This window comes from Streptomyces sp. NPDC111744, from assembly GCF_055634995.1.
Genome location: NZ_JBVKCG010000004.1, coordinates 341,231 through 393,076, shown reverse-complemented (window position 1 = coordinate 393,076; position 51,846 = coordinate 341,231). Strand labels below are relative to the sequence as shown.

The window sequence follows — 51,846 nt, the reverse complement described above, 5'->3', positions numbered from 1 at the left end:
GACGGCGGGAGCTGCCGATCGCTGCACGAAAGAGGGCAAGGGGGCCGCCGTCGGTCCGATGAGGGGCGCGGCACCGACGCCCGGCTGGACTGACGAGGAGACGGCGGGAGCTGCCGATCGCTGCACGAAAGAGGGCAAGGGGGCCGCCGTCGGTCCGATGAGGGGCGCGGCACCGACGCCCGGCTGGACTGACGTGGAGACGGCTGCCGCAGTTGCGGCTCGCTGCACGAAAGGTGGCAAGGGCGCCGCCGTCGGTCCGGTGGGGGACGGGGTGGTCGCGGGGGAGGGCGTCTGCTGCCGGTGCTGGACAGATGCCTGGCGGCCTCCGAGGCCGACGGCGGGAGGCGTGGTCGCCGAGGTCGCGGGCGGGGTGCCGGGTCCGGGAGCGGCGGGAGAAGCCGGGGCGGCAGCGCGCTGGACGAAGGGGGGAAGCGGCGAAGCCGTCGCCGCGGAGGCCGGCGTGGCCGGGGCGGGAAGGGGAGGCGGAGGCGTCGTCGCGGGGGCGGTGGGAGCTGTGGTGGGAGCGGCGGCGCGCTGGACGAAGGGGGGAAGCGGCGAAGCCGTCGCCGCGGAGGCCGGCGTGGCCGGGGCGGGAAGAGAGGGTGCAGGCGGCGTCACGGGGCCGGCGGGGGCGGGGCGGGTGCGCTCGGCCGTCGTCGGCGGCAGGTCTGATGCGGCAGCCAGCGGTCCCTGGCGGGGCGCTTCGGGCACCGGGTGGGAGACGGCGGCCGTCCGGTCGACGGAGGAACCGCTCGACGCCTGCTGCCGCTGCACGTTCGGCGCAGCCGCCTGCCGGCCGGCCCGCCTCGCGGGTGGGCTGACGGCCGGGCCCGTAATGGGAGCCCCGAGACCGAGTCGGGGTGCGCGGGGAGTGGTCGCCGCGGCACGCTGCACGGAAGCGGAAGCGGAAGCAGGCGCAGGAGCAGGAGCAGGAGCGGGAGTCGACGCCGGAGCGGGCCGAGCCGTCGTAGCCGGACCGGTGGCCGGGGCGTCTCCCCCCGCCCGCGGACGCGACGGTGTCCGCGCACCGGATCCGGGTACGGCTCCTCGCGTGGCGTCGGAGGAGGCCGGGGACCCCATCGTCCGCCGCTGCACAGCCGCCGCCGGGGGCACCGGAGAAGCTGCGGCCGTACCGGAAAGGGGGGCGCCGAGCCCCGGGCGAGGGGCGTCGGGAGTCGTCGCGGCACGCTGCGCGGAAGCGGGAGCCGACCTTGAGGGCCGGTCTGCCGTCGAATTGCCGCTCGCGACGCCCCGGTTGGGCTCACGCGTCGGCGTCGGCACCGCCGCCGGTACGGCATCGGTGCCGGACGCGCTCTCCGTCGCCCGTCGCTGCACAGACGCCTCGCGGCCACCGCTCGCGGCCGGGGACGCCGACGGTCGCGCGCCCTGCGGCACGGCCGAGGCGCCTGGTGCGGCAGGGGGTGCGGTTCCGGTGGCGGGCGAAGAGGCGGCGGCGACTTCGGTGTTGACGCCGGCGGCCGCCGCGCCGCTCGTGGGCGGCGATGCCGAACCCGCCACCGTACGACCGCTCTGCGGGGTGGCCGAGCCGGTGACCGTACTGCGCTGCACAGGGGCCTGCGTCCCGGCCCCGGACATGCCGGAAGGCCCGCCGCGGTCCGGGGGAGCGGCGGGCGCCGTGGGCGTTGTGGGCACCGAGGGCCTGGAAGAGGTAGGAGGAGGAGTCGTCGTAGGAGACGCTGGTGCCGTACGGGCCGTAGCCGTACCACCGCCACCGGACGTGGACCGCTGTACGACGGCGGGTGCCGGCGCCGGTCCGGCGGCAGTGCCCCTGGGAGCACGCGTGGCGCTGTCGGAAGAGGTACGGCCACCACCGCGCGGGCGCGACCAGCCGCCGCTCACCCGCACCGGATCCCCGGCCTCGACCGCTCGCTGTACGACCCCGTCGTCCGCCGCCGTTTCGGCCCCGGCTCGGTCACCCTCACCCGACGCCACCACCGTCCCCTCGCTCGCCAACGCCTTCGGCGCCGACGGCAACGTCCGCCGCTGCACAGCCGTAACCGCCGTACTCACCGGCGCATGTGTCAGCGCGCTGCGGCGAGGCGGGCCGGGAGGTGCCGCCGTGACCCGTGGGCCGGTGGCCGGAGCCGGAGCGACCGGAGCCGACTGCGGCGCCCACGCCACCGGCACCGACGCCGGCACCGCTGCGGGAGCGACGGCCGCCGACGTGACCGACCGCTGGACAGCAGGCGCGGCCGACGGAGCCGCCGGCATCGGCGCACTCCCCCCGCTACGTACCGCTCCCGCTCCCGCCGCCGTCGTCCGCGCGGCCACGCCACCACCGCGCCGCCCCGCCGACGGCGCCCGCTGCACCGCCGGCGCCGCCGGACCGGCCGAACCCGTGGACCCAGCCGAAGCCGCCCCACTCCCGGCCGTCCGCAACGGCACCACCGGAACCGCCGACCCCCGACCACCGGCCGAACCCGCCAGCCCCGCTGCTGCCGTCGGCGCCGTCAACGGCAGTGCCTGCGCGGGGCGTTCCAGGCCGGACACGGCCCCCACGCCCGTCATCCCCGTGAGGCCGCCGCCGGCCAGGCCCGCGCTGGACGCTCCGTCCAGGACGGTGTGCGAGCGCATGCCCATGAACGACGGGTTCTGCCAGGTCGGCAGCCGACCGCCGAACCGCGAGTCCGCGACCGACCCGCCCGCCGCGTCCAGCGCACGCTGAATCGGCGGCAGCCCGGACCAGGCCGCCGCCACCACGGGACGCGGCGCCTCCACGACAACCTCAGCCTCGGTACCGACAGCCCCGGCCCCGGCCCCGGCAGCGGGTTCCGCAGCCCCGCGTCCCCGTATCCGATCCCACAACCCCACCGCTCAGCCCTCCGCCCCTGCGGAGGCCGCCCGGGTCACCAGGGACGCGATCTCCGCCGTGTAACGACGGCGGTCGGCGTGCTCCAGGTCCAGGATGTCCTCCAGGCTCCAGTGGAAGTGGTAGGCGACGTACGCGATCTCCTCGTGCAGCCGGTCGGTCGCGTACGTCACGATTCCCCCAGGCGGCTCCCGCCGAGTTCCACCTCGAAGGGCTCCGAGCAGTGCGGGCAGTTGACCGCGGCCCGGGTGTGGCCCTCCGCGTTGATCTGGCGGTAGAAGTCCTGCAGGAACGCCAGGTCGGAGGCGAACATGTTCTCCACGATCCCGTCGTGGACGAAGGGGAGCGTGCCGAGCCGGGTGATCACCCGGCCCAGCAGCACCACCGACAGGAACGCGGGGTTCTCCTGGACGCGCACGTCCCGCAGCGGGATCAGCTCGTCCCGCGCCGTCGACAGGCGCATCACGCCGTCGCGGTGGACGGTGCCCTGCTCGTCGACGTACCCGCGGGGCAGCTGGAACGGGAACTCCGTGCGCAGCACCTCGACGGGCGCCTCCGGTTGCTGAGGCACCTGTTGCTGAGGGGCCTGGGGCGCCGACTCCTCCGGTGCGAGCGGCGCGCCCACCCCCCCGGCCCTGACAGCCGAACGCCTCATTACTCGATGACCAGTTCTTCGAACGTGATGGTCACCGTCTCGGTCAGCGCGGCCGCCTCGCCCGCCTTGACCGTGCTGGTGTCGATCTTGCTGCACCAGGCGTTGCGCAGGTTGTAGCGCTTCACCGGGTTGTTCTCGAAGTCCATCATGATGATGGAGGCGTTCTTGCGGGCCGTGGTCATCTGGCCGTTGATCGACTCGTTGATCCACTGGGTGAACGACGAGGACTGGGTCATACCGCGGACGACCGTGCAGGTGCCGTTCTTCTTCACGCCCGGCAGGTTGCGGACGTGGTTCTTCCCGTCCGGCGTGTTCTGCTGGTAGGTGATGACGTCCTGTTCCATCGTCATGCCGCTGACCTCGGCGAGGTACTCGACCATCACGCCGTCGATCTGGAGGCCGAAATTGTGTGATGTGAGGGCGTCACCCGGCTGGAGACTCATGCGTTACTGCCCGTTCTTCTCAAGGATGCCTGGGAAACAAGGGGGTTGGGAGCCTGGCGCGGCCCGCTACTCCTGCAGCTCGCCGCTGCCGCTGCTGAACTGCGCCAGCCGGAAGATCACGAACTCGGCGGGCTTGACCGGGGCGATGCCGATCTCGCAGATCACGCGGCCGACGTCGACCGACTCCGGCGGGTTGGTCTCCTCGTCGCACTTGACGTAGTACGCCTCCTCGGGCCGCTGCCCGAACAGGGCGCCGCTGCGCCACTCGTTGACCAGGAACGCGGAGATGTTGCGCCGGATACGGGCCCAGAGGTTGTGGTCGTTGGGCTCGAACACCACCCACTGGGTGCCGATCAGGATCGACTCCTCCAGGTAGTTGAAGTACCGGCGGATGTTCAGGTAGCGCCAGGCCGGGTCGGAGGACAGCGTGCGCGCGCCCCAGATCCTGATCCCGCGGCCCGGGAACGCCCGGATGCAGTTCACGCCGATGGGGTTCAGCAGGTCCTGCTCGCCGCGGGTGATCTGGAGTTCCAGGTCCACGGCACCCCGGATGACCTCGTTCGCGGGGGCCTTGTGGACCCCGCGCTCGGCGTCGTTGCGGGCCCAGACGCCGGCCACGTGGCCGGACGGCGGGATCAGCCGGGACTGGCCGGACGACGGGTCGAAGGTCTTGATCCAGGGGTAGTACAGGGCCGCGTACTTGGAGTCGTAGCCGGCCGTCTCCTGGCGCCAGACCCGGATCTGGCGGGCGTTGAGGCTCGGCGGCGGGTCGATGACCGCGACCCGGTCGCCCATCAGCTCGCAGTGCGCGATCAGGCCGAGCTGGACGGCCTTGACGGCCTCCAGGTCGATCGCGCCGCGCTGGTAGGCGGCCATCAGGTCGGGCACGGCCACCATGGAGACCTCGTCGACGGCCTCCAGGCCACCGAAGCCGGTGCGGTCGGCCGAGTCGCCGAGGTACTCGGCGGGGCCGGGGTGGGAGCCGGCGTCCGCGACGGGGGACGCGGACGCCGGGGCGGTGGACGGGGCCACGAGGGCCACCGTCTGGTTCTCCGGACGGGCCAGCTGCGCGGCGGGCGCGGCCTCGGTCACGGTGATGAGCTTGGAGCGCTCCTTGACCTGCGTGACGACGTAGTTGCGGCCGCCCTTCTTCGCGGTCACGTCGAAGGTCTCGACGGTCTTGCCGCCGTCCTTGACGAGCAGCCTGAAGCGTTCGGCGGGGCCCTCGCCCTCCGGGTCGGCGACCTCGACGCTCAGGTCACCGGAGGCCATCGCGCTCACGGTGAAGGTGCCGAGCTGCTTGGCCTCGCCGGGCGGCAGCGCGGCCGGCGCGGGCGAACTCCCCACGGCTGCGGGCGCGTTGACGTCCGCGGCATCGGCGCCTTCGCGGGAACCGCCGACCCGGACGACATACGCGGCCGTGCCGCCGTTGTTGAAGAAGCCGTAGACGGAGTGGGCGAGGTAGTACCCGTCGGTGAACTCACCAAAGGACGCGACGTACTGCGTCCAGTTGGTCACCAGCGTCGGCTCGTTCAGCGGACCGGTCGGGGCCAGGCCCACGAAGGCCGCCACCGACGTGCCCACCCCCTCGATGGGGCGCGAGCCGCTGGCCACCTCCTCGACGTAGACGCCGGGCGACAGGTAGGACGGCATGCTCTGCTCTCCTCGGGGTACGAGACAGGAACATTCCCCACCCTCACGCGCGAAGCGCGCAGCGGAAACGTCCTTCGGTGCCGCGGTGGGGGCAATGTCCCTGCCCCCAGGGGCAGTACGCCCCGTACCGGCAAGCCGTTCTGCCCGCGCGGCTGCCCTGACGGGCCTTCCGCGGCCGGGCCGCGGGCGATAGGAAGCGCTCATGCGCGCAGACGAGCAGCAGCATTCGTCCTCCACCTCCCACCCGTCGAAGGCCGTGCCGGTTCCGGCTCCGGCCCCCGCCGCGACACCACCCCTGCTGGCCCTTCAGCGCACGGCCGGGAACGCGGCCGTCACCCGGGCGATACAGCTCGCGCGTCACGAGCACGGCCCGGACTGCGGTCACGAGACCGTCCAGCGGCGGGAGGAACAGCAGCCATCGGTGCAGCGCCGCTCATCGGTGTTCGATGCCGTCACCTCACCCGGGACACCGCTGGCGCCGCGCCTCCAGCAGAAGGCCGAGCAGGCGTACGGGGTGAGCTTCGCGCACGTCCGGGTGCACGACGGTCCGGTGGCCCAGCGGTCGGCCGAGGAGTTCGGCGCCCGCGCCTACACCTCCGGTGCCGACATCGTGGTGGGCTCGCGGGGCGCGGACGACGAGACGATGTTCCACGAGATCGACCATGTCCACCAGCAGTCGCTGGGTCCCGTCGCCGGCACCGACGACGGGACAGGGACGAAGGTCTCCTCCCCGGGCGACGCCTTCGAGCGCGCCTCCGCCGACAACGGCCGCCGGATGGCCCAGGGCATGGCCCCGAACCTGAGCGTGCCCGGGGTATCCAAAAGCTCCGGTGCCACGGCGTAGCGGGCGGTCGTACACGTCCGGACACCCCGCCGGCCTGGGCCAGGTGGAAGCCGACGTGGAACGGGCCGGCCTCCCGACGGCGCGTGTGCTGGCCGGCCCCGGCGTCCGGCTCAGCGACGGCCGTTGCCCTGGGAGCGCTGCCCGCCCGGCCCGCCTGCGTTCCCGGAATCCAGGTTCGCCTGCTGCAGGGCGCCAACGAGGTATTCGGTCAGTTCGGCACGGCTCACACCGGCACTCCGCCTGGCGGTCGGCCCGGGGCCGCCCATCGCATCGACCTGTCGGTGCCTCATCGTCGGTCCAGGGCCGCCCATCGCGTCGTCCGGTCGGTGCCTCATCGTCGGCCCGGGGCCGCCCATCGCGTCGTCCGGTCGGTGCCTCATCGTCGGCCCGGGGCCGCCCATCGCGTCGTCCGGTCGGTGGACGATCGCCGGTCCGGGCCCTCCCGCCTCGTCGAACGCCCAGTCGTCACTCGCCTGCCGGTGGGCGGGCGCGGGTTCGTAGTAGACCTGACCGGGCGTCTGCAGCGAGGAGAACGTCGGTATGACGATCGTGCTCTGTGTCTGGGCCGCAGCCGGGGGCCCGTCGTTCTCGTACCAGGGGCGTTCGTACTGGGGCGCGGTGGCCACCAGATCGTCGCTGGTCAGGTCCAGGCCCTGACCGCGTTCCAGGGCGTCGGCGATCTGGTCCAGCGACCGTCCTCCCTGGAAGAGCTGGTCCATGTCCTTGAAGACCACCGGCTGGAACCCCGCTGCCAGGAGCAGCCGCGGCAGCAGTACGTGCACGTTCAGCCGCCGGTTGGTGTCCTCGTAGGGGTGAACGATGTGGATGCTCCGTACAGCCCGCCCGATGGCACGGAAGCGGTCACGATCGGTCTCCGCCTTGTCGAGCGTGGCATAGAGGCGATCGAGGATCTCCGTGACCAGGTTCTCGACCTCGTCGTGGTTGTAGAGGGTCTCGATGAGGACGTTCGGAGCCCCGTGCATGCGGCCGTACCAGGTGAGGGCATCCGGCTTGATGCCCCTGCGCCTGAACTCGTCCGCCTTGGTCGTCAGATGTCTGCCGCCGATCTCCTCTTCGAGCACGGACGGAGTAGGGGAGTTGGCGCGCAGGGGGAAACTGGTGGCGTAGCCGTCCTTGCCGGACGGGTCGAACTCCTTGTCCAGCCCGGACACCACGGCGTTGTGCATCCCCTGGTACATGGGGAAGTCGACCCGCTCGCCGATGTCACCGCTGTTGAGGTACTGGTCGTACGCGGCCGTCATGCTGGACTGGTAACCGGGCGACTGCTGGTGGTCGTACAGTTCGCCGGGGTTGCCGGGGTGTTTCTGCCGCGCCTCTTCGTGATGCGCCGGGTCGAGATAGGTACGCCACCACTCGCTTCGGGGGAGCACCCCCTCCAGCCGCTGCGGCGGACGCGTCCCCGTGGCCTGAGCGTCACCGGCCCGCTGGACCGAAGCACCTCGCATGGCCCGCGCCACTGCGGCGTTGCCCGCGGTGCCCTGCAGCGCCAGGATGCCGGGCAGGGCGGACGCCGACGCGTCCAGCGGCCGGGCCTGGGCCCGCGGAGCACCAGGACGCGCCGTCGCTTCGTCCTGGTCGGCTGAACGCCGCCTGTACATGCCGCCCCCTCCGATCCCCCTCGATTTCACCTGACGCACGTCTCATGGTGCCGTTCCGGACCACCGGAGGGCAGAGCCGGACAGGAAGACAGACGTGCCCCAAAGGGCAGACGCGCCTACTCCGCCGTCCTGTCCTCCTGTGCGGGAGCCGGCGTCGTGGGCGTCCGGGGACCGGGGGGCTGCGTGTCCCCGGACTCCTGCGGAACCGTGCGCAGCAACTGACGCATGGCCCGCTTCGACGGACTGGCCGACACAGCTCGGCACGAAGCCCGGACCCTCACCTCTCACCTCCGCATTCCAGCGAACGTGACACGGTCAGTCCGCGGACACGACGTCGCGCGAAGAGACACGAAGAAGGCCGAAGACCTCCTTCGCTCCGAAAAGAACCCCCCGGGGCAGCGGCCCCGCGCCTTCGGGCAATCGGGCCTGCCCGCATTCCTGCGACAGGGACCGGCCGCCTCCGTAGCGTGGCTGTGTGAGTCTGTGGACCTCTCTCGAACCCGCCTCCGCGACCGTCGACCCCGGCGCCTCGACCCGCGTACGGCTGCGGCTGCGCAACACCGGTGACGTCGTCGACGAGTACCACTTCGAACCGGTGGGCCAGATCGCCCCCTGGACGACGGTCGAGCCACAGACGCTCCGCCTCTACCCGGGCACCACCGGCACCGTCGAGCTGACCTTCGCTCCGCCCCGCACCCCCGACGCGACAGCCGGACCCAACCCGTACGCCGTCCGCATCACCCCCACCGAACACCCCGAGGCCGTCACCGTCCCCGAGGGCAACCTCACCATCACCCCCTTCACCGAGATACGCGCCGAACTGGTCCCACCGACCGTCAAAGGCCGCTTCCGGGGCCGCCCCAAGCTGGCCATCGACAACCTCGGCAACACCAAGCTCACCGCCTCGGTCAGCGGCAACGACAACGGCGACCAACTCGCCTACGACCTCCACCCCAGCAACGTCCAGATCGAACCCGGCCGCGCCGCCTTCATCAAGGCCACCCTCAAACCCCGGCGGATCATCTGGTTCGGGCCGAAGGAACAGCGGCCCTACCGGCTCACCATCCAGCGCTCGGGACTCAGACCGGAGCCCGTCGACGGAACGTACATCCAGCGCGGCTTCCTGCCCCGCTGGATCGCCACCCTCTTCGGCACCCTGCTCGCCCTCGCCATCACCTTCGCCCTGATCTGGTTCAACTACAAGCCGCAGGTCAAGAGCCTCGCCGAGGAGCAGATCCAGACGGCGGGGGTGAGTTCGATCGCGCCCAGCCCGACCGCCTCCCCCACCCCGCCGCCGGCCCCCAGCGAGACACCCTCGGCGACACCCGCCGCGGACCCCGGGAACGACAGCACCGCGGGCGTAGCCGAAGGGGGCGGCGGGGGCGGCGCAAAGGCGACGGCCACCGTCACCGCCAAGCCCAAGCAGGACACCGCGGCGACCGCCGTGAACCGCCTCGCCGCGGCCGACCCGTCCGGGCGGCACATCTGCTACCGCGCCTTCGTCCAGGGCACCGGCTGGCAGAAGCCCGTCTGCGACGGCACCATCGCGGGCACGGTCGGCAAGAACACCCCGATCAAGTCCATCAACGTCGCGGTGTACGGCGTCGACGGCTCCGCCGGCAACTCCTTCGTCTACGACGCCCAGTCCACCAACGGGCAGGGCAAGTGGATGCAGTGGACGCAGGTCGTCGCCGATGGCAAGGACAACTACATCGGCAGCACGAAGAGGGACGACCCCTACCTGGAGACCTTCACCATCAACGCGGGCAGTGGCCAGATCTGCGGCTTCGCCCATGTGCACAACGTGGGCTGGGGCAACCAGGCATGCAGCGACGCCCGTCCCGCCCTTCTCACCCTGGGCACCTGGGACAACACGCTCTGGCTCGAAGCCTTCAAGTTGACGGTGTGACGACATGACTCTCTGGACTTCTCTCGAACCCGCCTCCGCGACCGTCGACCCGGGCGCCTCGACCCGCGTACGGCTGCGGCTGCGCAACACCGGTGACGTCGTCGACGAGTACCACTTCGAACCGGTGGGCCAGATCGCCCCCTGGACGACGGTCGAGCCACAGACGCTCCGCCTCTACCCGGGCACCACCGGCACCGTCGAACTTACCTTCGCCCCGCCCCGCACCCCCGACGCGACAGCCGGACCCAACCCGTACGCCGTCCGCATCACCCCCACCGAACACCCCGAGGCCGTCACCGTCCCCGAGGGCAACCTCACCATCACCCCCTTCACCGAGATACGCGCCGAACTGGTCCCACCGACCGTCAAAGGCCGCTTCCGGGGCCGCCCCAAGCTGGCCATCGACAACCTCGGCAACACCAAGCTCACCGCCTCGGTCAGCGGCAACGACAACGGCGACCAACTCGCCTACGACCTCCACCCCAGCAACGTCCAGATCGAACCCGGCCGCGCCGCCTTCATCAAGGCCACCCTCAAACCCCGGCGGATCATCTGGTTCGGACCGAAGGAACAGCGGCCCTACCGGCTCACCATCCAGCGGGCGGGCGTCAATCCACAGCCTGTGGACGGGACGTACGTCCAGCGCGGTTTCCTGCCCCGCTGGATCGCCACCCTCTTCGGCACCCTGCTCGCCCTCGCCATCACCTTCGCCCTGATCTGGATCGCCTACAAACCCCAGGTCAAGAGCCTGGCCCGGGAAGAGAGCCAGGTAGCGGGCGTCAGCTCCCTCGCTCCCAGCCCCACGGCCGGCCCGTCCCTGGCCGCCGCGCCGGAACCCTCGCCGTCACAGGCCGAGCAGCAGTCCGACAACGGCAGCGGCGGGTCCGGCACCCAGGCGGGCGGGGGCGGCGGCCAGGCCCAGCCGTCCCCCCAGGCGACGAACAAGAAGGCCCCGAAGGCCGTCGTACCGGCGAACAACGTCCTGCTGCTCAACACGACCACCAAGAAGTGCGTGGACATCCCGGGCTACGAAAAGGGGACCAGCGGCGGCCCGGTACGGGAGTACACCTGCAACGAGACCACCGCCGACAACCAGCGGTGGAACCTGCAGGTGCGCTACCCGAAGGGCGGCCCCGGCTCGGCCGCGCTCTTCCAGATCCGGAACGTGAAGGACCAGCTCTGCATGGACCTGCCCGACTACGGTTCGGCGGCCCTGTCCACACCGATCACCGAGTACAAGTGCGACGGCACCAAGGCCGACAACCAGCTCTGGTGGATCGACAAGCAGCCCAGCGGGGCGTACTGGATCCGTAACTTCGCCAGCGACAACCTCTGCCTGGACGTGGCCGGCTACAGCACCGGCGGCAACGACACCAACCTGACCCTGTACCACTGCTCGAACACCGACGACCAGGAGTGGAGGATCGTGCGTCCGTCGGGGGACTAGACGGTCACCAGATGCCCGGTACCAGGCGGCCCGCCTTGCGGTATTCGCGGCGTGCGCCTTCCAGGAGGTTCGCCGCGGTGACCGGCTCTCCGGACCCGGCGGCCAGGTAGGCGGCGGTGACCACGGCGCTGCGGATGGCGCCGCCGGACAGTTCGAAGTCGGCGGCCAGCGGCCCGAGTTCGATGTCCGGCTCGCTCGGTACGTGTACCAGCCCGTGCCGCCACAGTGCCAGTCGCTGTTCCTCGTCGGGGAACGGGAAGTCGATCACCAGGTCCAGGCGGCGGGTGAAGGCCTCGTCGATGTTGGCGCGCAGGTTGGTGGTGAGCAGCGCGATGCCGTCGAAGGCCTCCAGGCGCTGGAGGAGGTAGGCCGACTCCAGGTTGGCGTACCGGTCGTGGGCGTCCTTGACCTCGGAGCGCTTGCCGAAGACGGCGTCGGCCTCGTCGAAGAGCAGCACGGCGTCGGTGCGGTCGGCCTCGGTGAAGATGCGCTCCAGGTTCTTCTCGGTCTCGCCGACGTACTTGTCGACGACGGAGGAGAGCTGGACGACGTAGAGATCCAGGCCGAGTTCGGCGGCCACCACCTCCGCCGACAGGGTCTTGCCGGTGCCCGACTCGCCGGCGAACAGGCCGAGGACTCCGCGGCCCCGGCCGCCGCCCGCGCTCAGCCGCCAGTCGCCGAGCACCCGGTCGCGGTGGCGGGCGCGCAGGGCGAGTTCACGCAGTTCGGTGAGCGGGCGTTCGGGCAGCACCAGGTCCCGCCAGTCGACGGCGGGCCGGATCCGGCGGGCGTGCTGTTCGAGACCGGACGCCGACTGCTGGCGGGCGGCCAGCCGCAGATGGCGGGCGGCCAGCGGGGTGCCGTCGAAGGCGGCCAGGGCCTGCGCCGCCCGGGCCGCGCGGACGAGCCGTTCACCGCCCAGGTGGTACGGGGCGACGGTGGCCGCCAGGTCGAAGCCGGAGGAGTCGGGGAGTACGGTCGCCCAGGCGTCCACGGCCGCGGCGCGCCGGGACGGCACCTCCAGGACGAGGGGGTCGCGGTGGTCGCACCACTGGGGGTCGTAGGGGTGCGGGGTGGAGATCAGCGCCGTGACGTCGGGGCATGTAATCAACACCCCGGCGAGCGCGCGGGGTTGTGCGGCCTCGACGAGAATCGCCCGTCCGGTCAGCCGGGCCTCCCGGAGCACCTCCGGGGCGTGCTCCTCGGGGCCGGTGTAGTGCCAGGCCTCCACCCCGGCCAGCCGCAGGGCGGCCGTCGCGCAGCCCAGGCCCTCGCCCTCCCGTCGCTCCCGCAGGTACGCGAAGAGCGGCCCGGCTCCGATCCGGCCGGCCAGCCGCCGTACGAACTCCTCGTCGACGGCTTCGCTGTCGTACGACGGTGAGCGCAGGTGTCCCGCCAGGGCCGGGTCCGGGGTGTCGTCGCCGAGGAGGTGGGCAAGGACCCGGTCGGGGACACGCAACGAGCGGCTGAGGAAGGGCCGTTCGGGCTCCTCCACGGTGAGCAGGCCGAGCGCGGTGAGCGGGGCGGTGGGGTGGAAGCGGGCGCGGGCCTCGGCGAGGTGGGCGGGGGCGCCGTACAGGTCGAGGGCGAGGGCGACGGTGGCGCGGCGGCGGCCGACGTCGTCGTTGAGGTAGCCGTACAGCGGCTCGAAGGTGCGGTCCAGGTCCGGGGCGAGCGCGGTCAGCAGGATCGTGGTGTCGAGGGGGGTGAGGCGCAGGCGGGTGGCGAGGTCGGTGAGCCGGTCGTTGAGGTCCTTTTCCAGCGGGGGGAGTTCGGCGGGGGTCTCCGGGCGCAGGAAGTGCCGTACCGCCTCCTCCGAGAGGTACAGACCGCGCAGCGGGTCGGTGGCCGTCGGGTCGCCGGCCGAGCGGTGGGCGACGAGGGCGGCGGCCCGCTCGCGCAGCCCGGACAGCCGGGCGAGGAGCGGGGCGACCGGCGTCAGGGAGACATCCAGGGTCACGCCCGGTTCCCCCGGGCGGCCTTGGCCTGGGCGACCTGGACGGGCCGGTGGGCCCGCTCCTCGAGGACCGGTGCGGTCTCGTCCAGACCCTCGCGTACGCGGACGGCGGCGCCCTCGGTGACCGGCGGACCGGCGTCGTACTCGGGGTAGGCCGGGAAGGGTGCCGTGATGACGACGTCCAGGGAGGGCTTGAGCTCTCCGCCGAGCGCCGACCAGATTTCGGCCAGGGACCGGGCCTCGGTCTGGATACCGGCCACCGAGAGGGGCACCGTCAGCCCCAGCTCGCGCAGGGAGTACGGCAGTTCGCTCGGATGGATCAGCTCCCTCGGGATCAGGGTCGCCAGCACGGCGCTGATCAGCCGGTGTTCGTCCTCGGGCCGCTTGGTCCACGCCGTCACCAGGTACGACAGCCGGAACCACCGGGGCGGCTGCCTGCGCTTGACGATGACGTCCCGCTCGTCCCGGACGTCGAAGTGGCCGCGCTGACGCCGTTTCACGTCCTCCCGGATGTCGTACAGATAGCTGTTGATCACCGGGCCGTTGCGGCGGGTCGCCCAGTCGCGGGTCGGGGCGTCGAAGGAGATGTCGATGCCGGAGCCCTCCAGCGCACCGCTGGTCAGCAGGGACCGCAGCACCTGGTCCACCTCGTGGATCACGCCGTACTCACCACCCCATGGACCTGTCCGCACTCATATCCATCCTGCCCTTCGCCCCCGGCGCACCCGCAGGAACGGCCGGGCAGACCCCGCTGCCCGGGAACCGGTGCACGCTGCCCGTTCGGTCAGATGTAGCCTTCCCGGAGGGCATGGGCCACGGCGTGTGCCCGGTTGCGCAGATGCAGCCGGGTCGTCAGCCCGTGCATGACGTTCTTGACGGTGCGCTCGGAGTAGGACAGCTTGCTGGCGATCTCACCGGTGTCGAGTCCCTCGGCGACCAGCCGCAGTACGTCCACCTCACGGGCGGACAGCCCGGAGGCCGGGGCGCCCGGGCGGCCGGCGGCGTTACGGTGCAGGGTGCCGACCTGGTTGATCAGCCGGCCGAGCAGGTCGGCGGGCAGGTCGCCGTCGCCGCGGGCGGCCGCCAGCACGGCCTGTACGAGCCGGAGTTCGCTGGCCTCGTGCCGCCAGACGATGGCGCCGACCCCGCACTCGATCACATCGAGCAGCTCGGTCTCGCGCAGCGCCCCGACCACGAGCACGGCCCGCGCGCCCTCGCTGCGCACGACGCGGCGTAGCCGGGTGAGCTCCGGTTCGCCGAGGCTGTCGCTGATGAGCAGGGCGACCGTGCCGGGGCCGGTCTCGGACTCCTCACGCAACTCGATCTCAGGGTGCCGGCGCAACTGGCTGAGCGCGCCTTCGCGGGAGATCGGGTCGGGTGCGTACACCGCAACGGGCGTGCGGACGACCGACGCTGATGAGCTGTTGCTGACCAACCGCTTCCCCAATGTCCACGTGCCCGTCACCCCTGAGGGAACGGTGACGGACGGGAGTACCAAGCCTGGTGCGGCCAAAGGGGCAGGGGCAATCGTGGACCACCACGACAGGGACCACGAGATGTGGGGGGTGGGTGCGGTTGTGGGTGACTGCGGGCCGGTGGGGGTTGTTCGCGCCGCGCACCCCGGGCCCCGCCCCACATCCACAACCCCGTACCGAATGTGCCGGCCCGGCAACAAACCCCCCGCCCACCCCGCCACCCCACAACTTCTCCCACCCCCGCCGCCTCTAACCCCCCGAACCCACCAGCGCACCGCGAGGAGCCAGGAATGAGCGATTCGTCCTCTGAACTCGCCGACGCCATGCACCTGTTGGCCGACGAAGCCGAACGCACACGGACCGGGACCGGCCGGCTCGTACTGCTGCGGGGCGCCACCGGAACCGGCCGTACCACCGTCCTGGAGGCCGCGGCCGAGCAGGCCGCCGCCCTCGGTCTGAGGACGCTCCGCGCCCGCTGCTCCCCCGCCGACACCGCCATCTCCTTCGCCACCGTCCTGCAACTGCTCGCCCCGGTACCGGAGTTCGCCGACCTCGCGGTGGACGGCGACGAGCGGGCGACCGCCGCCAGGCTGTGGCGGGTGCTGCGCGCCTACGCCGAGGACTCGCCGCTGTTCGTCACCGTGGACGACGTGCACCTCGCCGACGCCCCCTCGCACCGCTGGCTCGTGGAGTCCGCCCGCCACATAGACCGCTTACCGATCCTCCTGGTCGTCGGTGAACGCAGCCAGTACGACCTCGATCCGCCCACCCCCGGCTTCGCGCACACCCTCCCCCCGGCGCTGGTCCGGACCCACACCCTCGCTCCCCTCACCCAGGAGGCCGCGGCCGGCCGGGTGCGTGACGCCTTCCCGGCCGCGGACCGGGCCTGGGTGGACGACTGTGTGCGGGCCGCCGCCGGCAGTCCGCTGTTCCTGCGCGCCCTGCTCGACGACCTCCGCGAGGCCCGGCACCCGACGGTGCCCACCGCCACGGCCGCGCTGTACCCGGGGGCGTACCCGGCCGCCGTCCGCTGGTGGCTGGACAGTGCGGGACCGTCCACCACCGAGGTCGCCCGCGCCCTCGCCGTACTCGAAGAGAACGCCGGCGCCGGGCTGCCGGAGATCGATCTCACGCCCCTGCTCGCCGAGCTGACCGGCGCCGACCCCACGCGGGTGGCCGGCTGGCTCACCGCCATGACCAACATCGGCCTTCTCGCCCCCGGCCCCGAGGGACGTCCCCACTACCCGCACCCCCTGCTGCGCGACGCCGTCCTCACCGGTGTGCCCGCGGTCCGCCGCCGGGCCGCCCACCGGGCCATCGCCGAGGCGATGCTCCGCCAGGACGCGCCCGCCGAGGCCGTGGCCCGCCAACTGCTGTCGACCGGCCCGGTGAACGCCCCCTGGGCGGTGCCCCTGCTCAAGGACGCGACCGCGCTCGCCCTCTACGACGACCGTGCCGCGGACGCGGTCGGCTATCTGCGCCGGGCCCTGGAGGAACCCCTCCCCGACGACCGCCGGCAGCGGCTGCTGACCGAGCTGGGCTCGCTGGAGTACGCGGCACCCCGCTCCTCCGCCGCGATCCCCCGGCTCGCCGAGGCACTGCGGCTGCCCGCCGCCCCGCAGGACCGGGTGCGCGCGGCTGTCGCCCTCGGCACCGCACTGACCGGCCGGGGCCGCACCCGCAAGGCCGTCGAGCTGCTGCGGTCCGTGGACGGCGAGCTGAACGACCACCCCGACCTGGTGCGCACCCTGCACACCGCCTCCATCCTCCTGTCCGACCAGGACCCGGAGGTACGGCAGGAGGTCTACGGCCGGCTGTCCGAGGCCGCCGAGCGCTCCCCCGAGCTGGTCGGCACGGCCGGCCAGGCCCTGCTGGTGCGGCACGCGGCCACCGCGGGCCTCATCTCGGCCCGGGACGCCATGCGGCGGCTGCGCACCCTGCTCGCCGAACCCACCGACCCGCTCACCGAGCCGTTCCTGCTCGGTACGGCGGCCACGGTCGCCCAGTGGGCCGACGAACTCGACGAGGCCGACCGGCTGGTGGACCGGGGGCTGGCCGGGCAGCGCCCGGAACTGCTGCACCCCATGCACCAGGCGCTGATCCACAGCCGTTCGGACATCACGGCGGCCCGCGCCGACTACACCCACCCGACAGCCGTACCCGAGTCGGTGACGCCCGGCAACGCCCACGCACACGCCCTGATCGCCCTGGTGGAGACCGGCCGTACCGCACAGGCCGAGGGCCTGGTCGCCGGGCTGGACCTGCGGGAGGCGGCGGACTCCTGGGAGCTGAACCGGTTCCTCTACGCGCGGGGAGTCGTGCGGGCCGCCGCCGGTGATCCGGCGGGGGCGCTGGACGACTTCCTGGAGTGCGGCCGCCGCCAGTCCGCCCGTGAGGTGATCAGCCCGGTGGTCACCCCCTGGCGTACGGCCGCCGCCGAGTGCCGGCTGGCCCTCGGCCGCCCCGTCGAGGCCATCGCCCTGGCCGAGGAGGAGCTGCGGCTGGCCCGGGTCTGGGGCACTCCGCGCACGGTGGGCCGGGCCCTGCGCGTGCTCGGTGCGGCGACCGGTGGCCGCCGGGGTCTGGAACTCACCGAGGAGGCCGTGGCGTTGCTGCGGGACGCTCCCGCCGCCGGTACCGAACCGGCGAAGGCCCTGCTCGCCCTGGGCCGCCGGCTGACCGCCGCCGGTGAGGGCGCGCGGGCCCGTGACTGTCTGCGGGAGGCCGTGGAGCGCGCCGAACGGCTCGGTGCGGTACGGCTGGTGGAGCTGGCCGAGGGGATGCTGCGCAAAGGCGGCGCCCGCTCCCCCGGACGCCGTACGGGCGCCGCCTCCCTGACCGGCAGCGAGCGCCGGGTCGCCGAACTCGCCGCCGAGGGCCGCACCAACGTGGAGATCGCGGCCCTGCTCCATCTGGCCCGCCGTACCGTGGAGACCCATCTCACCCACACGTACAAGAAGCTGGGCATCCGCCGACGGGCCGATCTGCGCCCGGCCCTGGATCAGGGCGCCCCGCACCAGTAGGGATCCAGGGGGGCCGACGACGCGGACTCCGTCAGGGGGCGAGCCAGTGGCCCGCCGCCGCGAGCAGCGCCCGTACGCCCGTCTCGATCGTGGGCTCCGGGACGGGCGCGAAGTGCGGGGAGTGGTTGGAGGGGATCTGCGGCGGGATGCCGTCACGGACCAGGGCCTCCATGTCGACGTCGGCGAAGAGTCCGTGGTCGGCGCCGCCGACGAACCAGAACACCGATGGCGCCCCCAGGGCCGTACCGAAGGCGCCGAAGTCCTCGCTGTTGGGGACCGGGGAGGTCAACTCGAAGGTGAGACCCGGGAATGCGGCGGCCAGCGCGGCCTGTACGGCCTCGGTCGCCGCGGGGTCGTTGTGGGTGACCGGGAAGGAGTCGATGGGGACGATCTCCGGTTCCTTCGGGGCTGCGGAGGCGGCCGCCTCGGCCCGGACGATCCGCTCGACCGCCGCCAGCACCCGCTCCCGTACGGCCGCCGTGGTGGACCGTGTGTTGATCTTCAACTCGACGGTGTCCGGGATGATGTTCTCCTTGGTGCCGCCGTGGATCGAGCCGACCGTGACGACGGCCTGCTGCCCCGCGCCGACCTCCCGGGAGACGACGGTCTGCAGCCGCATCACCACAGCGGCGGCCAGCACCACCGGATCGACGGTCGCCTCGGGCGTGGACCCGTGGCCGCCCCGCCCGAACAGTGTGACGCGCATGCTGTCCGCGCCCGCCATCAGCGCGCCCGGCCGGGTTCCGACGAGCCCGGCCGGCGCGGCCGCCACATGCTGGGCCAGGCAGACGTCCGGCCGCGGGAACCGCTCGGCGAACCCGTCCGCGAGCACCTTCGGCGCCCCGCCCACCTCCTCGGCCGGCTGGAACACGGCCACCACCGTCCCCCGCCAGCCGTCCCGCACCGCGGCCAGCTGCCCGGTGGCCCCCAGCAGCCAGGCCACATGCATGTCATGCCCGCACGCGTGCATCACCCCGTCGTTCTTCGAGGCGTACGGCAGCCCGGTCTCCTCGGTGACCGGCAGCGCGTCCATGTCGGCACGCAGCAGTACGACGGGCCCGTCCCCGTTGGCCAGCACCCCGACCACCCCGGTGCCGCCGACCCGCTCGGTGACCTCCCAGCCCTGTGCCCGCAGCCGCTCCGCGACCACGGCCGCGGTCCGCTCCTCGGCGAAGGACAGCTCCGGATGCGCGTGCAGATCCTCGTACAGCGCCCGCAGCTCGGGGAGCTTTCCGCTCAGGCCGGTCAGGAGGGGGCTGATGTTCATGGCGTCGTCTCCAGGGGTGGGTGGCTTGCTTGCCCGTCGAGTCAAGGATCAGGATCAACCTCATGACCGAACTCCGCGCGAAAACCCTGGAAAGCGACGTGACCGGCTAGCCCGTGCCACGGACACGGACTCCCCGGAGTACTCCGGGTACTCCGGCCACGCCCCACCGAACGCCTCGGGCGCCGTCTTGCCAGGGTCCGCCCCCGCCGGGGAGGATTCCGGCATGTTCGATGGACTCGACGGGCTGAAGAACCTGACGGACAAGGCGACGGACAAGGCGAAGGACATCGCCGAGGAACACGGTGACGTGATCGAGACCGGTCTGGAGAAGGCCGGCGACCTGGCCGACGAACGCACCGACGGCAAGTACACCGAGCAGATCGACACCGGCGTCTCGAAGGCGCAGCAACTGGTGCGGCGCCTCGGCGGTCAGGGCTCCGAGAAGCCCGAGCCCTGACCGCCACCGACTACCGCTCCGCCTACGGTTCGTCCACGGTCGGGCGGGTCCGGCCCGGCTCCGGCGGTTCGCCCAGCTGGATCCGGGCGTGCAGGACGTCGCCGATGAACAGGTCGTAGATCAGCACCCCGATCAGACCGCCGATCAGCGGGCCGACGATCGGGATCCACCAGTAGCCGCTGAACCACGCCCCGTTCCCCGGGAACGCGAAGCTCTTCCATCCGGCGAGCCAGGTGAGCAGCCGCGGTCCGAAGTCACGGGCCGGGTTGATGGCGTAGCCGGCGTTCGCGCCGAAGGACATGCCGATGGCGGCGACGGCGAGGCCGATGACGAAGGGGCCGAGGTTGGACCCCACGCCCGTGTTGCGCAGGTCGACGACCGCGACGACGAACATGACCAGGAAGGCCGTACCGACGATCTGGTCGATCAGCGGCCCCCAGGTCCCGCCGTGGAAGTACGGCGCCGGGAAGGTGGCGAAGATCGAGAAGGTGGCCTCGGTGTGCCCGCCCACCTTCGGCGGTTTCGACGCGGCGTCGAACGCGCTGATCGCGTCGTGGTAGACGAGGTAGACCAGCGCGGCCCCGGTGAAGGCGCCGATCACCTGCGACACCCAGTAGGGCACCACCTTCGCCCACGAGAACTGACGGCGCACGGCGAACGCCAGCGTCACCGCCGGGTTCAGATGGGCGCCACTGACACCGCCGGCCACGTAGATGCCGAAGGTCACGGCCAAGCCCCAGCCCCAGGCGATCAGGAGCCAGTCACCGGCGGCGAGGAAGATCGTCGTGACGGTCTCCGCACGCCCCGACCCGGGCAGCGCCGCGACGGCCATCGCCACGACACCGGCTCCGAACGAGATGAGCACGAAGGTCCCGAGAAACTCTGCCAGGCACTCACCGAGCAGGCCTCCACGGCTTCTGAGCCTGGAGGGCTTGAGGAGAGGAGGTATTTCCACAGCCATCGCTGGCCCCCTTTAGCCATCGCCGGCTCCCGGTGGGGAGCAATCAGGCCGAACACCATATTGGCCCACAAATGATGTTCGCGCAGATCGGCCCATCCCGCCCGACGGGGCTGCCCTCCGCGGGATTACCGCACCTCGGGATTACCTCTCCCCGGGTTCATCCCTCAAGGTCATCGGCGTAGTGCCGGAACCCGTGCCGGTCGCGGTGCATCCCCCAGAGCGTGTCGGCGAGCACGGCGGGATCCTTGCGTGGGTGCCCCACGACGATGGCCCCGGGAATGACCAGTTGCGCCACATGAATCCCCTCCCCGGCCAGCCGGTCGTGCAGCAGATGCCCATAGGCACTCTCGGCGGCGAAGGCGATGGACGTCCCGGCGCGGTCAGGATGGGGAATGACGGCCGTACCGCCGTTGACGAGGAGGATGGTCCCCCGGCCCAGCTCCCGCATCCCCGGCAGCACCTGCTGCACGGCGGCGACGGGTCCGAACACCGAGAACTCGACCGGACCGAGCAGATCCGCAGGGGTGGTCTCCAGCACGGGCCGCATGAAGTCCGGCTGCGGCACGGGGCTGTACTGCAGGATCTCGACCGTCCCGAGTTCCTCGGCGGCCCGCTCCAGGGCACCGGCGAGGGCGTGCGGCTCCCGTACGTCGGCGGAGAACCCACGGGCGTCGACGCCGAGGCCGGCGAGTTCCCCGGCGAGCTCGCCGAGCCGCTGCTCGTCCCGGGCGAGCAGCGCGACACCGTACCCCTCCCGCCCGAACCGCCGGGCGACCGCGGCCCCCAGCCCCGGCCCGGCCCCCACGATGGCGATACTGCTCACGACGTGACTCCTGACGGCTGAGGCGGCGAGATCGTACCTAGCTGCGTACCGCGCCGCCCCCGACTTCACACGTGTGCGCCGGCCTCCACCCGGACGGCACAGCAGGACACGTCACACTGCCGTCATGCGGATATGGGTGGCGTTCATGGCGCTGGTCTTCGTGCTCGGGTCGGGTTCCGCCGTCGTCAAGGCCCGTAAGGGGGAGTGGTGGCATGCCTCTTCGGTCTTTCTGCCCATCCTCGGGATCGACCTGTCGTTGCTCGGTGACCTGGGGCGGTGGGGCCTGTCGCTGTTCTGGGTGGGGGTCGTGGTGGCTCTCGCCGGGTTCGGTGCGGAGGGCTGCTCCTACTGGAGGGCTCGGGGAGGGAAGCGGGAGCAGGCGAGCCGGTGACGAGGGCGGCTTCACCCGTAGGGCCTGCATGCGCTCGTGTGCGCGGATGCGCCGGGTGAAAGTGGCAGTGGCCGCGTCCGTGCTCAGCCTTCCGTTCGACGCCGGGCGCGCGGTCCGGTACGGCCCCTTCGAGCGCGCCGCCCAGTTTGCCGCTGAGCGCCTGTTGCAGCCGGGGCCGGTCCGCGGTCGCCGCGTCGGACGCCTTCAGGGCCGTCTGGACCGACGCCAACCGCCGGATCCACAGCACCCTCGACAAGGCACTCACCGGCAGCGGCGGCGGCGCGGTCCAGCTGAAGAACGACACCGTCACCCTCGACCTCGGCCCCCTCGTGGGCCAGGTCAAACAGCGGCTCGTCGACGCGGGCCTCACCCCCGCCGAGCACATCCCCGCCGTCCACACCGACTTCACCCTCGCGAGATCCGACCAGATCGACCAGGCCAAGACCTACGTACGGCTGCTCCAACTCGCCGGGAACTGGCTGCCGGTGCTGGCCGTCCTGCTGGTCGCCGCCGGTGTACTGCTCTCGGTCCGGCGCCGCCGCGCCCTGGTCGCGGGCTGTCTCGGCGTCGCCGTCGCCACCGGAGTCCTCGGCATCGGGCTGAGCGTGTTCCGCGTGATCTATCTCGACCGGCTGCCCGCCGGCGTCTCCCCGGACGCGGCCGCCGCCGTCTACGACGCGCTGACCCACTTCCTCCGGACCACCGTGCGCATGGTCGTGGCCCTGGCCGTGGTGGTCGCCCTGGGTGCCTGGCTCACCGGGACGGGCCGGTACGCCGGCCTGGTACGGCGGCTGTGGGGTCTCCGGGATCGGCGCCCACGCGCCACCGCCGACCACGCCGGTCTGCGCACCGGCCCGGTCGGTCCCTTCGTGAGCCGTTACCGCACCTGGCTCACCTGGCTGCTGGTGGCCGTGGCGCTGCTGGTCTATCTGCTGTGGTCGTACCCGACCGGCTGGGTGGTGGTCGGTATCGCCCTCTGCCTGCTGTTCGCGCTCGCCGTGCTGGAGTTCCTGGCGGCACGGGGACCAGGGCCCCCGCATCTCACCCACGCGGCATGACCGGGCACGCGGGCAGGCGTCAGTCCTCCGGCGGCTGGGCCTCCATCAGCCGTTCCGCGATGTCGTCCGCCCAGGCCTGGGCCCACAGGCGGAGTTCGGTGACAGCCTGGTCGTCGAGGCCGTACGCGGCGAAAACCCGGTCGTCCACCCAGTCCGTGCCCGTCAGACGGGACTGGAGGTCCGTGAGGTCGAAGGTGTCCCGGGCGTGGCGGCGGCCCAGGTCCTCGAGGTCGGGCAGGCTCCAGCGGTCCGCGGCCGCGTGGACGACGAGCAGGTCACGGGGCAGACCGCGGTCGGTCAGCGCCCAGACCCGCATCCCGACCACGTCTTCGAGGGAGAGGGTCAGGCCGAGTTCCGTCCGGACCGGCGGATGCCAGAGGACCTCCTTGAGGAGATCGACCTCGCCGGCCTCCTCCGACACGGGGTCGGTGACGATGAGTTGGGCGGAGAGCGGATCCGTCTCGCGCATCCACACCTGCCAGCCGTGGTCGCGCAGGACCGCCGCGACCGTCTCGGCGATCGTCCGCATCGGCGCCGGGTGCTGGGTGGCGGCCTCCAGGGTGCGGCCGGGGCGGTCGATCAGGCCGTGGGCCTGGGCCGCGTAGTCCCCGGTCAGAGCCAGGGGGTACGCGGCGCCGGCCGACAGGAGGTCGGGCAGCAGACGGCGGTGGAGTTCGCTGAGGTCGGCGTTCACGTGACGGTCGGTGTCCGGTGCGGGAGGTGGGGAAAGCGCGGGAGGTGCCGGAGGTGCTGACAGTGCCGGAGGTGCGGGAGCCGGGCGGCCGAGGGAGGTGCCATGGGGGGATTATGTCCACCTCCGCTGACCCGCGGCCGCAGGTGACACCCGGGACATGTGACCCGGGTCGCATCGCTCACCGCGTCACAGCCGCCTGCGGCACACTCCGCTCATGGAGCCCACCCGTCCGCTGTCCGCCTGCTGCGCCCCCTCCGCCCCCGCGGACCTCACGACCCCACGGCCTCTTCCCGCCTCTGCTGAAACCTCCCAGGCCCCTGAGAACACCGGCATGGTGGCGCTCCCCGGCGGTGAGTTCCTCATGGGAGCCGAGGACGCCGACGGCTTCCCGGCGGACGGGGAGGGGCCGGTACGGGCCGTACGCGTGGCGCCGTTCCTCGTCGACGCCTGCGCGGTGAGCAACGACGAGTACGCCGCGTTCGTCGCCGACACCGGGTATGTCACCGACGCCGAACGGCTGGGCTGGTCGTACGTCTTCGCCGGGTTCCTGCCCGCCGCGCTGCGCCGGGGCACGCCCCGGCCGCCGGAGACGCCCTGGTGGTGCGCGGTCGCGGGGGCCGCCTGGCACGAGCCGGCCGGGCCGGGCAGCGGGGCTCGACGGGCTCGGCCGCCATCCCGTCGTCCATGTCTCCTGGTACGACGCCGCCGCCTACGCATCCTGGGCCGGCAAGCGGCTGCCCACCGAGGCGGAGTGGGAGTACGCGGCCCGTGGCGGTCTGGAGCAGGCCCGTTACCCCTGGGGGGACGAGCTGGACCCGGACGGGGAGTACCGGTGCAACATCTGGCGCGGGACGTTCCCGACCCACAACACCGCGGCCGACGGGTACCGGGGCACCGCCCCCGTCGACGCCTTCGCGCCCAACGGATACGGCCTCCACAACACGTCGGGCAACGTCTGGGAGTGGTGCGCCGACCGGTGGACGACGGAGCACCGTACCCTACGACACCCCGGGCTCCGGCCTGTACACCGCCAGCGCCCAGATCACGAAGAAGTCGATGCCGATCATGATGAGGGCCCACAGCGGGGCGTAGGGCAGGAACAGGAACTGGGCGACCATGCTCAGCGCGGCCAGGAAGATACCGACCACGCGGGCCCAGCCGGGGGCGCCCTTGAGGAGGGCGGCGCCCGCGATGACGCCGAGCGCGCCCAGGACCACCAGGATCCAGCCCCAGCCGGTGAGGCTGATCCTGTAGACGTAGTCGTGGACCCGGGCGTACACGTCGTCGGTGGCGATCGCGGAGATGCCCTGCAGGATGGCGAAGATGCCGTTCATCAGCAGGAGGACGCCCGCGAAGACGACTCCGCCGGTGGCCCAGCCGCTGCCCGGCGTCGGTGCCGGTGCCGGATGCGTCTGCTGTGTCATGGGTACGACGATCCGGCCGCCCTCGGCCCCCCACCACGGGGATTACTTCGAACGGGTGAGCCCGGACCCCGCGACCCCGGTCGTCACTCGCCGACCGGGCCGACGTACGTCCCCGGGTGGGTCGCGCCGTCCTGGAGGACGACGGCGCCGCCGCGCCAGGGCAGGTCGTACGACGTGCGCTGGTTCGGCGCGGTGATGACGACCGTGGTCGGCGTGAACGCGGTGGAGTCGCCCTGCTTCGCGGCCAGGTAGGTGATCGTGAAGTTGGCGGACGCGCCGTTCGCCAGGGAGACCCGCTTCGGGCCGGCGTCGGTGCGCTGGAGCGACCACTGCTGACCGCTGTTGACCAGGTCGACGCCGGGGAAGCCGTAGATCGTGCAGGTGTGGCCGCTCTTGTTGGTGAGCGCCACGACGGCGTGCCTCTGGTCGCCGCCGCCGCTGCCGGTGTCCAGCCAGGAGTAGCCGAGCCCGGAGGCCTGGCAGGCGGCCACCGAGCCGCCGGAGGTCGAGGAACCGCCCGAGGACGAACCGCCCGAGGTGGAACCGCCGGTGGAGGAACTGCCGGACGCGGACGAGCCGCCGGAGGTGGACGAGCCGCCGGAGGTGGACGAGCCCGACGTGCTCCCGCCCCCGCTGCTCCCCGAGCCGGAGCCGCCGGTGGAGTCACCGGCCGTGGAGTCGCCGGCGGCCGGAGCCGCCGTACCGCCGTCGGAGTTGACCGAGCCGGTCGCGGTACCGTTGCACGCGGTCAGCAGGGCCATCAGCGCGGCGGCGCCGGTCAGGACGGCGGCGGACTTGCGGAGGTTGCTGCGACGGTTCGACATGGGGTCCCCCAGCGGTGGTGATCTCCCCGGCTCTCTGCCGGACACCCCATACGATGCGGCACCCAGCAGGGAAGTTCGGGGCCTGCCGTCACGGGCCGGTCGTGTTCGTGTCACCGCCGCCGTTACAAAGGCGGCCGCTCACGCCATCCAGAAGAACACCGCGGTCATCCGCTTCTCCTCCAGCGTCTTGCCGGCATACCCGGTGGCGCTGTGCACGAGGTTGGCGTTGTAGAGGAGCAGCCGGTTGTACCTGTGCGGGACGCGGACGTCCTCCTCGAAGTGGTCGCCCGGGACGAACCGCGTCCCCAGCGCCTCGACCAGGTTGTTGTGCGGGGCCTGGACGATGTTGCCGCCGAGCCGGCCGCCGGGCAGGGACTGGCGGTAGAAGGCCGTGCCGCAGTCCTTGGCGACACCGGGGTTGAGATACAGCACCGCCGCGTACCGGCACAGCGCCCGTGAGTCGGTGTGCGGGCGCGGCTCGCTCTCGCCCTCGCCGACGACCTGGACACAGTTGTGGTTGAGGGTGCCGCCGCCGGGCGCCTGCTGCACCCACAGTTTCCCGGCGCCGGTCGCCTGCTTCACCAGGCCTTCCACCACGGCGAGTTCGGCGGGTTCGAGGCCCGGCATGGTGCGCAGTCCGGGCCAGGTCTCCGAGGTGTACGGGTATCCCTGGACCCAGTCGTCCTTGGCCAGGCAGCGCTCCCGTACGGCGTCCACGTCCGGCAGGACGTCGTCGAACACCCAGTAGTCGCGTCCCTTGGTGGGCTTGCGGTAGGGCAGTACGGGCAGCGCGGCGGGACCCCGGCCGGGAGCGGCGCCGCGGGGAACGCGCGGGGATGGTGGCTGTGGGGGCATACGGCGAAGCTAGCCTGCGACTTTGTCATGGCCACACCTACAAGGGGAAGTCATCACCTTCCCGTGGGCAAGACATGGGAAGTCGACGCCCCGGCAGAGCGGGACCTCACAAGTTCTTTGCCAAACCAAAAGGTTTCCGGTGCTCCCTCCATCCGTATTCACCGGCGTCCGACCCCGCCCCTGCGCGGGACCCCTGACCGGCAGGAGGCACCGGTGCGCTTTTCGCGGAACGCGACGGGAACTCTCTTTGTGGGCGGAGCCCTCAGCCTGACCCTCGCGGCCCTGGCCTACCCGAGCATGCTGGGCCTGAACACCGTCTCCAGCGACACCACCCGCGTGATCGCCAACACCCAGTGGGGGCCCCTGACCGAAGGCGACCGTGACTTCGTGGTGAAGGTGCGCGCGGCCGGGCTGTGGGAGTACCCCGTGGGCCAGCTCGGCCTGAAGAAGGGCCAGAGCCAGGCGGTCATCACCGCGAGCAAGCACCTGATCGACGGCCACGCGGCGCTGGACGCCAGCTGCCGCAAGATCGCGCCCATGCTCAACATCACCATCCCGAACCTGCCCTCTCCGCAGCAGCAGGGGTTCGTCAACACGCTGACCGTGGACAGCGGCAAGAAGTTCGACACGGACTTCGCCAACATCCTGCGGATCACGCACGGGTCGATCTTCAACACGATCGCCAAGATCCGCTCCACCACCCAGAACACCCTGGTGCGGATCCTGGCCGACCAGGCCAACGCCACGGTCCTGGACCACATCACGGTGATGGAGCAGACCGGACTGGTCGACTTCCCGTCGGTCCTCTTCCAGGAGACGACCCCGCCGAAGCTCCCCTCCACCGACCTGACCCCGCCGCCTCCGGACGCGGGCCAGCCGCAGGTCGTCCTCACCCCGCCGGTCAACAGCACGACCAGCCCGCCGGCACTGCCGGGCGAGAACGGCTTCACGGGCAGCGGTGCCGGCGTCGGCACCGGCAACGCCGATGGCAATGCCACCGGCGTCTCCCCGACCCCCAGCCCCACTGTCGGCTGAGTCGTCAGGCGCCCAGCCACACCGTGGTGTCGGGCGGCAGCGTGCCGTCCAGCGGCAGCGGCACGCTGGCCAGCAGCACTTCGCCCGGCGGCAGCGGCACCGGTGCGGCCGACACGTTCGTGACGCACCGCCAGCTCTCCGACCGGGCGAAGTGCAGCACTCCCTCGGGCGCCTCGGCCCAGGTCAGCGTCTCGCCCTCGAGCAGCTTGCGGCGCAGCCGCAGCGCGGTGCGGTAGAGCTCCAGGGTGGAGCCCGCCGTACCGGCCTGCCTCTCGACGGCGTACGACGCGAACGACTGCGGCTGCGGCAGCCAGGCGCCGCCGGCCCCGAAGCCGTACGACGGTCCGTCCGCCGTCCACGGCAGCGGCACCCGGCAGCCGTCGCGGCCCTTGCGGGTATGGCCCGTCTGTTCCCAGATCGGGTCCTGGAGAACGGCCGGGGGCAGGTCGGCGACCTCGGGCAGTCCGAGTTCCTCGCCCTGGTAGACATACGACGATCCGGGCAGCGCCAGCATCAGCAGGGTGGCGGCGCGGGCCCGGCGGAGGCCATGGGAAGCATCGATCTCCGGCGCCCGGCCGCCGGACAGCAGCCAGGCGTTCTCGTCCGTGCCCGGCGGCAGCATCAGCCGGGAGGCGTGCCGTACGACGTCGTGGTTGGAGAGCACCCAGGTGGCGGAGGCGCCGGCCGCGCGGGCGGTGGCGAGCGAGCCGGTGATGACCTCACGGAGGGCGTCCGCGTCCCAGGGGGTCTGGAGGTACTCGAAGTTGAAGGCCTGGCCGAGTTCGTCCGGGCGGGCGTACAGGGCGCGGCGGGCGCCGGGCACCCAGGCCTCGGCGACGGCCGTGCGGGGCGGGCTGTAGGCGTCGAAGATCTTGCGCCAGTCCCGGAAGATCTCGTGCACCTCGTCGCGGTCCCAGTAGGGGTGCGTGCCGGGCGATACCCGCTCCAGCGCCTCCTCGCCGGTCGGGCCGAACTCCGCCACGTCCCGCAGCGGCTCGGCGAGGTCCTTCACCAGGGCGTGCGCCACGTCGACACGGAAGCCGTCGACACCCCGGTCGGACCAGAAGCGCAGGGTGGTGCGGAAGTCGGCGCGGACCTCCTCGTGCGCCCAGTTCAGATCGGGCTGCTCGGGGGCGAAGAGATGCAGGTACCACTCGCCGTCCGGGACCCGGTGCCAGGCGCTGCCACCGAACACCGACTGCCAGTCGGAGGGCGGGAGTTCACCGTGCTCGCCGCGGCCCGCCCGGAAGACATAGCGGTCGCGGGCCGCCGAACCGGGGCCCGCCGACAGGGCCTCCTGGAACCAGGGGTGCAGATGCGAGGTGTGGTTGGGGACGACGTCGACGATCACCTTCAGACCCAGCCGGTGTGCCTCGGCGACCATCGCGTCGAAGTCGTCCAGGGTGCCCAGTCGCGGGTCGACGTCCCGGTAGTCGGCGACGTCGTAGCCGCCGTCGGCGAGTTCGGACGGGTAGAACGGGCTGAGCCACAGGGCGTCCACGCCGAGCGTGCCCAGATGCGACAGCCGTTCGGTGACGCCCCGGATGTCACCGAGCCCGTCGCCGTCCGCGTCGGCGAAGCTGCGCGGATACACCTGGTAGATCACGGCCTGGCGCCACCAGGCGGGGTCCCGGGAGGAGAGGTCGACCACGCGCGTTCCTTTCACTCGGGAGGGAAACCGAGAACAAGTCTGTCGGATTGCCGAGAAAGCGAACCTTCTCACCGGCCGGAGCGGATCATTCCCTGTGTGAGGGAGTTGTGATGAGCCCCGAACCTTCCTTGATTCCGGGCAGGTTGACAGGCTTCGGCGCGTCACACGACCATGGGCGCACACTGTGGCGCATGTGACCAATGGGCCCGGTGTTCTTCGCTTTTCCGCAGCCTCCGCAGCCTCCGCTGCTCGCCTCGCGACATCCACGATGGGATATCCATGTCCATAACCAGTCATGTCACCGCGCGTCGCCTGCTGGGGACGGGCCTCGCGTCATTCGCCCTGTGTGCCGCCTCCGTCGCCGGGGCGTCCGGCGCCTTCGCGCACGGCAGCCCGGGCGGTGACGGCTGGAAGTCCGGCGGCCACTACAGCCCCGGCACCGGAGCCGGTACGGAGACCGGCACCGACAAGTGCCAGTTCTCGCTCGACGGCTCGAACTTCTTCGACTCGGTGAAGGTCGACGACCAGAACCTGAAGGTCACCGACGACGGCAAGGTCCACATCAAGGTCCGCGCCGCCGCCGACGCCACCAGCTGCACCGCCTCGCTCGCCTCCTACCTCGCCCACGGCGCCACCTTCGCCACCTCGGGCCAACAGGTCTTCGTCGACTTCGACTCGGTGACGGTCAAGCAGGGCCAGACCGACTCCCTGGACATCGCGGTCCCGGACGCCGGCTGCTTCGCGCAGATCGACCTCTACCGGGGCGCGGTCAAGTTCGACGGCAAGTCGGACGCGAACGACGGCTTCGAGCACGGTGACCTGCCGGCCGGCCCGGACCACGCGGTCATCAAGGACAAGCTGATCGCATCCTGGAACGGCGGTACGAAGGACTGCGCGACCGGCGAGTCCTCCTCCCCGTCCCCGTCGCCCTCCGCCTCGGAGTCGACCCCGGCCGAGGAGACCACCCCGCCGCCCGCGAAGACCCCGTCGCCGTCGCAGAGCGAGTCGACCGGCACGGGCACCCCGTCGGCCTCCGCCTCCGAGTCGACGACGGCACCCGCGCCGGCCCCGAGCACGAACTCCGGCGGTGGCGGCGACCTCGCCCACACCGGCGCCGACTCCAGCACCCCGCTCATCGCCGGCGGCGCGGCCGTACTGCTGGCCGGCGGCGCGGCGATCGTCGTCGCCACGCGGCGCCGGAAGACGAACCGCGCCTGACAACCCGAGGTCCCGCACAGAAGTACGCCCCAGCCGCCTTGGACGGCTGGGGCGTACGTGCACGGATGCGGCTCAGCCGGTTGCCTTCGCCCTGCGGTTGCCCTGTGCGCCGACCCGAACACTCCAGCGAACGGCACAGCAGCCGGCCTCAGGGACGCCGGGAGCCGCCCCGACAAGCGGCACGACAGCCAACCCGAGGGGCGCGGGGCTGTATCGACGTGCGGTTCCGCCGCGTGGGCGCAACCAGCCACAACGGCGCCGCACCGCTCCACCGCTTCTCGCCCCGAATCACTCGTTCTTGAAGTAGTGCCCCTCCTCAAGATCGGCGATCAGCCCCGCCTCAACCGGCTCCCACCCCAGCAACTCCCGTGTCCGCGCACTGCTCACCGGCACATCCATCGTCACGAACGCACCGAAGAACCCGAAGTGCTCGGCGAGCCGATCAGCCGGAACGCTCTCGACCGGCAGCCCCAGGCGGCCACCGATCACCTCGGCGATCTCCCGCACCACGACGCCCTCTTCGGCCGCCGCGTGCAGCTGCGCTCCCGCCGGTGCCTTCTCCAGCGCCAGCCGGTAGAGCCGGGCGAGGTCCAGCGTGTGCACGGCGGGCCACCGGTTCCCGCCGTCGCCGGGGTAGCCGGAGAGGCCCGTGGTCCGGGCGATACGGATCAGCATCGGCAGAAACCCGCTCCGGTCGCGCGTGCTGTGCACGACCGGCGGGATCCCGACGACCACGGTACGCACGCCCTGGTCGGTGAGTTCACCGAGCAGCCGCCGCGTGGCGGACCGGGGATTGGCGCTGACCGTCTTTTCGATGTGTTCGTTGCCCTCCAGCCCCATGCCGATGCCCACGAGGGCCTTGCCGGTACCGGCGAGCACCTCGCCGAACGCCCGCGTCACCTCCAGGTCGGTGGCCGCGGCGCCGGGCATGTCCCCGGCGGCCATGGCGGCGTGGTCGAAGGCGAGATGGACGACGGCGTCGGCGTCGCGGGCGGCCGCCCGCAGTCCGTCCAGGTCCGTGAGGTCACCGCGGCGCACCTCGGCGCCCAGTGCCGTCACGGTGGCGGCGGAGTTGTCGGACCGGGCGAGGCCGACGACCTCATGTCCGGACCGGAGCAGTTCGGGGATGACGGCGGAGGCGATGTGACCGCTGGCGCCGGTGACGAAGACACGCATGACAGCTCTCCCGAGAACGAGAAGAAGGTGATGTGACTCGGTACCGTCACCGTAGCACCGTGACGGTACCGAGTCACATCACTTAAGGTGTCCCCATGGCTCGATGGGAACCGAACGCGCGACAGCGACTCGTGCAGGCCGCAATCGACCTGTTCGGCGAGCAGGGCTACGACAGCACCACCGTCGCCCAGATCGCCGAGCGGGCCGGACTGACCAAGACGACCTTCTTCCGGCACTTCCCGGACAAGCGCGAGGTGCTGTTCGCGGGGCAGGAGGTGCACGGCCGCCTCCTCGCGGAGGGCGTCGAGGCCGCACCGGCCTCTTCGACCCCGCTGGAGGCGGTCGCCGCGGCCCTGGACGCCCTGACCGCGTCCTTCACCCCCGAGCAGCGCGAGTTCGGCCCCCGCCTCAGCGCGGTCATCGCCGGCCACAGCGAGCTGCGGGAGCGCCTGGCCTTCAAGGAGCTCAACCTCGCGGCGACCCTGACCGACGCCCTCCGCCGGCGCGGGGTCCCCGACCCGGCCGCGGGCCTCGCCGCCGACCTGGGCATGCGCGCGTTCTCCATGGCCTTCGCCCAGTGGATCGTCCCGGAGAACGACCGCCCCCTCCCCACCCTGGCCCGCGACTCCCTCACCGAACTCCGCAAGGCAGCGGCCGCCCTCACCTGACGGCGGCCCCGTCACTCGCCCCCCTCACTCGTCCCAGAGGCCGGCCCCACGCCCCGCCACCCGCTCCTCGATCCGCCGCACCAGCTCCGCCACCGGCAACGCACCCACTCGCCGCCCGTCCCGCAGCCGCAGCGCCGCCAGCCCCGCCGCGGCCTCCCGCTCGCCGATCACCGCCTGGTACGGCACCACCCTGCCGTCGCGCACCCGCGCCCCCAGGCTCCCCTGCCCGGGACCGGCGACCTCGGCCCGCAGCCCGCCCGCGACCGCCGCCGCGGCCAGCGCCTCCGCCCGCGCCAGCTGCGCCTCGGCGACCGGCAGGACAAGGAGCTGCACCGGCGCCAGCCAGGCCGGGAAGGCCCCGCCGTGCGCCTCAAGGAGATGCGCGACGGCCCGCTCCACACTCCCGATCACACTCCGGTGCACCATCACCGGCCGGTGCCTGGCGCCGTCCGCCCCGACATACCGCAGATCGAACCGCTCCGGCTGGTGGAAGTCGATCTGCACGGTCGACAGGGTCGACTCCCGTCCCACCGGGTCCGCGATCTGTACGTCGATCTTCGGCCCGTAGAACGCGGCCTCCCCCTCTGCCTCCTCGTACGCCACGCCCGCCCCGTCCAGCACCTCCCGCAGCAACACGGTGGCCCGCCGCCACAACTCCGGGTCGGCGACGTACTTTCCGCCCTCGCCGGGCAGCGACAGCCGATGCCGTACGGCGCTGATCCCGAGATCGGCGTAGGCGCGCCCGATCAACTCCAATGCGGCACGCGCCTCTTCGACGGCCTGGTCCAGGGTGCAGAAGATGTGCGCGTCGTTGAGCTGGATGGCACGCACCCGGGTGAGCCCGCCGAGGACACCGGACATCTCGGCCCGGTACATGGCGCCCAACTCGGCGATCCGCAACGGCAGATCCCGGTAACTACGCGCACGGGACCGATAGATCAGCGCGTGATGCGGACACAGACTCGGCCGCAGCACCACCTCCTCCGCCCCCACCCGCATGGCCGGGTACATGTCCTCGCGGTAGTGCGCCCAGTGCCCTGAGATCTCGTACAGCTCCCGTTTGCCGAGAACGGGCGAGTACACATGCCGGTACCCGGCCCGGCGTTCCACGTCCCGGACGTACTCCTCCAGGGTGTGCCGTACGACCGCCCCGTCAGGCAGCCAGTAGGGCAGACCCGCCCCCATCATCGGATCGGTGTCGAACAGGGCGAGTTCACGGCCGAGTCGGCGGTGGTCGTGCATGGCGGATCTCCTCCGTCAGAGAGGCGAACGACCCGCGACACGACAAAGCCCCGGGGCGTTCACCCCGGGGCTTCGGACAGGTCAGATGTCAGCGCGCCGGGACGATCTCCGGCGTCGTCGTGCAGGACGGACACGGCAGGGCGCGCTTCATGCCGTCGACGGTAACAACACGACCGGACGGCCGGCGAAGGGATTTCCAGCACCGGACGCCCGCAGCACTCGGAGCAAGCTCGAACCGAACTCGTCGAGAAGGGGTGCCCTCCCCAACAGCGGAAGAGCACCCCCAAGGACGGTCAGGTGGTCCTAGCGGCCGTGGCCCCAGCGGCCATCACGGTCGTCGCGGTCGTGGCCCCCGCGGCCGTCACGGTCGTCGCGGCCGTGACCCCCGCGGCCGTCACGGCCGTCACGGCCGTCACGGTCGTCGCGGCCGTCACGGTCGTGACCCCAGCGGCCGTCACGGTCGTCGCGGCCGTGGCCCCAGCGGCCGTCACGGTCGTGACCCCCGCGGCCGTCACGGTCGTCGCGGCCGTGACCCCCGCGGCCGTCACGGTCGCCGGGCCTGTGGTCGTCACCGCGGTGGTGACCACGGTCGTGCGTGGCATGAGATACCGCCGAAGGCGAGGCGGCGGCGCTGGCGCCGGTGGCGCCGCCCACCAGGATGGCGGCCGCGACGCCCAACGCGGCGGCAAAACGGGAAACCCGCATTCCGTGCTCCTTTCACAGCAGGCGCCCAATGCGCCTGCCTGGGTCGGACACATGCATGTTCACGCCCTGAATGCCCCATTAAGTCCGACTCGCCGCCAAAGGCACCTCATGTAACCAAAAAACGTTGAACCGGGAACCGACGCCTGGCGTGTCGGCGTCACGCGCGCGCACGGGGAGGGCTCCCCCCTCCACCAGGGCGAACGGGGGCCCTCACCCGGACGGACGGGAGCAGTGGTACGTCGGCGTCAGTGGTGATGGCGTGATCTCACGCGTCCCACCGCTCCTGTCCCCGGGAGGCCCCGCCATGAGAGTCACCGTCTCCGGTCTTGCCGTGGTCGGCCTGCTCGCCCTCTCCGCATGTGCGGCCGGGCGTCCGCCGGGAGCGTCCGCTCCCGAAGCCTCCCCGGCGGCCGCCGCCGAGCGCGCCGCCCCGGCCGCCTCGCCCGGCCCCCCGGCGCTCACCCCCGAGCAGGCCCAGTCCGCGCTGATCGGCGAGGCCGACCTGGGGGTGCCGTGGACGGCGAGCAGCGGCACCGCCACCTGGCACGACGGCCTGCTCAAGGCCGTCACCGGGCAACCCGACTGCCAGCGCCTCCTCGACGCCCTGTACGCCGACGAACTGCTCCAACCGGCCGGCCCGCACGCCGTCACCACTCTCGACGACGGCGACGACAACGCCCAGCTCCGCTACCAGGTCTACGCGAGCCGCGCCGCCGACGTGAACCGGACCCTGGCCTGGCTGCGGGCGCTGCCCGGCACCTGCGGGCAGTTCTCGGCGCAGACGACCGCGGCCGGGACCGAGACCGTCCAGGTCGCCGACTCCGGGCTGACGGACCTCGGCGACGCACGGCAGGGGTTGCGGGTCGCCCTCACCGCGCAGCCCTCCCCGGACGACGACCCCACCACCCTCACTGTCGACATCGTCGTCGTCCGGGTCGGCGACGACGCGGTCGTCCTCACCGCCGGCGCCCTCGGCATCCTGCCGCCGGACGCCACCCGTCAGGCCCTCGATGTCGGCGTCCAACGGCTGTCCCAGGTACGGGAACAGGGGCACGCGCAGGCCTAGACGAGTCATTCCGATGTGATCAGTGGTCATAAGCGATCAAGGATCGTATGACGGGCTGGCCGGTCTTGTGGTTGTGCCAGATCGCGGCGGCCATCGCGAGGATGCGTTGGGCGACGCGGACGGCGACACCTTCGAAGGTCCGGCCACCGTGCTGTTCCAGGTCGAGCTGGCCTTTGAGGGTGTCGTTGACCGACTCGATCAGCTGTCGCACCGACTTCAGGAGGCTCTCGCCCCCGCGCTTCTTCTCGCGCTTGAAAGAAGGACGCAGCAACTCCGCGCCCCGGAAGGCCAGATCGGCTTCGAACTCCGCATCAGGCTGCCGGCGACGGGGACGGACGCGCACTCGCAGCCCGGCAGTATCACGCCCGCGGCCCCCGCCACGGGAACGGCGAGGGCCTGGTTGCGGGGGAGGAGTCGGGTGAAGACGCGCTCCGGGACGAAGGCGCCGATCGCCGCGGAGACGACGGTGCCGAGGAGGAGGAAGGGGACGCCCTGCACGGCTACCGCCGTGAACACCGTCCACCAGGCGGCGACCGGCGGGGTGTAGAGGTCGAGGGCGAGGGTGGGGCCCAGGACCGAGGCGACGGTTGCGATGGCCAGAAGGGCGGTGCCGCCCAGGACGGCGTGGACGAGGGCGCGGATGAGGAGGCGCAGGGCGTCGGTTGCCGTCCGTTGGTTGTGCACGCCCGGGACGCTACCGAGGGTGGCTGTGGGGTGGGGGTCAGTTGACAGAGAGAAGCCTGTGTCTCGGCTGCGGGCGGGTGGGGGCTGGTCGCGCAGTTCCCCGCGCCCCTACCGGGGCGCTACCACCTGACCGCCGATGGCGTCCCCTACAGCGGCGGCTGTGCCGGAGCCGGGCCCAGGGTCGTGGTGCCGGGGGCCGTACGGTGGCCGAGGCCCGTGCGGTACGCGTCCAGGGCCGCCTCCACCCGGCCGGTGCGGCGCAGCAGGTCCCCCAGCAGCCGGCACAGGTCGGCCAGGTCGCCGGCCGCGCCCGCCCGCTCCAGCAGGCTCAGAGCGCGGACGTAGTGCTCCTCGGCCGCCTCCGTCTCCCGGGCGTCCTCGGCGATGATTCCGAGCAGACGGTGCGCGGCGGCCGCGTGGACCGCGCCGCGCTCGGAGGAGAAGTCGCCCAGTACGTCGTGCAGCAGCGCGGCGGCCTCGTCGGACTTGTCCCGGCGGTGCAGTACGTCGGCCAGCTCGACGGCCGCCTGGCTGCGGTACAGGGCCGCCCGGGTCTCCGACAGCATCGCCAGGGCCTCACGCAACTCCCCCTCCGCAGACTCCAGTTCGCCGTTCTGGGCGTAGACGTAGCCGCGCATCCAGTGGCAGTTGGCGAGTTCGGTGCGGAGCTGGAGCTGGCGGTACAGCTCGGCGGCCTTGGCCAGGGAGGCGTCGGCCTCGGCAACGCGGCCCTCGGCGAGCAGGGTGCGGGCGACGGAGCGGTGCATCCGGGCGATCAGCGCGGGGTCGCCGGCCTGCGGGGCGAGGGCGAGGGCGAGTTCGGCGGCCTGGGCGGCGCGGGCATGGGCGCCCATGTCCATGTACGGGCCGATGGCGGAGGCGTACAGCAGCAGAAGCGCGTCCGGATCGTGCAGCCCGCCCCGGTTCAGTTCGTCGAGCGTGGTCTCCAGCAGGTAGACGGCGTAACGGAGTTCACCGGCCAGATAGTGGCTGACGGCCCGGCCGCGGATCGCCGGGACGCGCACCGGCAGCGGCTCGTCGGCCGTCCACAGCTCGGCCCGCTCGAAGAACTCCCTGGCCCGGCCCAGCTCACCGGTGTCCAGGGCGCACTCGCCCATCCCGAGCAGCGCGGTGGCCTGCTCGACCGCCAGCCCGTGCGCCTCCGCCTCCTCGAAGAGGGCGGCGTACTGGGCGGCGGCCTCCTCGGCCGCGCCGGTGGCCAGGGTGCGCCGTGCCTCGGTGAGCCGCAGCCTGAGGTCGGTGGCGAGGTGGGCGGGGCGCCCGCTGGCCAGCTCGTCGTAGCCGACGCCCAGCCGCCCGGCGATGTGCCGCAGCGCCTCGTCGGAGGCCCGCACCCGCCCCGCCTCCAGCGTGGAGATGTAGGCCGGTGAGTAGGCCGGTTCGGCCAGCTGTCTCTGGGTCAGCCCCCGTTCGGTGCGCAGCTGCTGCACCCGCCGCCCGATGGTCTCCGGATCATCCCGTTCCTGCATTCTGTCACTCCCCCCAACTCGCCCTGGGCCCCTTGCCGTTGAGCCACGGCAGCCCCTAGGTTAAACGGCGAATTAAACACGCTTAACCCGCCCCTGTCGTTGCGAGGTCGCCGTGCCCGGACGCACATCCGCACGCCCCACCGCACTCCCCCACTCCCGGCTTCGCTCGGTCGGGGGGAACCCCACCGCCCGTAGTGTGGCAGCCGCCGTGATCGCCGTGGCCGCGCTCATCACGGCCGCCAACGCGGGCCCGGCCAGAGCGGCGGTCGACGGCTCCCGTCACACCGCGCCGGCCACGGCCGGAAACGCACCGCGCTGACGCATCCCACCTGCCCGAACACACCGTCCGCTACGGGACGTCGGGCAGGTACGTCCGCCACAGCTCCCGCGCCGGCCCGGTGCCGCCCGCCCGGGCGCACACGGTCTCGACGGCGTGCCCGGCGTCGATGTCGTACCGCTGGGGCGGGACGTGGGCGCTGCCCGCGTACAGCGTCCCGCCGTCCGGGCCGAAGGCGAGGGAGTCGACGGCGCCTCGCCGGGGGTGGTCAGGGGGCTGCCCAGGGGCTGCTGGGTGGTCACGTCCCCCAGTTGCAGGCCGCCCGCCGAGCCGCCGACCGCCAGGGGGCGGCCGTCGGGGCTGAGGGCGAGGGCGGTCACGCCCTCCGGGGTGGCGCCGTCCAGCGGGGCCGGGAACACGTTGCGCAGGATGCCGGCCCGTGTGGGAGTGCATCGTCGTCCGGCACGGGCCACCTGCCGCGGCCGGCGACGCCACCCCTCCCCCAGGCCCTCGGGGGCCGCTTCCCGTCCAGAAATCCCCGGTGCTGACTGTCAGTGGCATGACTTAGTCTTCATCACATCCGCCACACGCGGCTCACAGCGGACGCACACACGTGGGCCGCGTTCCATGGCGCCCACTTCATTCGATCCGGGGGGTTCGAATCAGCGTGCGTATGCGCACCCGCACCGTCACGGCCGCCACCACCCTGGCGGTCCTCTTCAGCTCCGCGGCCCTGGCCGCCACCACACCGGCCTTCGCCGACACCAGCGGCCTGCTGCCGATCAGGTCGACCGGTGACATCGTCGTCGACGGCGCCCACCAGCAGGTCTTCGTCAGCGACCCGAGCAACGGCAAGATCGTCGTCACCGACTACTCGGGCAATGTGCTCAAGCAGCTCACCACCAACCTCTCGGGCGTCACCGGCCTGGAACTGTCCGCCGACTCGGCCACCCTCTACGCGGCCGTACGGGACATGGACGCCGTCGCCGTCATCGACACCGCGACGGACACCGAGACCACCCGCTACACGGTCGGCGACAAGCCGCGGAGCATCGCCCTCGCGGCCGGCAAGCTGTGGTTCGGCTACGGCGGTGACGCCGAGGGCAACATCGGCTCGGTCGACCTGACCGGCGACCACCAGGTCACCCTCGGCCAGGACAGCAGCTGGTATTCGGCGCCCGTCCTGGACGCGGCACCGGGCACCGACACCCTGGTCGCCGGCGACCGCGACCTGAGCCCCGCCTCGCTGACCTCGTACGACGTCTCGTCGGGCACCGCCACCCAGCTGGCCCACATCCGCACCGACGGCAGCAACCTCAACGACCTCCAGGTCACCCCCGACGGCAAGGACGTCGTGGTGGCCAGCGGGGCGCCCTACTACCACCAGGTGTACAGGACGTCCGACCTCAACGAGGACGGCAAGTACACCAGCACCGCCTACCCGAACGCGGTCGCGATCGCGCCCGACGGCACGGTCGCGGGCGGCAGCTTCGCCTGGTACGACCCGGACGTCTACATCTTCCACCCGGGCAGCAGCGAGGCCGTGCGTACGTACGACTTCCCCAACACGGGCACGTCCAGCGGCGCCGACACCCTCGCCGACGGCGGTCTGGCCTGGACGCCGGACGGCTCCCGCCTGTTCGCGGTGACCTCCAACAGCGCGGACGTGTACTCCCTGCGCGAGTACGACACCCCGGGCCGGGCGGCCACCACCGTCACGGTGAACGCCCCGGCGACGGCGACCCGCGCCAAGCAGCTCACCGTCACCGGCACGGCCACCTCGACGGCCGCGCTCCCGGCCGGCACCCAGCTCGCGGTCACCCGCACCGACCTGGAGTCCCCGAACGGCAAGGCGCTGCCCGCCGTCACCGTCAAGGCCGACGGCACCTACTCCTTCACGGACACCCCGTCGGCCGGCGGCAAGGTGACGTACCAGGTCTCCTACGCGGGCGACGCCGAGCACACGGCCGCCTCCGGCAAGGACACCGTGGACGTCTCCCGAGCCAAGCCGACGCTGACGCTGAACAACAACGGCAAGGTGTACTCGTACGGGCAGGGCGTGAAGTTCACGGCCCATCTCGGTACGACGTACAAGAACCGCACGGTGGAGATCTGGGCCGACCCGTTCGGCTCGGACAAGCCCAACAAGCTGGTCAAGTCCGGCAAGGTCGACTCCCACGGCAACCTGTCCGTCACCCTGGGCCTCAAGCGTGACACCAAGGTCACCGCGACGTTCAAGGGCGACGCCCGCTGGGCCCCGCGGTCGGTGTCCAGCTCGGTGGGCGCGAAGGTCGCCATCTCCATGACGGTCGACCGCCAGTACAGGACGAAGACCGCGTGGGGCCAGAAGTACTACGTCTTCCACAAGGCCAAGAACCCGCTGTTCACGACCAGGATGGCCTACTACAGCGGCCGTTCGCAGCGGTTCGACTTCCAGGTCTACTACCAGGGCAAGTGGTACGCGGACGACTCGCAGTACTTCAAGCTCGCCACCAGCGGCGTCTCCCAGGTCGAGGTGACCGGCAACCACAAGGAGGACGTCGGCTGGCGCTTCCGCGTCCGCTCCGACTACATCAACGGCACGTCCGGCGACACCGTCAACTCCACGACCTACGGCGCGTGGAAGTACTTCACCTTCACGAGCTAGTACGGGTGACTCAGCTGGTCTGAAGCTGGCGAAGGTGCTGCTGGACATGGTCCAGGGCACCTTCCCGGCGGCCCGGCACCCTGAGTCTCAACTCTGCGAGCGCGGGCCCGAGTTCACGGGCCCGCGCCGTGTCCTTGATGGCCCCCCACTGGTGGTGGGCCCGGTCGACGGCCGCCTCGACGGCCGGTGCGTCGGCCGGCTGCCCGGCGGCCAGCCGGGCGTGTGCGACGGTCAGCCAGGTACGGCAGCTGCGCACCGGGTCCCCGGCGAACATCGCCAGATCCGCCCGCACTTCGGACCAGTGCAGGGCCTCCTCGGAGGCCGGGCCGTGCGCCCGTGCGGCGGCCTCCTCCCAGCGGGCGGCGAGCCCGTCGGCCTCCGCGTACCGTCCGCCGCGCGCGGCCGCGCTGATGGCGTCGTGCGGATCCCCGCCGTCCGGGGTGTGGGTGCTGAGCAGAATGCTGTTCGCGACCTCGGCGCCGAGCCGCGCGAGCACCTGCTGGTGCAGGTGCGCCATCGACGGCCGGTGTCCACTGCGCAGCACGGTCGCCACGGCCTTCATGTACGACGGCGACGCGACCTCCCGCCGGGCCGGCGGCGGTGCGATACGCCCGTGCACGGCGTTGTTGCGCCCGGAGTCCAGGGGCACGGTACGCAGCCGTTCCCAGGTCTCGTGGTCGGCGTGCAGATCGAGGACGAGCGTGGTCGCCCCGGCCGGCCGCAGCCGCAGCTCCTCCCGGATCCAGTGCCAGGGCAGGCCGGTGTAGCGGACGGTGGCGGGCGTAGACCTGGCCAGCGCGAGATGCGGCAACCGCTGCTTGCGGTCCAGATGCAGCTGGCCCGTGACGAACACGGTCAGCGGGCCGGGGGCGGCCGCGGCGGCCCGCAACCGGGTGAGGACGGCCTGCGGCTCCAGGGGGTCGGCGAGTTCGACGACGTTGGCGGTGTCGGTGCCGGAGAGTATCGCCGGGGGTACGGCCGCGAGCACGGAGAGCACGGAGGCCGCGTCCACCAGACACGCTCTGCCTGTCGGCGAGGCCGCGAGCAGCAGCACGGTTCCGGGCATCGGCCCTCCCCTTTGTTCCCCAGGTCCACTTACGTGTCAGCACGTTAACCGCTGCGCCTGCAAAGCGGAGGGTGCGGGAGAGGTTTGGGGTGGGTTGGGGGTGTTCCCGGGGTGCGAGAGAGCACGACCGGTCCTGGACCTGTGCCCACGGTCCTCTTGCCGGCCACCACCGTCCGCCCTGACCTCAGGTGGCCCCCGTGATCTCCTGGCACCCCCGTCGGCCGCCCACACCCATCACCCGCCCCCGCCCCCACCGCGACGACGTCGGTCCCGCCGCCGGAAGCCGGCACCGGACCGTCCGGCACCCACTGTCGCCGCCCCAGGGCCACCCCACCGTCCCCGCGTCCGCCGCCGCGCCCGCCGCGCCCGCCGCGCCCGCCGCCCCGCCACCACCCCACCGCCCCAGCGCCCCGCCGCCCCGCCGCCCCGCCATCACCCCACCGCCCCAGCGCCCGGCCGCCCCGCCGCCCCGCCATCACCCCACCGCCCCACCGCCCCAGCGCCCGCCGCCCCACCAACCGCACCACCGCCCCCGCGCCCGCCGCCCCACCAACCGCACCACCGCCCCCGCGCCCGCCGCCCGCTGCGCGCTGCCGCGCCGTCGCGGCTGGGCGCGCCCCGCGGCGGTAGTCGTATGCCGTACGCGGGCCCGTGGCTCTATCGGGGCGTGTGGGTGCGGCGTACCGCGAAGATCGTGGTGTCGTCGGAGAGGTGGCCCCGGCTGTGGCGCAGTACGCCGTCGCGGACGTAGGCGACCAGAAGGGCCGGGTCGGAGGTGCCGGCCCGGGAAGCCTCCTCGGGCAGTGCGTAGAACTCGCCGTCCCCGTTCCTCGCCTCGGTCACGCCGTCCGTGGTGACGAGGAGGGTCTCGTCCGGGGCGAGGATGACGGTGAGGGTCGGCGGAGGGCCGGATCCCGTCGCCAACTCGGCCATGCCCAGGGGAAGCCCCTCGCTCTGCGGCAACGCCCGTACCCCCGCCGGTCCCACCGCCAGCGGCGCCTCGTGGCCGAAGTTGACCATCTCCACCGCGTCCGGCTCGTTTGGAAGAAAGCCCAGCAGCACCGCCGTCGCGAAGCGGTCGCCGTCGTCATGGCCCAGGGCCACCGTGTGCCCCCGGTGGCGGAGCATCCGGGTCTCCAGCCGGCCGGCCACCGTCGCCAGGTCCTTCTCGTGATAGCCCGCCTCACGGAACGTGCCCAGCAGCGCGGCCGCCGTCTCCACCGCGCCCAGCCCCTTTCCCTGCACGTCACCGACCAGCACCCGGGTGCCGTGCGGGCCCGGCTGGATGTCGTAGAAGTCGCCGCCGACCCGGGCCTCGGTGTCGGCGGCGAGATAGACCGCCGCGTGGTCCAGTCCCGCCCACCCCGGCGGCAGCGGACGCAGCACGGTACGGCGGGTCGTCTCGGCGATGTCCCGCATGTGCAGCATCCGCCGCTCGCCGCTCGTACGGACCGCACAGGCGAGGATCGCCAGCAGCCCGGCGAAGGCGACCAGCATGAAGTCGGGCAGCCCGGCCTGGTACTGCTGCGGCCAGGCGCTGTCCACGGCGATGTAGTCGAAGACCGACAGCACCGCGAACACGGCCGTCGTCCAGACCCCGCAGATCGCCGCCGCGATCCCGGGGACCAGCACGATCCAGGAGATGATCCGGAACCGCTCCGTGGTGTTGAGGTCGACCGTCGTGATCCCGGCCAGCAGGAGCAGCGGCGCCGCCCAGGAGAAACTCCGGCCCCGGGCCCACTGCAGGGGCTTCCGGCTCAGCGGATCCTGCCACCGCCGCGGGGCCGGGTGGTCGGTCACGACAGTCAGGGAAACACGCGCCGGGACGCGACGCATGTCGTGGCCGCTGCGCACGGTTCGTACGGCCGACTTGCCAGGGGGTACCCGCAGGTGTGCTCTGGAACCTGGGGGCGAGGAGAGAGGAGCACTCTCATGGCTCAAGCGGCACCCACGTCCGGCGGCACGCGTCGGGACGTCCGTCCGCCCGACATCTTCAGCCCGCAGACCCACCTCATGGGCAGACTGGCCTTCCCGGTCGTCACCGGTCTGATCTACGGCTACTGGGCGGCCTCGAACCGGCGCAGCGGCGGGTCCATCACCGGCTGGAACCTGCTGTTCGGCTTCGTGACCGCGATCGTCTTCGCGCTGGTGCTGTTCGGCGTGCTGACGATCGGCCCGCGGCTGCGGCGGGAGGTGCACGCGCTGATGTGGACGGCGTTCATGGGGTTCGCCTTCGGCTTCCTGTACAGCCAGAGCGGAGAGTCGGTCCTGCGCTCAGTCGGTATGTCCCTGGCGGTCGCGGCGGTGACCTTCATCGTGATGTTCTACCGGTTCTACACGCACGAGGACGAGGTCGGGCATCGCGTCCGATGACCGCATCCGGTGACCGCACCGGCATACGCGTGGGCCCCGGCCGACAGGGCCGGGGCCCACGCGTTCCCCTTTTCCCCTCACCGGTCGCCGGGCCGCCGAAGGCGCCCGGCGACATCCCTGCGAAGCCCCTCCGGCCGCTCCGCCGGGGAGGAGGTCTCCGCAGCACCAGGAAACACCCATTCGGGTCAGCCCTCCACCGGAGCGCGGCGCCCCAAGGGTTTCCGGCACCCGGCCGCCCGCCCGTGGCCGTCGTATCGTCCGTTCGGCTCGACTTGACGCCCCGCCGTGCCCCGGATGCAGTCACACCGGTCGCCTGACCGGTCCTCAGGGGCTTGCCTGGAAGCGTGCCCTCAGTGCCCACAGGGCCCGCGCGGCCCGTAGGGCCCACCCGGGCCGTACGTCTCCGGAACGCCCTGTCGGCCCTGCTGATCGCGCTGAGCTGTCTGCTGCTGCCGTTCGGCGCGCTGGCGGCCTGGGCGGCGTACGGGCTGGCGGACACCGGACAGTACGTCAGTTCGATGGCGCCGCTGGCCGACGATCCGGACGTCCGGGACGCGGTGGCGGACACCGTCGGCGAGGGCATCATGCGCGAGGTGGACGTCGGCCGGCCGATGCAGGGCACGATGGCGCCCTTCGTGCGCGAGGCGGTCCGCTCCTTCACCCAGACCCGGGCGTTCCGGCTGGCCTGGGACGCGGGCAACCGGGCCGCCCATGACGCGATCCTGCGCGCGCTCCAGGACGAGGACGAGGGCGAGCAGGCCGTGACCGTCGACCTCGCCCCGGTCACCGCCCAGGTCAAGGACCAGCTCACCCAGGACCATGTGCCGCTCGCGGCCCGTATCCCGGTCCAGCACACGGCCGTCACGGTCCTTCCGGCGGCGGAACTGGACAAGCTCCGGAAGGGGTTCCACGTGCTCGAGGTCGCCGGACTCTGGCTTCCGGTCGCGGCCGTCGTCTTCGCGGTCTGCGGTATCGTCCTCGCCGTCCACCGCCGCCGTGCGGTCATGGCGACCGCGCTGGGCACGGCGCTCGGCGGTGGCCTGCTGCTTCTCGCTCTCACCGTCGGCCGTCATCTCACCCTGGCCGGTCTGCCGCCCGACGTCCCGCACCCGGCCGCGGCCGCCGTCTACGACGCCCTGACGTCCACCCTGCGCACGGTCTCCTGGCTGCTGCTGGCCCTGGGCCTGGCGGTGGCCGTGCCTGCGTGGCTCGGCGGACACATCCGCCGGCGTCCGGACGAGGAGCGGAAACCGGCCACCGGCACACCCGATTCCGCCTCTCTCAGGGCGGATTCCCAGCCTGCCGGTCAGAACATGCCCATCACGTAACCGGCCGCTTCTCCCGCGGACACGCGGTGGGCGCCCCGGCCGGGCACCGTGGCGGAACGACGGCCACCGGTACGGAACACCGGCGGCCGACGTGAGCCGAGGAGCCCAGGCCTGCTGGACTGACCCCCGTCAGGGGCGCCGCGCCGCGAGTTCCGCGAGCGTGCGCAGCGCCCCCACCAGCTCGGGCTCGGCCGTCGAGGCGAGCGCGAGCCGTACCGCGTCCGGTGTCCGCTTCGGGTCGACGCGGAAGGCGGTACCCGGCGTGATCCCGATCCCGTGCGCCGCCGCGGCCGCCGTGAAGCCGTCCGGCCGCCAGGGCGCGGGCAGCTCCCACCAGGCGAAGTACCCGCACGGGTCGGCCCGCACGGCGAACCCGTCGAGCAGCTCGCGGACCAGCCCCTGCCGCCGCCCGGCCTGCTCCCGCTTGGCCGCGACGAGCCGCGCCACGGTGCCGTCCCCGATCCACCGCACGGCCGCCTCCAGCGCGAACGCCCCCGGCCCCCACCCCCCGGACCGTACGGCGGCCGCCACCGCGTCCACGCGGTCCTGCGGTACGACGACGAACCCGACGGCGAGGCCGGGCGCGACCCGCTTGGAGAGCGAGTCGACGACATGGACGAGGCCGGGCGCGAGCGCGGCGAGCGGCGGCTCGGTGCCGGTGTGCAGAAACGACCAGACCCGGTCCTCCACGACCGGCAGCCCCAAGTCACCCACAAAACTGGCCAGTTGGCGCCGCCGTTCGGTCGGGACGGTCAGGGACGTCGGATTGTGCAGGGTCGGCTGGAGATAGAGGGCGGAGAGCGGGGCGGACCGGTGCGCGGCGCGCACGGACTCGACGACCGGCCCCTGTTCGTCCGTCGCCACCGGGACGAGCGTGACGGAGAGCCGGGCCGCGACCTCCTTGACCAGCGGATACGTCAGCGGCTCCACCCCGAGCCGGCCGCCCGGCCGTACCAGCGAGGCCAGGACGGCGGCGATGGCCTGCCGGGCGTTGCCGGTGAAGAGGACGCGACCGGGGTCGGGCCGCCAGTCGTCGGTGGCTAGCAGCGCGGCGACGGCCTCCCGGGCCCGCGGGGTGCCGTCGGCGGCGCCGGTGCGCAGTGCGTCGGCGAGCGCGTCGGGCCGGAGCAGGGGCGCGAGCGCGGGGGCCAGCAGCTCCGACTGCCCGGGTGTGGAGGGGTAGTTGAGCTCCAGATTGACGCGGGCGGTGCCGTCCTCGGTCAGCGCCCTCCCCTGCGGGGTGACCTCGGTGGCCCGGACGAAGGTCCCACGCCCGACCTCGCCCACCACCAGCCCGCGCCGCACGAGTTCGGCGTACACCCGCCCGGCGGTGGAGGCAGCGATGCCGTGCCGCCTCGCGAACGCCCGCTGCGGTGGAAGCCGTTGCCCGGCCCGCAGCCGCCCCCGCGCGATGTCCAGCGCGATCCGGTCGGCGATCCCCCGAAAGTCGTCCAAGGCCCGTCCCCCCGTCAGCATTGCACCGAGAGCAAAGATCTTATTGCACCGAGGAGTTGACGACACCTAGGGTCGTTCACATGCCCCCCTTCCTCGCATACGATGACAATGACCCCCAAACCTCGCGCACCCCCTTGCTGCTCATCCACGGCCACCCCTTCGACCGCACGATGTGGCACCCCCAGCGCACCGCCTTCGCCGCCTCCCGCCGGGTCATCGCCCCCGACCTGCGCGGCTACGGAGCCTCCCCGGTCACCCCCGGCCGCACCCCGCTCTCCCGCTTCGCGGCGGACCTGGAGGAGCTCCTCGACGCCCTGGGCGTGGAGACCTGCGTGCTCGCGGGCCTGTCGATGGGCGGCCAGATCGCGATGGAGTGCTACGACCGGTTCGGCGCCGACCGCGTCCGGGGCCTGGTCCTGGCCGACACGTTCCCCACCCCGGAGACACCGGAGGGCAGGCGGGCCCGCAACGCCATGGCCGACCGGCTGCTGCGCGAGGGCATGCGGGGCTATGCCGACGAGGTCCTGGAGAAGATGGTCGCCCCCTACGCCCGCCCGGAGGTGAAGGCCCACGTGCACCGCATGATGACGGCCACCGACCCCGAGGGCGCGGCGGCGGCCCTGCGCGGCCGGGCCGAACGCCCCGACTACCGCCCTCTGCTGACGCAGGTGACGGTCCCGGCGCTGGTAGTGGTCGGCACCGACGACGAGTACACCCTCGTCTCCGACGCCGAGGCCATGCACGCCCTCCTCCCCGACGCCACCCTCCGGATCATCGACGCGGCCGCCCATATGCCCAACCTGGAACGGCCGGAGGAGTTCAACCGGGCGCTGGGGGAGTTCCTGGCGCGGGTGGATTTCCTGGCGCGGGTGGATTTCCTGGCGCGGGTGGACGAAGGACCGTAATCTCGGCCGGGTGACGACGGCGCCCGGCCCCGGATCCCGGCTCGCGGTCTGGGCGGCCGCCCTGCTCCTCCTCGGCGTGACCGTCGTCGTCGGTTGCCGCATCGCCGACACCGACGCTGTCACCCCGGTCCCCCAGTTCCTCGCCTTCCTCCCCTGGCTGCTCGTCCCCACCCTTCTGGGGCTGCTGCTGACCCTGCTCGCCCGCTGGTGGCCCGGTCTGGTCTGGGGCGCCGCCCTGCTGCCGGCCCTCGGCTGGTTCGTCGGGCCGTACGGCAGCGGCGCCGAACCGGCCGGCGCCCCGCTCACCTCCCTCCGCGTCCTCACCTCGAACGTCGAGTTCGGCGCCGGAACCCCCTCCCTGGTCTCGCGGATCCGGCGGTGGAAGCCGGACATCGTGTTCGTGGAGGAGTGCGAGTACACCTGCCAGGCAACCCTGGAGAAGACGCCCGGCTACCCCTACCGCACGGCTGTCGTCGCCGGCGGCTCGACCGGCTCGCTGCTGCTGTCCCGCTTCCCGCTCCGCGCCACCGACGGCGTCCCCGGCACGATGGGCATGCCCGGAGCCGTCGCCGACGTGGACGGTCACGCCGTGCGCCTCCAGCTCGCCCACCCCATGCCCCCGGTCCCCGGCCAGGTCGGCCTCTGGCACCGCGAGCTGGGCCGCCTCCGCGACTTCGCCGCAGCCGACACCACGACCCCGACCATCCTCGCCGGCGACTTCAACGCCTCCCAGGACCACGCGGCCTTCCGCCGCATCCTCGACGCCGGGCGGCTGCGGGACAGCGCCCGGCTCAGCGGCGCCGGCCGCACCGCCAGCTGGCCCGCCCCCACCGCCTCGGTGTTCGGCACCCAGATCGACCACGTCCTTGTCTCCCGGGACTTCTCGGCGACCGGCGCCCGTTTCCTGCGCCTGTCGGACACCGACCACCGTGCCCTCGTCGTCGACATCACGCTCCACCAGCACAAGCCCTGATAATGGGCGCATGTCCCGCGAGTTCCCGATCGGCCTGACCCCTCCCGACTGGCTGGTAAGGAACCTCCGGCCCCAGCAGGCCCCGCCCCTCAACTGGGCCGCCCTGGCCCGCGCCGCCCTCGGTATGGCCCTCCCGCTCGTCATCGGGCTCGCCGTCGGACAGCCCGCGTACGGCGCGCTCGCCTCCATGGGTGCCCTGTCCGGGGTCATCGGCGACACCGCCGACGCCTACCGGATGCGGATCCTCAACATCGCGGTCCCCCAGCTCTTCGGCGCCGTCGGCGTCACCGCCGGCGCGCTGGTCTACGGCCAGGGCCGGCTGACGGTCGTCGTCGTCACCGGCATCGCGCTGGTCTCCGGGATGATCTCGACGATCGGCGCGGTCTCCTCGGTCTCCGGACTGCTGCTCCTGCTCAACTGCGTGATCGGCGCGGGCCTGCCGCTGCCCGGCCCCTGGTGGCTGACGCCCGTCCTGATGACCGGCGGCGGCCTCCTGGTCCTCCTCCTCGCCCTGCTGGCCTGGCCGCTGCGCTCGGGCGTGCCCGAACGCTCGGCGATCGCCGCCACCTACCGCACGGTCGCCGAACAGCTGGTCGCCGTCGGCACGGCCGACGCCGAGCAGTACGACCGCGCCCGGCACACCGTCACCCAGTCGCTGAACCAGTCGTACGACCTGATCCTCGCCCGGCGTGCCCGGTACCGCGGCCGCAGCCGTGAACTCACCCGCATGCTGGCCCAGCTGAACGCGATCACGCCGGTGGTGGAGGCCGCACCCGCCGCCCGGCTCGCCGGCAAACCGCTGCCGCCCGAGATCCCGGCGGCGGTCCGGCGCATCGCCGACGCCATCGACACCGGCTACACCGTGGCGCCGGTGATCTCGCCCGGATGCTGCACGGCCACCAGCACCCGCCGGTCCTGCACCAGCGGACCGCAGGTCTCGGCGCCGGTCGGCATGGTCAGGAACTGCTTCAGCTCACCGCGCCGGTCGCCCCGCGTGGCCACGCCGAACAACCCGTCGTGGTAGCCGAGCTGCGCGCCGTCCGTCGAGATCCACAGGTTGCCGTGCGGGTCGAAGGCGACGTTGTCCGGGCAGGAGATCGGACTGACGTCGTCCTTGGGGAAGCCCGCGAAGTAGGTCGCGGGGTCATCCGGGTCGCCGGCGACGAGGAACAGCGTCCAGGCGAACCTCGTGCTGCCGGCCCGGTTCCAGCGCTCGGTCAGCTCGAGGACGTGCCCGTGCTTGTTGGCGTTGCGCGGGTTGGCCTCGTCGGCGGGGGCGTTGCCGGTCAGACCGCGGTTGGTGTTGTTGGTGAGGGCGACGTACACCTTCCCGGAGCGCGGGTTCGGTTCGATGTCCTCGGGCCGGTCCATCTTGGTCGCGCCGACCTTGTCCCCGGCGAGCCGGGTGAAGACGAGCACCTCCTCGACGCTCATCCCCGCCACATGCGAGACGGCGCCCTTCGCGGTGGCGGTGACCAGCGGGATCCATTCACCGCTGCCGTCGAACTCGCCGTCGTTCGGCAGCTTCCCCGTGCCGTCGATCGCCGGATCTGGAAGCTGTTGGGGAGGCCTTCTCGGAGATCTCCTTGGACGCGGCGGCAGCGGGCCGGGCGCCCGCGACGCCGACGCTCCCGGCAGCCGCGGCGACGGAGACGACGGCGGCGGCCCGCATGGCGTTACGACGGCTGAGGGCACCGGCGATGACATCGCCGACGTACGGGTTCGCGCTGGTGTTGGGCACCTCGTGGAAGCAGGCGTCACCACACCGGAACCGGCAGGTGAGGGCGGAGCGCCCACCAGGATGCTCGGCGTTGGGCGTCCCGACGAGCGGCAGCAGTTTGCGCACTTTACTCTCCCCTTGCGATCTCTTGGTGTGAGCGTTGACCCTAGGGGGGTGATTGTGCACACGAACGGCCGATGAATGAACGAGAGATGAACTGGGCGGAGCCGACGGGGAGTTGGCGATGGGCCGGAACTCGACCGCCGTACGCCCGACAGGAGTCATCGACCCTCCCCAAGATCGCAACCTGGGGCCGCTAACCTTACGTGTCCGTCCTGGCCAGCGATTGACGGGTATCAACTCACGCGAAGGGTTGCGCACATGGGCATTCTCACTCTCCTGCGGAACGCATTCGGCCGGTCGCGAAAGCCGCGCCCCGCCGAGGCAGAGGGTGCAGACCAGCTCCCCTCGCAGCCGACGCCGGCACCGGCGCCGAAGCAGGAAGCACCAGAACCGGCCGCCCCCGCGGTGGTCCCGGAACCCCGCCCGGCAGACACCGACGAGCACGATCTGGTGTCGGCGGCATTCGACAACGTGACGGTGCCGAAGCAGGCGTCACGAACGATCGAGCCGGAGATCGAGGTTCGGGGGGAGACGGAGGCGGAGGCCAAGGCCGACGCGGAGGCAGAGGCAGAGGCAGAGGCAGAGGCGGAGGCGGAGGCAGAGGCAGAGGCCAAGGCCCACGCGGAGGCGGTGGCTGAGGCCGGGCCAGTGGCTGAGGCCGAGTCTGAGGTGACGGCTGAGCCGGAGTCTGAGGCGACGGCTGAGCCGGTGGCCGAGGCCGAGCCGGTGGCCGAGACGACCGCCGCGGCCGAGCCGGTGGCTGACGCCAAGCCGGGGGCTGAGGCGACGGCTGAGCCGGTGGCCGAGGCCAAGGCGGTGACTGAGGCTGAGTCTGAAGTGACGGCTGAGCCGGTGGCCGAGGCCGAGCCGGTGGCTGACGCCAAGCCGGGGGTTGAGGTGACGGCTGAGACCGAGCCCGTGACTGGGGTGGCGGCTGAGCCGGAAGCTCATGACGAGCCGGTGGCCGAGGCGGTTGTCGAGCCGACGCCGGCAACGGAGGCAGTGGCCGAGCCGAAGGCCGAGGCCGAACCGGAGGCCGCGATCGAGCCGACGCCCGAGCCCGAGCCCGAGCCCGCGCCCGCGCCGGTCGCCGAGGCGGTTGTCGAGCCGACGCCCGAGCCCGAGCCCGAGCCCGCGCCCGCGCCGGTCGCCGAGGCGGTTGTCGAGCCGACGCCCGAGCCCGAGCCCGAGCCCGAGCCCGCGCCGGTCGCCGAGGCGGTTGTCGAGCCGACGCCCGAGCCCGAGCCGGTCGCGGAGCCGGAGCCCGCCGCCACCGCCGAGCCCGAGACCACCCCGGCCGAGGAGGCCGAGGACGAGCCCGCACCGGCGACCGCCGAGACGACCAACGCCCCCGAGCCGGAAATCGAGGCGGCTTCCGATCTGGAGGCTGAGCCCGAGGTCTCCCCGGAACCCGCCGCAGCCGCCGACGGCGAAT

Annotated in this window: 43 protein-coding genes and 5 pseudogenes (1 of these 48 running past the window's edge); 21 read left to right on the top strand and 27 right to left on the bottom strand. The window is 72.5% G+C overall.

Going from position 1 to position 51,846, the window contains the following annotated elements:
• Positions 1-1,432 precede the first annotated feature (1,432 nt).
• Positions 1,433-2,686 carry a hypothetical protein gene (locus tag ACZ7OO_RS11985; protein ID WP_471503979.1) on the top strand — a complete coding sequence of 418 codons (1,254 nt, stop codon included), beginning with the start codon at positions 1,433-1,435 and terminating at the stop codon, positions 2,684-2,686.
• Between the two features lie 149 nt (positions 2,687-2,835).
• Here the strand turns inward: ACZ7OO_RS11985 and ACZ7OO_RS11980 are convergent, their stop codons facing one another.
• The 4 genes from ACZ7OO_RS11980 to ACZ7OO_RS11965 all read right to left on the bottom strand — a co-directional run bounded on the left by ACZ7OO_RS11980 (position 2,836) and on the right by ACZ7OO_RS11965 (position 5,581).
• Complete coding sequence (locus tag ACZ7OO_RS11980) at positions 2,836-3,003, bottom strand: DUF6760 family protein (protein WP_351316879.1); 168 nt, start codon at positions 3,001-3,003, stop codon at positions 2,836-2,838.
• Positions 3,000-3,485, bottom strand: a complete 486-nt coding sequence (locus tag ACZ7OO_RS11975; RefSeq protein WP_471503977.1) for a hypothetical protein — start codon at positions 3,483-3,485, stop codon at positions 3,000-3,002. The genes ACZ7OO_RS11980 and ACZ7OO_RS11975 overlap by 4 nt, the downstream gene beginning before the upstream one ends.
• Positions 3,485-3,928, bottom strand: a complete 444-nt coding sequence (locus ACZ7OO_RS11970) for a phage tail protein (protein ID WP_234543885.1) — start codon at positions 3,926-3,928, stop codon at positions 3,485-3,487. Before ACZ7OO_RS11970 ends, ACZ7OO_RS11975 begins: the two co-directional genes overlap by 1 nt.
• A 66-nt stretch (positions 3,929-3,994) precedes the next feature.
• A complete protein-coding gene (locus ACZ7OO_RS11965) occupies positions 3,995-5,581 on the bottom strand; it encodes a phage tail sheath family protein (RefSeq protein WP_471503975.1) in 1,587 nt (528 codons plus the stop codon).
• 202 nt (positions 5,582-5,783) lie between these two features.
• Here ACZ7OO_RS11965 and ACZ7OO_RS11960 point away from each other — a divergent pair, with 202 nt between their 5' ends.
• Positions 5,784-6,425 carry an eCIS core domain-containing protein gene (locus tag ACZ7OO_RS11960; RefSeq protein ID WP_471503973.1) on the top strand — a complete coding sequence of 214 codons (642 nt, stop codon included), beginning with the start codon at positions 5,784-5,786 and terminating at the stop codon, positions 6,423-6,425.
• 110 nt (positions 6,426-6,535) lie between these two features.
• Here ACZ7OO_RS11960 and ACZ7OO_RS11955 read toward each other — a convergent pair whose 3' ends face one another.
• Complete coding sequence (locus ACZ7OO_RS11955; protein WP_471503971.1) at positions 6,536-8,044, bottom strand: hypothetical protein; 1,509 nt, start codon at positions 8,042-8,044, stop codon at positions 6,536-6,538.
• A gap of 475 nt (positions 8,045-8,519) precedes the next feature.
• On the opposite strand from ACZ7OO_RS11955, the gene ACZ7OO_RS11950 reads away from it, so the two are divergent.
• Together ACZ7OO_RS11950 and ACZ7OO_RS11945 are read left to right on the top strand one after the other, a co-directional pair.
• Positions 8,520-9,953, top strand: a complete 1,434-nt coding sequence (locus tag ACZ7OO_RS11950) for a hydrolase (RefSeq protein WP_471503969.1) — start codon at positions 8,520-8,522, stop codon at positions 9,951-9,953.
• A gap of 4 nt (positions 9,954-9,957) precedes the next feature.
• Positions 9,958-11,400 carry an RICIN domain-containing protein gene (locus ACZ7OO_RS11945; protein ID WP_471503967.1) on the top strand — a complete coding sequence of 481 codons (1,443 nt, stop codon included), beginning with the start codon at positions 9,958-9,960 and terminating at the stop codon, positions 11,398-11,400.
• 4 nt (positions 11,401-11,404) lie between these two features.
• On the opposite strand, the gene ACZ7OO_RS11940 is transcribed toward ACZ7OO_RS11945, so the two are convergent.
• The 3 genes from ACZ7OO_RS11940 to ACZ7OO_RS11930 all read right to left on the bottom strand — a co-directional run bounded on the left by ACZ7OO_RS11940 (position 11,405) and on the right by ACZ7OO_RS11930 (position 14,804).
• Positions 11,405-13,360, bottom strand: coding sequence for an ATP-binding protein (locus tag ACZ7OO_RS11940; RefSeq protein ID WP_471503965.1), 1,956 nt, complete (start codon positions 13,358-13,360; stop codon positions 11,405-11,407).
• On the bottom strand, positions 13,357-14,016 hold the full coding sequence (locus ACZ7OO_RS11935; protein WP_471503963.1) for a Pvc16 family protein: 660 nt from the start codon (positions 14,014-14,016) through the stop codon (positions 13,357-13,359). Before ACZ7OO_RS11935 ends, ACZ7OO_RS11940 begins: the two co-directional genes overlap by 4 nt.
• A 125-nt stretch (positions 14,017-14,141) precedes the next feature.
• Positions 14,142-14,804 carry a helix-turn-helix transcriptional regulator gene (locus ACZ7OO_RS11930; protein ID WP_471504262.1) on the bottom strand — a complete coding sequence of 221 codons (663 nt, stop codon included), beginning with the start codon at positions 14,802-14,804 and terminating at the stop codon, positions 14,142-14,144.
• A 318-nt stretch (positions 14,805-15,122) separates the two neighbouring features.
• Here ACZ7OO_RS11930 and ACZ7OO_RS11925 point away from each other — a divergent pair, with 318 nt between their 5' ends.
• Positions 15,123-17,855, top strand: a complete 2,733-nt coding sequence (locus ACZ7OO_RS11925) for a LuxR C-terminal-related transcriptional regulator (RefSeq protein ID WP_471503961.1) — start codon at positions 15,123-15,125, stop codon at positions 17,853-17,855.
• A gap of 31 nt (positions 17,856-17,886) precedes the next feature.
• On the opposite strand, the gene ACZ7OO_RS11920 is transcribed toward ACZ7OO_RS11925, so the two are convergent.
• Positions 17,887-19,122 carry an amidohydrolase gene (locus tag ACZ7OO_RS11920; RefSeq protein WP_471503959.1) on the bottom strand — a complete coding sequence of 412 codons (1,236 nt, stop codon included), beginning with the start codon at positions 19,120-19,122 and terminating at the stop codon, positions 17,887-17,889.
• Positions 19,123-19,345: 223 nt separating this feature from the next.
• Here ACZ7OO_RS11920 and ACZ7OO_RS11915 point away from each other — a divergent pair, with 223 nt between their 5' ends.
• Positions 19,346-19,579 carry an antitoxin gene (locus tag ACZ7OO_RS11915; RefSeq protein ID WP_471503957.1) on the top strand — a complete coding sequence of 78 codons (234 nt, stop codon included), beginning with the start codon at positions 19,346-19,348 and terminating at the stop codon, positions 19,577-19,579.
• A gap of 22 nt (positions 19,580-19,601) precedes the next feature.
• On the opposite strand, the gene ACZ7OO_RS11910 is transcribed toward ACZ7OO_RS11915, so the two are convergent.
• Positions 19,602-20,540 (bottom strand): MIP/aquaporin family protein, encoded by a 939-nt coding sequence (locus tag ACZ7OO_RS11910; protein ID WP_471503955.1) that lies wholly within the window; start codon positions 20,538-20,540, stop codon positions 19,602-19,604.
• Between the two features lie 157 nt (positions 20,541-20,697).
• Positions 20,698-21,363 (bottom strand): SDR family NAD(P)-dependent oxidoreductase, encoded by a 666-nt coding sequence (locus ACZ7OO_RS11905; RefSeq protein WP_471503953.1) that lies wholly within the window; start codon positions 21,361-21,363, stop codon positions 20,698-20,700.
• Between the two features lie 124 nt (positions 21,364-21,487).
• On the opposite strand from ACZ7OO_RS11905, the gene ACZ7OO_RS11900 reads away from it, so the two are divergent.
• The gene (locus tag ACZ7OO_RS11900; RefSeq protein WP_471503951.1) at positions 21,488-21,754 is read left to right on the top strand and encodes a hypothetical protein; all 267 of its coding nucleotides are present in this window, start codon (positions 21,488-21,490) and stop codon (positions 21,752-21,754) included.
• Positions 21,755-21,900: 146 nt separating this feature from the next.
• On the top strand, positions 21,901-22,812 hold the full coding sequence (locus ACZ7OO_RS11895; RefSeq protein WP_471503949.1) for a hypothetical protein: 912 nt from the start codon (positions 21,901-21,903) through the stop codon (positions 22,810-22,812).
• A gap of 19 nt (positions 22,813-22,831) precedes the next feature.
• Here ACZ7OO_RS11895 and ACZ7OO_RS11890 read toward each other — a convergent pair whose 3' ends face one another.
• Positions 22,832-23,506, bottom strand: a complete 675-nt coding sequence (locus ACZ7OO_RS11890; protein WP_471503947.1) for a hypothetical protein — start codon at positions 23,504-23,506, stop codon at positions 22,832-22,834.
• Positions 23,507-23,720: 214 nt separating this feature from the next.
• Here ACZ7OO_RS11890 and ACZ7OO_RS11885 point away from each other — a divergent pair.
• Positions 23,721-24,495: pseudogene (locus tag ACZ7OO_RS11885) on the top strand (formylglycine-generating enzyme family protein); the annotation flags it as partial.
• Between the two features lie 9 nt (positions 24,496-24,504).
• On the opposite strand, the gene ACZ7OO_RS11880 reads toward ACZ7OO_RS11885, so the two are convergent.
• The 3 genes from ACZ7OO_RS11880 to ACZ7OO_RS11870 all read right to left on the bottom strand — a co-directional run bounded on the left by ACZ7OO_RS11880 (position 24,505) and on the right by ACZ7OO_RS11870 (position 26,609).
• On the bottom strand, positions 24,505-24,930 hold the full coding sequence (locus ACZ7OO_RS11880; RefSeq protein ID WP_471503946.1) for a DUF7144 family membrane protein: 426 nt from the start codon (positions 24,928-24,930) through the stop codon (positions 24,505-24,507).
• An 83-nt stretch (positions 24,931-25,013) separates the two neighbouring features.
• Positions 25,014-25,754 carry a DUF4232 domain-containing protein gene (locus tag ACZ7OO_RS11875; RefSeq protein WP_471503944.1) on the bottom strand — a complete coding sequence of 247 codons (741 nt, stop codon included), beginning with the start codon at positions 25,752-25,754 and terminating at the stop codon, positions 25,014-25,016.
• 138 nt (positions 25,755-25,892) lie between these two features.
• The gene (locus ACZ7OO_RS11870) at positions 25,893-26,609 is read right to left on the bottom strand and encodes a DUF6445 family protein (protein WP_471503942.1); all 717 of its coding nucleotides are present in this window, start codon (positions 26,607-26,609) and stop codon (positions 25,893-25,895) included.
• A gap of 249 nt (positions 26,610-26,858) precedes the next feature.
• On the opposite strand from ACZ7OO_RS11870, the gene ACZ7OO_RS11865 reads away from it, so the two are divergent.
• Positions 26,859-27,644, top strand: a complete 786-nt coding sequence (locus tag ACZ7OO_RS11865) for a DUF4142 domain-containing protein (RefSeq protein ID WP_471504260.1) — start codon at positions 26,859-26,861, stop codon at positions 27,642-27,644.
• A gap of 4 nt (positions 27,645-27,648) precedes the next feature.
• On the opposite strand, the gene ACZ7OO_RS11860 is transcribed toward ACZ7OO_RS11865, so the two are convergent.
• Complete coding sequence (locus ACZ7OO_RS11860; RefSeq protein ID WP_471503940.1) at positions 27,649-29,295, bottom strand: glycoside hydrolase family 13 protein; 1,647 nt, start codon at positions 29,293-29,295, stop codon at positions 27,649-27,651.
• 279 nt (positions 29,296-29,574) lie between these two features.
• Here ACZ7OO_RS11860 and ACZ7OO_RS11855 point away from each other — a divergent pair, with 279 nt between their 5' ends.
• On the top strand, positions 29,575-30,513 hold the full coding sequence (locus ACZ7OO_RS11855; RefSeq protein WP_471503939.1) for an LAETG motif-containing sortase-dependent surface protein: 939 nt from the start codon (positions 29,575-29,577) through the stop codon (positions 30,511-30,513).
• 288 nt (positions 30,514-30,801) lie between these two features.
• On the opposite strand, the gene ACZ7OO_RS11850 is transcribed toward ACZ7OO_RS11855, so the two are convergent.
• Positions 30,802-31,689: an SDR family oxidoreductase gene (locus ACZ7OO_RS11850; RefSeq protein WP_471503937.1), complete on the bottom strand. Its 888-nt coding sequence runs from the start codon at positions 31,687-31,689 to the stop codon at positions 30,802-30,804.
• Positions 31,690-31,784: 95 nt separating this feature from the next.
• Between ACZ7OO_RS11850 and ACZ7OO_RS11845 the strand changes: the two genes are divergently transcribed.
• Entirely contained in the window at positions 31,785-32,357 is a 573-nt protein-coding gene (locus ACZ7OO_RS11845) for a TetR/AcrR family transcriptional regulator (RefSeq protein ID WP_471503935.1), read from the top strand.
• 24 nt (positions 32,358-32,381) lie between these two features.
• On the opposite strand, the gene thrS is transcribed toward ACZ7OO_RS11845, so the two are convergent.
• Positions 32,382-33,599, bottom strand: a complete 1,218-nt coding sequence (gene thrS, locus ACZ7OO_RS11840) for a threonine--tRNA ligase (protein ID WP_471503933.1) — start codon at positions 33,597-33,599, stop codon at positions 32,382-32,384.
• 293 nt (positions 33,600-33,892) lie between these two features.
• Positions 33,893-34,201, bottom strand: coding sequence for a hypothetical protein (locus ACZ7OO_RS11835; RefSeq protein WP_471503931.1), 309 nt, complete (start codon positions 34,199-34,201; stop codon positions 33,893-33,895).
• 407 nt (positions 34,202-34,608) lie between these two features.
• Here ACZ7OO_RS11835 and ACZ7OO_RS11830 point away from each other — a divergent pair, with 407 nt between their 5' ends.
• Entirely contained in the window at positions 34,609-35,370 is a 762-nt protein-coding gene (locus ACZ7OO_RS11830) for a hypothetical protein (protein WP_471503929.1), read from the top strand.
• A gap of 19 nt (positions 35,371-35,389) precedes the next feature.
• Here ACZ7OO_RS11830 and ACZ7OO_RS11825 read toward each other — a convergent pair.
• The 3 genes and pseudogenes from ACZ7OO_RS11825 to ACZ7OO_RS11815 form a co-directional block, all read right to left on the bottom strand.
• Positions 35,390-35,677: pseudogene (locus tag ACZ7OO_RS11825) on the bottom strand (IS982 family transposase); the annotation flags it as partial.
• A pseudogene (locus ACZ7OO_RS11820) lies at positions 35,677-36,054 on the bottom strand (permease); the annotation flags it as partial. The pseudogenes ACZ7OO_RS11825 and ACZ7OO_RS11820, both read right to left, overlap by 1 nt.
• Before the next feature lie 146 nt (positions 36,055-36,200).
• Positions 36,201-37,544 carry a helix-turn-helix domain-containing protein gene (locus ACZ7OO_RS11815; RefSeq protein WP_471503927.1) on the bottom strand — a complete coding sequence of 448 codons (1,344 nt, stop codon included), beginning with the start codon at positions 37,542-37,544 and terminating at the stop codon, positions 36,201-36,203.
• Between the two features lie 196 nt (positions 37,545-37,740).
• Between ACZ7OO_RS11815 and ACZ7OO_RS11810 the strand changes: the two genes are divergently transcribed.
• Positions 37,741-37,863 (top strand): hypothetical protein, encoded by a 123-nt coding sequence (locus ACZ7OO_RS11810; RefSeq protein ID WP_471503925.1) that lies wholly within the window; start codon positions 37,741-37,743, stop codon positions 37,861-37,863.
• A gap of 631 nt (positions 37,864-38,494) precedes the next feature.
• Entirely contained in the window at positions 38,495-40,468 is a 1,974-nt protein-coding gene (locus ACZ7OO_RS11805) for an Ig-like domain repeat protein (protein WP_471503923.1), read from the top strand.
• A 10-nt stretch (positions 40,469-40,478) separates the two neighbouring features.
• On the opposite strand, the gene ACZ7OO_RS11800 is transcribed toward ACZ7OO_RS11805, so the two are convergent.
• A complete protein-coding gene (locus ACZ7OO_RS11800; protein ID WP_471503921.1) occupies positions 40,479-41,534 on the bottom strand; it encodes a hypothetical protein in 1,056 nt (351 codons plus the stop codon).
• Between the two features lie 657 nt (positions 41,535-42,191).
• Positions 42,192-43,370 (bottom strand): PP2C family protein-serine/threonine phosphatase, encoded by a 1,179-nt coding sequence (locus tag ACZ7OO_RS11795; protein ID WP_471503920.1) that lies wholly within the window; start codon positions 43,368-43,370, stop codon positions 42,192-42,194.
• A gap of 96 nt (positions 43,371-43,466) precedes the next feature.
• Between ACZ7OO_RS11795 and ACZ7OO_RS11790 the strand changes: the two genes are divergently transcribed.
• Entirely contained in the window at positions 43,467-43,907 is a 441-nt protein-coding gene (locus ACZ7OO_RS11790) for a hypothetical protein (RefSeq protein ID WP_471503918.1), read from the top strand.
• 353 nt (positions 43,908-44,260) lie between these two features.
• Entirely contained in the window at positions 44,261-45,235 is a 975-nt protein-coding gene (locus tag ACZ7OO_RS11785) for a hypothetical protein (RefSeq protein ID WP_471503916.1), read from the top strand.
• Positions 45,236-45,364: 129 nt separating this feature from the next.
• Here ACZ7OO_RS11785 and ACZ7OO_RS11780 read toward each other — a convergent pair whose 3' ends face one another.
• Positions 45,365-46,690 (bottom strand): aminotransferase-like domain-containing protein, encoded by a 1,326-nt coding sequence (locus tag ACZ7OO_RS11780; RefSeq protein ID WP_471503914.1) that lies wholly within the window; start codon positions 46,688-46,690, stop codon positions 45,365-45,367.
• A gap of 80 nt (positions 46,691-46,770) precedes the next feature.
• Here ACZ7OO_RS11780 and ACZ7OO_RS11775 point away from each other — a divergent pair, with 80 nt between their 5' ends.
• The 3 genes and pseudogenes from ACZ7OO_RS11775 to ACZ7OO_RS11765 form a co-directional block, all read left to right on the top strand.
• Positions 46,771-47,595: an alpha/beta fold hydrolase gene (locus ACZ7OO_RS11775; RefSeq protein ID WP_471503912.1), complete on the top strand. Its 825-nt coding sequence runs from the start codon at positions 46,771-46,773 to the stop codon at positions 47,593-47,595.
• A 10-nt stretch (positions 47,596-47,605) separates the two neighbouring features.
• Entirely contained in the window at positions 47,606-48,568 is a 963-nt protein-coding gene (locus tag ACZ7OO_RS11770; RefSeq protein ID WP_471503910.1) for an endonuclease/exonuclease/phosphatase family protein, read from the top strand.
• Between the two features lie 10 nt (positions 48,569-48,578).
• A pseudogene (locus ACZ7OO_RS11765) lies at positions 48,579-49,430 on the top strand (FUSC family protein); the annotation flags it as partial.
• On the opposite strand, the pseudogene ACZ7OO_RS11760 reads toward ACZ7OO_RS11765, so the two are convergent.
• Both ACZ7OO_RS11760 and ACZ7OO_RS11755 read right to left on the bottom strand, forming a co-directional pair.
• A pseudogene (locus ACZ7OO_RS11760) lies at positions 49,427-50,122 on the bottom strand (PhoX family protein); the annotation flags it as partial. The pseudogenes ACZ7OO_RS11765 and ACZ7OO_RS11760 sit on opposite strands and share 4 nt — an antisense overlap.
• A complete protein-coding gene (locus ACZ7OO_RS11755) occupies positions 50,058-50,414 on the bottom strand; it encodes a hypothetical protein (RefSeq protein ID WP_471504275.1) in 357 nt (118 codons plus the stop codon). The pseudogene ACZ7OO_RS11760 and the gene ACZ7OO_RS11755, both read right to left, overlap by 65 nt.
• Before the next feature lie 255 nt (positions 50,415-50,669).
• Here ACZ7OO_RS11755 and ACZ7OO_RS11750 point away from each other — a divergent pair, with 255 nt between their 5' ends.
• A protein-coding gene (locus tag ACZ7OO_RS11750; RefSeq protein WP_471503908.1) for a VWA domain-containing protein crosses the window boundary here: on the top strand, positions 50,670-51,846 show its 5' portion. 749 nt of this gene lie beyond the right edge of the window; the window shows 1,177 of its 1,926 coding nt (coding positions 1-1,177); its start codon is at positions 50,670-50,672; the stop codon falls past the right edge of the window.

What these genes read in the sequence shown, in the direction of transcription:
- ACZ7OO_RS11975 (WP_471503977.1), bottom strand. Translation starts at nt 3,485, where the DNA reads ATGAGGCGTTCGGCTGTCAGGGCCGGGGGGGTGGGCGCGCCGCTCGCA.
- ACZ7OO_RS11970 (WP_234543885.1), bottom strand. Translation starts at nt 3,928, where the DNA reads ATGAGTCTCCAGCCGGGTGACGCCCTCACATCACACAATTTCGGCCTC.
- ACZ7OO_RS11965 (WP_471503975.1), bottom strand. Translation starts at nt 5,581, where the DNA reads ATGCCGTCCTACCTGTCGCCCGGCGTCTACGTCGAGGAGGTGGCCAGC.
- ACZ7OO_RS11960 (WP_471503973.1), top strand. Translation starts at nt 5,784, where the DNA reads ATGCGCGCAGACGAGCAGCAGCATTCGTCCTCCACCTCCCACCCGTCG.
- ACZ7OO_RS11955 (WP_471503971.1), bottom strand. Translation starts at nt 8,044, where the DNA reads ATGTACAGGCGGCGTTCAGCCGACCAGGACGAAGCGACGGCGCGTCCT.
- ACZ7OO_RS11945 (WP_471503967.1), top strand. Translation starts at nt 9,958, where the DNA reads ATGACTCTCTGGACTTCTCTCGAACCCGCCTCCGCGACCGTCGACCCG.
- ACZ7OO_RS11925 (WP_471503961.1), top strand. Translation starts at nt 15,123, where the DNA reads ATGAGCGATTCGTCCTCTGAACTCGCCGACGCCATGCACCTGTTGGCC.
- ACZ7OO_RS11920 (WP_471503959.1), bottom strand. Translation starts at nt 19,122, where the DNA reads ATGAACATCAGCCCCCTCCTGACCGGCCTGAGCGGAAAGCTCCCCGAG.
- ACZ7OO_RS11915 (WP_471503957.1), top strand. Translation starts at nt 19,346, where the DNA reads ATGTTCGATGGACTCGACGGGCTGAAGAACCTGACGGACAAGGCGACG.
- ACZ7OO_RS11910 (WP_471503955.1), bottom strand. Translation starts at nt 20,540, where the DNA reads ATGGCTGTGGAAATACCTCCTCTCCTCAAGCCCTCCAGGCTCAGAAGC.
- ACZ7OO_RS11900 (WP_471503951.1), top strand. Translation starts at nt 21,488, where the DNA reads ATGCGGATATGGGTGGCGTTCATGGCGCTGGTCTTCGTGCTCGGGTCG.
- ACZ7OO_RS11880 (WP_471503946.1), bottom strand. Translation starts at nt 24,930, where the DNA reads ATGACACAGCAGACGCATCCGGCACCGGCACCGACGCCGGGCAGCGGC.
- ACZ7OO_RS11875 (WP_471503944.1), bottom strand. Translation starts at nt 25,754, where the DNA reads ATGTCGAACCGTCGCAGCAACCTCCGCAAGTCCGCCGCCGTCCTGACC.
- ACZ7OO_RS11870 (WP_471503942.1), bottom strand. Translation starts at nt 26,609, where the DNA reads ATGCCCCCACAGCCACCATCCCCGCGCGTTCCCCGCGGCGCCGCTCCC.
- ACZ7OO_RS11855 (WP_471503939.1), top strand. Translation starts at nt 29,575, where the DNA reads ATGTCCATAACCAGTCATGTCACCGCGCGTCGCCTGCTGGGGACGGGC.
- ACZ7OO_RS11850 (WP_471503937.1), bottom strand. Translation starts at nt 31,689, where the DNA reads ATGCGTGTCTTCGTCACCGGCGCCAGCGGTCACATCGCCTCCGCCGTC.
- ACZ7OO_RS11845 (WP_471503935.1), top strand. Translation starts at nt 31,785, where the DNA reads ATGGCTCGATGGGAACCGAACGCGCGACAGCGACTCGTGCAGGCCGCA.
- thrS (WP_471503933.1), bottom strand. Translation starts at nt 33,599, where the DNA reads ATGCACGACCACCGCCGACTCGGCCGTGAACTCGCCCTGTTCGACACC.
- ACZ7OO_RS11835 (WP_471503931.1), bottom strand. Translation starts at nt 34,201, where the DNA reads ATGCCACGCACGACCGTGGTCACCACCGCGGTGACGACCACAGGCCCG.
- ACZ7OO_RS11830 (WP_471503929.1), top strand. Translation starts at nt 34,609, where the DNA reads ATGAGAGTCACCGTCTCCGGTCTTGCCGTGGTCGGCCTGCTCGCCCTC.
- ACZ7OO_RS11815 (WP_471503927.1), bottom strand. Translation starts at nt 37,544, where the DNA reads ATGCAGGAACGGGATGATCCGGAGACCATCGGGCGGCGGGTGCAGCAG.
- ACZ7OO_RS11805 (WP_471503923.1), top strand. Translation starts at nt 38,495, where the DNA reads ATGCGCACCCGCACCGTCACGGCCGCCACCACCCTGGCGGTCCTCTTC.
- ACZ7OO_RS11800 (WP_471503921.1), bottom strand. Translation starts at nt 41,534, where the DNA reads ATGCCCGGAACCGTGCTGCTGCTCGCGGCCTCGCCGACAGGCAGAGCG.
- ACZ7OO_RS11795 (WP_471503920.1), bottom strand. Translation starts at nt 43,370, where the DNA reads ATGCGTCGCGTCCCGGCGCGTGTTTCCCTGACTGTCGTGACCGACCAC.
- ACZ7OO_RS11790 (WP_471503918.1), top strand. Translation starts at nt 43,467, where the DNA reads ATGGCTCAAGCGGCACCCACGTCCGGCGGCACGCGTCGGGACGTCCGT.
- ACZ7OO_RS11775 (WP_471503912.1), top strand. Translation starts at nt 46,771, where the DNA reads ATGCCCCCCTTCCTCGCATACGATGACAATGACCCCCAAACCTCGCGC.